Source organism: Streptomyces sp. NPDC057287, from assembly GCF_042667905.1.
GTDB lineage: Bacteria > Actinomycetota > Actinomycetes > Streptomycetales > Streptomycetaceae > Streptomyces.
On record NZ_JBHUYV010000026.1, the window covers coordinates 52,395 to 107,833 of the forward strand.

Annotated in this window: 55 protein-coding genes; 38 read left to right on the forward strand and 17 right to left on the reverse strand. The window is 70.4% G+C overall.

Features of this window, described 5'->3' with window-relative positions; translation table 11 throughout:
- Nucleotides 1-23 precede the first annotated feature (23 nt).
- Entirely contained in the window at nt 24-1,844 is a 1,821-nt protein-coding gene (locus ACFUNE_RS34765; RefSeq protein ID WP_383576454.1) for a bifunctional metallophosphatase/5'-nucleotidase, read from the reverse strand.
- Nucleotides 1,845-2,026: 182 nt separating this feature from the next.
- On the opposite strand from ACFUNE_RS34765, the gene ACFUNE_RS34770 reads away from it, so the two are divergent.
- From ACFUNE_RS34770 to pstB, 12 genes are all read left to right on the forward strand, one after another.
- Nucleotides 2,027-2,473, forward strand: a complete 447-nt coding sequence (locus ACFUNE_RS34770; protein WP_383576456.1) for a DUF1016 N-terminal domain-containing protein — start codon at nt 2,027-2,029, stop codon at nt 2,471-2,473.
- 72 nt (nt 2,474-2,545) lie between these two features.
- On the forward strand, nt 2,546-3,469 hold the full coding sequence (gene mshD / locus ACFUNE_RS34775; RefSeq protein WP_383576458.1) for a mycothiol synthase: 924 nt from the start codon (nt 2,546-2,548) through the stop codon (nt 3,467-3,469).
- A gap of 92 nt (nt 3,470-3,561) precedes the next feature.
- The gene (locus tag ACFUNE_RS34780) at nt 3,562-3,972 is read left to right on the forward strand and encodes a GntR family transcriptional regulator (protein WP_383576460.1); all 411 of its coding nucleotides are present in this window, start codon (nt 3,562-3,564) and stop codon (nt 3,970-3,972) included.
- Nucleotides 3,969-4,862, forward strand: coding sequence for an ABC transporter ATP-binding protein (locus tag ACFUNE_RS34785; RefSeq protein ID WP_383576462.1), 894 nt, complete (start codon nt 3,969-3,971; stop codon nt 4,860-4,862). Before ACFUNE_RS34780 ends, ACFUNE_RS34785 begins: the two co-directional genes overlap by 4 nt.
- Nucleotides 4,859-5,848, forward strand: a complete 990-nt coding sequence (locus ACFUNE_RS34790; RefSeq protein ID WP_383576464.1) for a hypothetical protein — start codon at nt 4,859-4,861, stop codon at nt 5,846-5,848. The genes ACFUNE_RS34785 and ACFUNE_RS34790 overlap by 4 nt, the downstream gene beginning before the upstream one ends.
- Nucleotides 5,849-6,117: 269 nt before the next feature.
- Nucleotides 6,118-8,364 carry an RNA degradosome polyphosphate kinase gene (locus ACFUNE_RS34795; RefSeq protein WP_383576466.1) on the forward strand — a complete coding sequence of 749 codons (2,247 nt, stop codon included), beginning with the start codon at nt 6,118-6,120 and terminating at the stop codon, nt 8,362-8,364.
- Entirely contained in the window at nt 8,351-9,343 is a 993-nt protein-coding gene (locus ACFUNE_RS34800) for a CHAD domain-containing protein (protein ID WP_383576468.1), read from the forward strand. The genes ACFUNE_RS34795 and ACFUNE_RS34800 overlap by 14 nt, the downstream gene beginning before the upstream one ends.
- Nucleotides 9,340-9,753, forward strand: coding sequence for an NUDIX hydrolase (locus ACFUNE_RS34805; protein ID WP_383576470.1), 414 nt, complete (start codon nt 9,340-9,342; stop codon nt 9,751-9,753). The genes ACFUNE_RS34800 and ACFUNE_RS34805 overlap by 4 nt, the downstream gene beginning before the upstream one ends.
- A 286-nt stretch (nt 9,754-10,039) precedes the next feature.
- Nucleotides 10,040-11,176 (forward strand): phosphate ABC transporter substrate-binding protein PstS, encoded by a 1,137-nt coding sequence (gene pstS / locus ACFUNE_RS34810; protein WP_383576472.1) that lies wholly within the window; start codon nt 10,040-10,042, stop codon nt 11,174-11,176.
- Between the two features lie 128 nt (nt 11,177-11,304).
- Complete coding sequence (gene pstC, locus ACFUNE_RS34815; RefSeq protein WP_383576474.1) at nt 11,305-12,297, forward strand: phosphate ABC transporter permease subunit PstC; 993 nt, start codon at nt 11,305-11,307, stop codon at nt 12,295-12,297.
- Nucleotides 12,294-13,382, forward strand: a complete 1,089-nt coding sequence (gene pstA / locus ACFUNE_RS34820; RefSeq protein WP_383576476.1) for a phosphate ABC transporter permease PstA — start codon at nt 12,294-12,296, stop codon at nt 13,380-13,382. Before pstC ends, pstA begins: the two co-directional genes overlap by 4 nt.
- A 40-nt stretch (nt 13,383-13,422) precedes the next feature.
- Nucleotides 13,423-14,199 carry a phosphate ABC transporter ATP-binding protein PstB gene (gene pstB / locus ACFUNE_RS34825; protein WP_383576478.1) on the forward strand — a complete coding sequence of 259 codons (777 nt, stop codon included), beginning with the start codon at nt 13,423-13,425 and terminating at the stop codon, nt 14,197-14,199.
- Between the two features lie 110 nt (nt 14,200-14,309).
- On the opposite strand, the gene ACFUNE_RS34830 is transcribed toward pstB, so the two are convergent.
- Nucleotides 14,310-15,308 carry an anion permease gene (locus tag ACFUNE_RS34830; protein ID WP_383576481.1) on the reverse strand — a complete coding sequence of 333 codons (999 nt, stop codon included), beginning with the start codon at nt 15,306-15,308 and terminating at the stop codon, nt 14,310-14,312.
- Nucleotides 15,309-15,313: 5 nt separating this feature from the next.
- Nucleotides 15,314-15,934, reverse strand: coding sequence for a DUF47 domain-containing protein (locus ACFUNE_RS34835; RefSeq protein ID WP_205018015.1), 621 nt, complete (start codon nt 15,932-15,934; stop codon nt 15,314-15,316).
- 220 nt (nt 15,935-16,154) lie between these two features.
- On the opposite strand from ACFUNE_RS34835, the gene ACFUNE_RS34840 reads away from it, so the two are divergent.
- A complete protein-coding gene (locus ACFUNE_RS34840) occupies nt 16,155-16,502 on the forward strand; it encodes a metal-sensitive transcriptional regulator (protein ID WP_383576483.1) in 348 nt (115 codons plus the stop codon).
- A 22-nt stretch (nt 16,503-16,524) separates the two neighbouring features.
- On the opposite strand, the gene ACFUNE_RS34845 is transcribed toward ACFUNE_RS34840, so the two are convergent.
- Nucleotides 16,525-16,734, reverse strand: coding sequence for a hypothetical protein (locus ACFUNE_RS34845; RefSeq protein WP_383576485.1), 210 nt, complete (start codon nt 16,732-16,734; stop codon nt 16,525-16,527).
- Nucleotides 16,735-16,833: 99 nt separating this feature from the next.
- Nucleotides 16,834-17,721, reverse strand: coding sequence for a hypothetical protein (locus ACFUNE_RS34850; protein ID WP_383576487.1), 888 nt, complete (start codon nt 17,719-17,721; stop codon nt 16,834-16,836).
- A 153-nt stretch (nt 17,722-17,874) separates the two neighbouring features.
- Here ACFUNE_RS34850 and ACFUNE_RS34855 point away from each other — a divergent pair, with 153 nt between their 5' ends.
- Nucleotides 17,875-18,090, forward strand: coding sequence for a hypothetical protein (locus ACFUNE_RS34855; RefSeq protein ID WP_383576564.1), 216 nt, complete (start codon nt 17,875-17,877; stop codon nt 18,088-18,090).
- A gap of 257 nt (nt 18,091-18,347) precedes the next feature.
- On the opposite strand, the gene ACFUNE_RS34860 is transcribed toward ACFUNE_RS34855, so the two are convergent.
- The 6 genes from ACFUNE_RS34860 to ACFUNE_RS34885 all read right to left on the reverse strand — a co-directional run bounded on the left by ACFUNE_RS34860 (nt 18,348) and on the right by ACFUNE_RS34885 (nt 26,494).
- Nucleotides 18,348-21,314, reverse strand: a complete 2,967-nt coding sequence (locus ACFUNE_RS34860; RefSeq protein WP_383576489.1) for a tetratricopeptide repeat protein — start codon at nt 21,312-21,314, stop codon at nt 18,348-18,350.
- A gap of 318 nt (nt 21,315-21,632) precedes the next feature.
- On the reverse strand, nt 21,633-22,355 hold the full coding sequence (locus ACFUNE_RS34865; protein WP_383576491.1) for a phosphatase PAP2 family protein: 723 nt from the start codon (nt 22,353-22,355) through the stop codon (nt 21,633-21,635).
- A 301-nt stretch (nt 22,356-22,656) separates the two neighbouring features.
- Nucleotides 22,657-23,661 (reverse strand): NlpC/P60 family protein, encoded by a 1,005-nt coding sequence (locus ACFUNE_RS34870; protein ID WP_383576493.1) that lies wholly within the window; start codon nt 23,659-23,661, stop codon nt 22,657-22,659.
- Between the two features lie 102 nt (nt 23,662-23,763).
- Nucleotides 23,764-24,219 (reverse strand): hypothetical protein, encoded by a 456-nt coding sequence (locus ACFUNE_RS34875; protein ID WP_383576495.1) that lies wholly within the window; start codon nt 24,217-24,219, stop codon nt 23,764-23,766.
- 101 nt (nt 24,220-24,320) lie between these two features.
- Nucleotides 24,321-26,117 (reverse strand): alpha/beta hydrolase, encoded by a 1,797-nt coding sequence (locus ACFUNE_RS34880; protein WP_383576497.1) that lies wholly within the window; start codon nt 26,115-26,117, stop codon nt 24,321-24,323.
- Nucleotides 26,114-26,494, reverse strand: a complete 381-nt coding sequence (locus ACFUNE_RS34885) for a hypothetical protein (RefSeq protein WP_383576561.1) — start codon at nt 26,492-26,494, stop codon at nt 26,114-26,116. Before ACFUNE_RS34885 ends, ACFUNE_RS34880 begins: the two co-directional genes overlap by 4 nt.
- Nucleotides 26,495-26,849: 355 nt before the next feature.
- Here ACFUNE_RS34885 and ACFUNE_RS34890 point away from each other — a divergent pair, with 355 nt between their 5' ends.
- The gene (locus tag ACFUNE_RS34890) at nt 26,850-27,473 is read left to right on the forward strand and encodes a histidine phosphatase family protein (protein ID WP_383576499.1); all 624 of its coding nucleotides are present in this window, start codon (nt 26,850-26,852) and stop codon (nt 27,471-27,473) included.
- A 98-nt stretch (nt 27,474-27,571) separates the two neighbouring features.
- The gene (locus ACFUNE_RS34895) at nt 27,572-29,149 is read left to right on the forward strand and encodes an adenosine deaminase (protein ID WP_383576501.1); all 1,578 of its coding nucleotides are present in this window, start codon (nt 27,572-27,574) and stop codon (nt 29,147-29,149) included.
- A 70-nt stretch (nt 29,150-29,219) separates the two neighbouring features.
- On the opposite strand, the gene ACFUNE_RS34900 is transcribed toward ACFUNE_RS34895, so the two are convergent.
- Nucleotides 29,220-29,750: a hypothetical protein gene (locus ACFUNE_RS34900; protein WP_383576503.1), complete on the reverse strand. Its 531-nt coding sequence runs from the start codon at nt 29,748-29,750 to the stop codon at nt 29,220-29,222.
- Between the two features lie 69 nt (nt 29,751-29,819).
- Nucleotides 29,820-30,281, reverse strand: coding sequence for an ATP-binding protein (locus ACFUNE_RS34905; RefSeq protein ID WP_383576505.1), 462 nt, complete (start codon nt 30,279-30,281; stop codon nt 29,820-29,822).
- 213 nt (nt 30,282-30,494) lie between these two features.
- Between ACFUNE_RS34905 and ACFUNE_RS34910 the strand changes: the two genes are divergently transcribed.
- From ACFUNE_RS34910 to ACFUNE_RS34925, 4 genes are read left to right on the forward strand one after another with little or no spacing between them, the layout of a single operon-like run.
- Entirely contained in the window at nt 30,495-31,346 is an 852-nt protein-coding gene (locus tag ACFUNE_RS34910; protein WP_383576507.1) for a Scr1 family TA system antitoxin-like transcriptional regulator, read from the forward strand.
- Nucleotides 31,347-31,357: 11 nt separating this feature from the next.
- A complete protein-coding gene (locus ACFUNE_RS34915) occupies nt 31,358-31,546 on the forward strand; it encodes a DUF397 domain-containing protein (RefSeq protein WP_383576509.1) in 189 nt (62 codons plus the stop codon).
- Nucleotides 31,539-31,766 carry a DUF397 domain-containing protein gene (locus tag ACFUNE_RS34920; protein WP_383576511.1) on the forward strand — a complete coding sequence of 76 codons (228 nt, stop codon included), beginning with the start codon at nt 31,539-31,541 and terminating at the stop codon, nt 31,764-31,766. The genes ACFUNE_RS34915 and ACFUNE_RS34920 overlap by 8 nt, the downstream gene beginning before the upstream one ends.
- A gap of 41 nt (nt 31,767-31,807) precedes the next feature.
- Nucleotides 31,808-32,209, forward strand: a complete 402-nt coding sequence (locus ACFUNE_RS34925) for a VOC family protein (protein WP_383576513.1) — start codon at nt 31,808-31,810, stop codon at nt 32,207-32,209.
- A gap of 17 nt (nt 32,210-32,226) precedes the next feature.
- Here ACFUNE_RS34925 and ACFUNE_RS34930 read toward each other — a convergent pair whose 3' ends face one another.
- Both ACFUNE_RS34930 and eno read right to left on the reverse strand, forming a co-directional pair.
- On the reverse strand, nt 32,227-32,694 hold the full coding sequence (locus tag ACFUNE_RS34930; protein ID WP_383576515.1) for a hypothetical protein: 468 nt from the start codon (nt 32,692-32,694) through the stop codon (nt 32,227-32,229).
- Between the two features lie 129 nt (nt 32,695-32,823).
- A complete protein-coding gene (gene eno / locus ACFUNE_RS34935) occupies nt 32,824-34,125 on the reverse strand; it encodes a phosphopyruvate hydratase (protein ID WP_383576517.1) in 1,302 nt (433 codons plus the stop codon).
- A gap of 202 nt (nt 34,126-34,327) precedes the next feature.
- On the opposite strand from eno, the gene ACFUNE_RS34940 reads away from it, so the two are divergent.
- The 13 genes from ACFUNE_RS34940 (at nt 34,328) to ACFUNE_RS35000 (ending at nt 48,662) form a co-directional block, all read left to right on the forward strand.
- Nucleotides 34,328-34,750: a MarR family winged helix-turn-helix transcriptional regulator gene (locus tag ACFUNE_RS34940; RefSeq protein WP_383576519.1), complete on the forward strand. Its 423-nt coding sequence runs from the start codon at nt 34,328-34,330 to the stop codon at nt 34,748-34,750.
- A 141-nt stretch (nt 34,751-34,891) separates the two neighbouring features.
- Nucleotides 34,892-37,465, forward strand: a complete 2,574-nt coding sequence (locus tag ACFUNE_RS34945; protein WP_383576521.1) for a polysaccharide lyase family 8 super-sandwich domain-containing protein — start codon at nt 34,892-34,894, stop codon at nt 37,463-37,465.
- 63 nt (nt 37,466-37,528) lie between these two features.
- On the forward strand, nt 37,529-38,191 hold the full coding sequence (locus tag ACFUNE_RS34950) for a helix-turn-helix transcriptional regulator (protein WP_383576523.1): 663 nt from the start codon (nt 37,529-37,531) through the stop codon (nt 38,189-38,191).
- 49 nt (nt 38,192-38,240) lie between these two features.
- Nucleotides 38,241-38,807: a DUF3291 domain-containing protein gene (locus ACFUNE_RS34955; RefSeq protein ID WP_383576525.1), complete on the forward strand. Its 567-nt coding sequence runs from the start codon at nt 38,241-38,243 to the stop codon at nt 38,805-38,807.
- Nucleotides 38,808-38,894: 87 nt separating this feature from the next.
- Complete coding sequence (locus ACFUNE_RS34960) at nt 38,895-39,431, forward strand: hypothetical protein (protein WP_383576527.1); 537 nt, start codon at nt 38,895-38,897, stop codon at nt 39,429-39,431.
- A gap of 77 nt (nt 39,432-39,508) precedes the next feature.
- Nucleotides 39,509-40,408, forward strand: coding sequence for an oxidoreductase (locus tag ACFUNE_RS34965; protein ID WP_383576529.1), 900 nt, complete (start codon nt 39,509-39,511; stop codon nt 40,406-40,408).
- On the forward strand, nt 40,405-41,022 hold the full coding sequence (locus ACFUNE_RS34970; RefSeq protein WP_383576531.1) for a DUF402 domain-containing protein: 618 nt from the start codon (nt 40,405-40,407) through the stop codon (nt 41,020-41,022). Before ACFUNE_RS34965 ends, ACFUNE_RS34970 begins: the two co-directional genes overlap by 4 nt.
- 370 nt (nt 41,023-41,392) lie before the next feature.
- Nucleotides 41,393-41,701: a hypothetical protein gene (locus ACFUNE_RS34975; RefSeq protein WP_014047394.1), complete on the forward strand. Its 309-nt coding sequence runs from the start codon at nt 41,393-41,395 to the stop codon at nt 41,699-41,701.
- 189 nt (nt 41,702-41,890) lie between these two features.
- A complete protein-coding gene (locus ACFUNE_RS34980; protein ID WP_383576534.1) occupies nt 41,891-42,751 on the forward strand; it encodes a hypothetical protein in 861 nt (286 codons plus the stop codon).
- Nucleotides 42,741-44,090, forward strand: coding sequence for a hypothetical protein (locus ACFUNE_RS34985; protein ID WP_383576536.1), 1,350 nt, complete (start codon nt 42,741-42,743; stop codon nt 44,088-44,090). Before ACFUNE_RS34980 ends, ACFUNE_RS34985 begins: the two co-directional genes overlap by 11 nt.
- On the forward strand, nt 44,087-45,637 hold the full coding sequence (locus tag ACFUNE_RS34990) for an SCO6880 family protein (protein ID WP_383576538.1): 1,551 nt from the start codon (nt 44,087-44,089) through the stop codon (nt 45,635-45,637). Before ACFUNE_RS34985 ends, ACFUNE_RS34990 begins: the two co-directional genes overlap by 4 nt.
- 18 nt (nt 45,638-45,655) lie before the next feature.
- A complete protein-coding gene (locus tag ACFUNE_RS34995) occupies nt 45,656-47,074 on the forward strand; it encodes an ATP-binding protein (RefSeq protein WP_383576540.1) in 1,419 nt (472 codons plus the stop codon).
- A gap of 1 nt (nt 47,075) precedes the next feature.
- Nucleotides 47,076-48,662 carry a TraM recognition domain-containing protein gene (locus ACFUNE_RS35000; protein ID WP_383576542.1) on the forward strand — a complete coding sequence of 529 codons (1,587 nt, stop codon included), beginning with the start codon at nt 47,076-47,078 and terminating at the stop codon, nt 48,660-48,662.
- An 8-nt stretch (nt 48,663-48,670) separates the two neighbouring features.
- Here ACFUNE_RS35000 and ACFUNE_RS35005 read toward each other — a convergent pair whose 3' ends face one another.
- Both ACFUNE_RS35005 and ACFUNE_RS35010 read right to left on the reverse strand, forming a co-directional pair.
- The gene (locus ACFUNE_RS35005) at nt 48,671-49,237 is read right to left on the reverse strand and encodes a GNAT family N-acetyltransferase (protein WP_383576544.1); all 567 of its coding nucleotides are present in this window, start codon (nt 49,235-49,237) and stop codon (nt 48,671-48,673) included.
- Between the two features lie 53 nt (nt 49,238-49,290).
- Nucleotides 49,291-50,391 (reverse strand): FAD-dependent monooxygenase, encoded by a 1,101-nt coding sequence (locus ACFUNE_RS35010; RefSeq protein WP_383576546.1) that lies wholly within the window; start codon nt 50,389-50,391, stop codon nt 49,291-49,293.
- 180 nt (nt 50,392-50,571) lie between these two features.
- Here ACFUNE_RS35010 and ACFUNE_RS35015 point away from each other — a divergent pair, with 180 nt between their 5' ends.
- The 5 genes from ACFUNE_RS35015 (at nt 50,572) to ACFUNE_RS35035 (ending at nt 55,310) form a co-directional block, all read left to right on the forward strand.
- Complete coding sequence (locus tag ACFUNE_RS35015; protein ID WP_383576562.1) at nt 50,572-51,522, forward strand: TetR/AcrR family transcriptional regulator C-terminal domain-containing protein; 951 nt, start codon at nt 50,572-50,574, stop codon at nt 51,520-51,522.
- Between the two features lie 98 nt (nt 51,523-51,620).
- On the forward strand, nt 51,621-52,547 hold the full coding sequence (locus tag ACFUNE_RS35020) for an ATP-binding cassette domain-containing protein (RefSeq protein ID WP_383576548.1): 927 nt from the start codon (nt 51,621-51,623) through the stop codon (nt 52,545-52,547).
- A complete protein-coding gene (locus tag ACFUNE_RS35025) occupies nt 52,544-53,332 on the forward strand; it encodes an ABC transporter permease (RefSeq protein ID WP_383576550.1) in 789 nt (262 codons plus the stop codon). Before ACFUNE_RS35020 ends, ACFUNE_RS35025 begins: the two co-directional genes overlap by 4 nt.
- Before the next feature lie 20 nt (nt 53,333-53,352).
- Nucleotides 53,353-54,645: a sensor histidine kinase gene (locus ACFUNE_RS35030; RefSeq protein WP_383576552.1), complete on the forward strand. Its 1,293-nt coding sequence runs from the start codon at nt 53,353-53,355 to the stop codon at nt 54,643-54,645.
- Nucleotides 54,642-55,310 (forward strand): response regulator, encoded by a 669-nt coding sequence (locus ACFUNE_RS35035; RefSeq protein WP_383576554.1) that lies wholly within the window; start codon nt 54,642-54,644, stop codon nt 55,308-55,310. Before ACFUNE_RS35030 ends, ACFUNE_RS35035 begins: the two co-directional genes overlap by 4 nt.
- Nucleotides 55,311-55,439: the final 129 nt, after the last annotated feature.

Genomic DNA, 55,439 nt, shown 5'->3' on the forward strand with positions numbered 1-55,439 from the left:
GCCCCGTGCACCACGCGTACCGCCTACTGCACGATCGTGATCCGGTCCGTGGCCGGCGGTGCCAGCGGCGCCGCGGCCGTGGAGTGTGCCGCCAGGTAGGCGTTGAACAGGTCCAGGTCGGACGCGCCGACCAGCTTGTTCGTGCCCTGGCCGAGGGCCGCGAAGCCGTCGCCGCCGCCTGCGAGGAACTCGTTCATCGCGACGCGGTAGGTCTTCGCCGGGTCGATCGCCACACCGTTCAGCTGGATCGAGGAGGCGACCACCCGGTCGGCACCCGCCTTCGTCATGTCCAGGGTGTAGGTGAGGCCCTTCGAGACCTGGAGGATCTTCGGGGAGGCCGCGTTGGAGCCGCTGACCTGCTGCTGGAGTGCGGCGACCAGCTGCGCGCCGGTCAGGTCGACGACGTTCATCATGTTGGTGAACGGCTGGACGGTGAACGCCTCGCCGTAGGTGACCACCCCGTCGCCCTCACTGCCGGAGGCCGTGTAGACGAGGTCGGAGCGGATACCGCCCGGGTTCATGAACGCGACGACCGCGCCACCCTTGTCCGCTGGGGCCAGGCCCTCGAGCTGGGCGTCGGCGATCAGGTTGCCGAGCGGCTTCTCGGGGGCCGTGGAGCCGCGGCCGTTGATGTCGGCGGAGATGAAGCCCTGCGGCCGGTTGGAGATCGGGGCCGCGAGGGTGTTCCAGCGGGCGATCAGCGCCGTCATGTCGGTGGCCTTGGCCTGGTCACGGCTGACGACGTGGTTGACCGAGGCCGGCGACTTCACCGACGTGCGCACGATGTCCCTGGTGCCACGGTCGTAGGTGAGGGTCGTGTCCGTGTAGAGCTTGCCGAACAACGACGCCGAGGTGACCATGCGCGGGTTGCCGGACGGGTCCGGCACCGTGCACACGTACGCCTGGTGGGTGTGGCCGGTGACCAGGGCGTCGACCTTCGGCGTGATGCCCTTGGCGATGTCGACGATCGGCCCGGAGATCCCGTCACCGGCGCCCGGGCTGTCGCAGTCGTAGTTGTACGAGGAGGAGGCCGGGGCCCCGCCCTCGTGGATCAGGGCGACGATGGACTTGACGCCCTGACGGTCGAGCTCCTTGGCGTACTTGTTGACCGTCTCGATCTCGTCATGGAACTTGAGGCCCTTGACGCCGTTGGCCGTGACGATGTTCGGCGTGCCCTCCAGGGTCACCCCGATGAAGCCGATCTTGACGCCGTTCTTCTTCCAGACCGTGTACGGCTTGAGGATCGGCTTGCCGGACTTCTCGCTCGTCACGTTGGCCGCGAGGTACGGGAAGTCCGCGCCCTTGAACTTCTTGCCCTTCTCGTAGCAGCCCTCGACCGGGTGGCAGCCGCCGTTCTGCAGACGGGCGAGCTCCGTGGCCCCCTCGTCGAACTCGTGGTTGCCCACGGCCGTCACGTCGAGGTCGAGCCCGTTGAGCGCCTCGATGGTGGGCTCGTCGTGGAAGAGTCCCGACAGCAGCGGGCTCGCACCCACCATGTCGCCGCCGGCCGCCGTGACGGAGTACGGGTGGCCCTTGCGCGCCGTGCGCAGCGAGGTGGCGAGGTACTCGACGCCACCGGCCGGGACCGCCTTCACCGTGCCGTCGGCCTGCTTCTCGCTGACGGTTCCCGCGGAGCCGGCCGGCGGCTCCAGGTTGCCGTGCAGGTCGTTGAAGGAGAGGAGCTGCACGTCGACGGTGCGGGACGGGTGGCCGTGACCGTGCCCCCGGTCATGGGCGCCGGCCGGCATCGCTGCGACGAGCGCGCCCACGGTGGTCAGCCCGGCCACGGCGGCGAGCGCCCGCCGGGACGCACGGTTCTTCTGCGGATGCGGAGTCGCTGACATCGGTCCCCTTGTGAGTGTCTGGATCCTGCGTCCCGCAGCCTAGAGTCAACGCGCGTAGCGCGACAGGTGTACGGGGTTACGAACTGGTTGCCGCACGGCCAGAAAGGGTTCGATCACCCATAAGACGTATATATGCGAGCAGGAACGTCACGGCGTGCATACGTGCCGGGAGCCCGTACCCCGTGGACAACGAACTCACCGCCGAGGCAGTGGTCCCGGCCCAGAACCGGGCCGAACTACCCCCTGGCTTCTACGAGACGATCGACGTTCTCAAGTCGATCGTGCGCGGCGCGCACCTGCGCGCACAGCTCGAGGTGAACACCGACATACTCCTGATGTACTGGGAGATCGGCCGGACGATCCTGGAACGCCAGGGAGCCGAGAGGTCGGGGACGAAGGTCGTCGAGCGCATCGCGACCGGGCTGCGAACGGAGTTCCCCGACCAGCGAGGGTTCAGCCGCAGCAACCTGTGCTACATGCAGCAGACGGCCCGGACGTGGCCCCGACCCGATTGCCCAACAGGTTGTTGGCCAATCGCCCTGGGGCCACATCACCACCACCGGCGACCTCTCCCGCATCGCATGAGGCCCTGCACGGCGGAGCCGGTGCGGAATGACAGCTCGGGCTGACGCGACGGCGCCCTCGCACACCGGTCGGCAGCCTGCCCCTGCGCCCCACCCCTGCCCCGTACGCTCGTACCCATGACGACTGACGCACCCCTCCCCTCCCCCGGGCGCGAGATCGAGACCCTCGACGCGCTCACCCCCGAGCAGGCCGACGCGGTCCTCGCCCTCCTCGGCGAGGCCGCCGGGACCGACGGCCGGCAGGCCGTCTCCGAGCAGGGGCGGCTGCAGTTGAGGGGCGGGCACCGTGAGGGCGTCCGGCATTTCCTGCTCACCGTCGACGGCGAACTGGCCGGATACGCGCAGCTGGAGGACGCCGACCCGGTGGAGGCCCCCGCGGCCGAGCTGGTCGTGGCCCCCGCCCACCGGGGCCGGGGGCACGGCCGCGCCCTCGGCGCCGCCCTCCTCGCGGCGACCGGGAAGCGGCTGCGGGTCTGGGCGCACGGCGGCAAGTCGGCGGCCCGGCACCTGGCACAGGTGCTCGGCCTCTCCCTCTTCCGCGAACTGCGGCAGCTCCGACGCCCGTTGGACTCCCTCGACATCCCCGAACCGGTCCTCCCGCCCGGCGTCACCGTGCGCACCTTCGTGCCGGGACAGGACGACGCGGCCTGGCTCGCCGTCAACAGCGCCGCCTTCGCCCACCACCCGGAGCAGGGCTCCCTCACCCAGCGGGACCTGGACGACCGGAAGGCCGAGCCCTGGTTCGACCCGCAGGGCTTCTTCCTGGCCGAGCGCGACGGCGGGATCATCGGCTTCCACTGGACGAAGGTGCACGCCGAGGACGAGCTCGGCGAGGTCTACGTCGTCGGCATCCGCCCCGATGCCCAGGGAGGCGGCCTCGGCAAGGCGCTCACCGCGACCGGGTTGCGCCACCTGGCCTCCCTCGGACTTCCCACGGCGATGCTCTACGTGGACGCCGACAACCCGGCGGCGCTGTCGGTGTACGAGCGGATGGGCTTCGCCACGCACGAGGTCGACCTGATGTACCGCACGGAGTCCTGAGCACTTCCAACTCGTCCAGGGGCGGCGTCACTTGACGCCGCCCCTTTCTTACGTCACCCTTTCACTACTCAATTAGTGAAAGGGTGGTGAACATGGCAGAGTCCGCAGCGGTCGAATTCCGCATCGACCGGCGCAGCGGCGTCTCCACCTATCTCCAGATCGTGCAGCAGACCAAGCAGGCGCTCCGCCTCGGCGTACTGGAGCCGGGCGACCGGCTGCCCACGGCCCGCGAGGTCGTCGAGGCCACGGCGATCAACCCCAACACCGTGCTCAAGGCCTACCGCGAACTGGAGCGCGAAGGCCTGGTCGAAGGCCGCCGTGGCCTCGGCACCTTCGTCCGCCGCACCCTCGGCAGCGCGGCGGTGACCACCGACCCGCCCCTGCGCGCGGAACTGACCGAGTGGATGCGCAGCGCCCGCACCGCGGGACTGGAGAAGGACGACGTGAGCGCGCTCTTCACCGACGTACTGGACAGCACATTCAAGGGGGACCAGCACTCATGACAGGTGCCGCGATCGAGGCGAACGGCCTCGGTATGGCTTACGGGCGAAAGCGCGGGTGGGCGCTGCGCGGCTGCTCGTTCCGGCTGCCCGCCGGACGGATATGCGCCCTCGTCGGGCCCAACGGCGCCGGCAAGTCCACCCTGCTGTCACTCGCGGCGGGCCTCCTCCGGCCCGCCGAGGGCACGGTGCGGGTGCTCGGCTCCACTCCTGCGGAGGCCCGTCCGCGCATCGCGTACGTCGCGCAGGACAAGCCCCTGTACCCGCAGCTCACCGTGGCCGACACCCTGTGGGCAGGCGCCGAGCTCAACCCCTCCGCCTGGGACCGGGCCGCCGCCGACCGTGTGGCCGGCCCCCTCCCCCAGGACGCCAGGGTCCGCACGCTCTCCGGTGGCCAGCGCACCCGGCTCGCCCTGGCCCTCGCCCTGGGCAAGCGGCCCGAGCTGATGCTGCTGGACGAGCCGATGGCCGACCTCGACCCGCTCGCCAGGCACCAGCTGATGGGCCTCCTGATGGCCGAGGCCGCCGAACACGGCACCACCATCGTGATGTCGTCGCACATCCTCACCGAGCTGGAGGGATCCTGCGACTACCTCCTGCTCGTCGACGGCGGCCGGGTGAGGCTCGGCGGCGAGAGCGACGACATCGTCGCCGCGCACGCCGTGCTCACCGGCCAGGTCCGCGACCTCGCCCCGCACACGGTCGTCGAGTCCCGCACGACGGGACGTCAGATGACCGCACTGGTACGGAGGGACGGACCTGTGGACCTGGCCGCCTGGGACGTCACGGACCCCTCCCTGGAGGATCTGCTGCTGGCGCACCTGCGCTCGCCGGAGGCCCCGCCGCTCCTGACGCCGAGCGCGCACGCCCGCGAGGAGGCGGCCGCGATATGAGCACCACTCTCACTTCGGCCCGCTCCACCCTGCGCCGGCCGGCGCGTGTCGTAGGGCGGCAGCACCGGGCAGCCCTGCGGATCATGGGCGGGATTGCCCTGGTCGCGGTCATCGGCCTGATCGCCCTGGTCCTGCGCGCGTCACACGTCTCCGAGGCATTCGAGGCGAGCAACTGCCCGGTCGAGGGCGGGGCAGGGCGGGCCTGCGACCAGACGGCCCGCACCTACGCGGACAGCATGAACACGTACAGACGGGTGTTCGACTACTACGCCCTTTCCCTGATGGCCCTTCCCACGCTCTTCAGCGCCTTCGTCGCCGGACCGATGGTCGCCAGAGAGCTGGAGAACGGCACCTTCAGGATGTCCTGGACGCAGTCGGTGTCACCCGCGCGCTGGCTGGCCGCCAGGCTGGCCTTGCCCGCCGTGCTGCTGGTGGCCGGAACAGCCGTGCTGGCCGTATGCCTCCACGGGGCGCGGGCCCTCGCCGACCTCCCCTACCAGCCGGAGTGGTACAGCGCGCAGGTCTACGCCACCACGGGCACCGTCCTGGCCGCGCACATCCTGTTCGCCCTGTGCGTCGGAGCGCTCGCCGGACTGCTGACCCGACGCGTGCTCCCCGCGCTGACCGTCTCCGTGATCGTGACCGGCGCGATGACTGCGGCCTTCACCTACTTCCGCGGCTTCCTCTGGCCCCGGGCCACGGTGACCGGCCGGTCCATGGACGTGGAATCCGACATCTGGTGGGTGGAGACGGGCCACATCACCGGCACCGGCGAACGGCTGCCGCAGGACGTGTGCGCACAGGTCTCCTCCGCACCGGAATACGCACGGTGCATGGCCGACCACGGCGTCACCAGCCACTACCTCGACTACCACCCCGCCTCCCACTTCTGGCCCCTCCAGCTCGTCGAGACCGGCATCCTGCTCGCCCTCGCCGCCCTGGCGCTCGCGCTCGCCTTCCGCGTCCTGCGCCGTCTCCACGGCTGATCCAGCGCCCCTGCCCGGGCCACGGGGGAGTCCGGGCAGGGGGTTCACCCACGGTGAGGAAGGGGCGGCACCGCAGCCACACCGCTTCCTGTACGTCATGTCGCCGTTACCGGCCATTCAGAACGGCTTGCGACCCTCACGGGATGCAGCCAGCTGTGCCCACCCCCCGCAACGGGAGTGGCCCCGGTCCGGGGACCACTCCGGCTTCTTCCGCGATCTTTCCCGGCTCCGACGCGCCTGAGGAGCCGAACGCGCGGAAGAATAGGTCCATGAGCCAGCAGCCCAGCTCCGAGGTCCCGGTCCAGCCCGCCCAGCCGTCGGTCGGCTCCCTCGCCGCCCACCGGCCGCACGCCGTCGCGGGCTCCGTGCCCGCCGGCCTGTCCACAGCCGCCGATCTGGACCCCGACCTGGACAACGACCCGGACGCGTACGAACCCGAGCCGGACGGCGACGAGCTGCCCCAGGGCCGGTTCCTCGACCGGGAGCGCAGCTGGCTCGCTTTCAACGAACGCGTTCTGGAACTCGCCGAGGACCCGGCCACACCACTACTCGAACGGGCTAATTTCCTCGCCATCTTCGCGTCGAACCTGGACGAGTTCTTCATGGTCCGGGTCGCCGGCCTCAAGCGCCGTATCGCGACCGGTGTCGCCACCCGGTCCGCGTCCGGGCTGCAGCCCCGCGAGGTCCTCGACCTGATCTGGACCCGCTCACGCGAGCTCATGGCCCGCCATGCCGCCTGCTACCAGCAGGACGTCGCGCCCGCCCTCTCCGACGAGGGCATCCAGCTGGTGCGCTGGCCCGACCTGACCGAGAAGGAGCAGGCCCGGCTCTTCACCTTCTTCCGGCAGCGGGTCTTCCCCGTGCTGACCCCGCTGGCCGTCGACCCCGCGCACCCGTTCCCGTACATCTCCGGGCTGTCGCTGAACCTCGCGGTCGTCGTCCGCAACCCCGTCAGCGGCCACCGCCACTTCGCCCGCGTCAAGGTGCCGCCGCTGCTCACCCGCTTCCTGGAGGCGTCCCCGCAGCGCTACGTCCCCATAGAGGACATCATCGCGGCCCACCTCGAAGAGCTCTTCCCGGGCATGGAGGTCCTCGCCCACCACATGTTCCGGGTGACCAGGAACGAGGACCTGGAGGTCGAGGAGGACGACGCCGAGAACCTCCTCCAGGCTCTGGAGAAGGAGCTCATGCGGCGCCGCTTCGGGCCGCCGGTCCGCCTGGAGGTCGAGGAGTCGATCGACCCCTACGTCCTGGACCTGCTCGTACGCGAGCTGAAGATCTCCGAGACCGAGCTCTACCCGCTGCCGGGCCCGCTCGACCTCACCGGACTGTTCGGCATCGCCTCGCTGGACCGGCCCGAGCTGAAGTACCCGAAGTTCATCGCCGGCACCCACCGCGACCTCGCCGAGGTCGAGTCTGCCTCCGCGCCCGACATATTCGCCGCCCTCCGCGAACGCGACGTGCTGCTGCACCACCCGTACGACTCCTTCTCCACGTCCGTCCAGGCGTTCCTGGAGCAGGCGGCGGGCGACCCGGACGTCCTCGCGATCAAGCAGACCCTGTACCGGACCTCGGGCGACTCACCGATAGTCGACGCCCTGATCGACGCCGCCGAATCCGGCAAGCAGGTCCTCGTCCTCGTCGAGATCAAGGCGCGCTTCGACGAGCAGGCCAACATCAAGTGGGCCCGCAAGCTGGAGGAGTCCGGCTGCCACGTCGTCTACGGCCTCGTCGGCCTCAAGACGCACTGCAAGCTGTCGCTCGTCGTCCGCCAGGAGGGCGACACGCTGCGCCGCTACTCCCACGTCGGCACCGGCAACTACCACCCGAAGACGGCCCGGCTCTACGAGGACCTCGGCCTGCTGACCGCCGACCCGCAGGTCGGGGCGGACCTCTCCGACCTCTTCAACCGGCTCTCCGGGTACTCCCGCCGCGAGACCTACCGCAGGCTGCTGGTCGCCCCGAAGTCCCTGCGCGACGGGCTGATCGCCCGGATCAACAAGGAGGTCACCCACCATCGCGCGGGCCGCCTCGCCTACGTACGCATCAAGGTCAACTCGATGGTCGACGAAGCGGTCATCGACGCCTGCTACCGGGCCGGGCAGGCCGGTGTGCCGGTCGACATCTGGGTACGCGGCATCTGCGCGATCCGCCCCGGCGTCAGCGGCCTCTCCGAGAACGTCCGGGTCCGCTCGATACTGGGCCGCTTCCTCGAACACTCCCGGCTCTTCGCCTTCGGCAACGGCGGCGAGCCCGAAGTGTGGTTCGGCAGCGCCGACATGATGCACCGCAACCTCGACCGCCGGATCGAAGCACTGGTCCGCGTCACCGACCCCGCGCATCGCGCCGCCCTCAGCAGGCTCCTGGAAACAGGCATGTCCGACACCACCTCCTCCTGGCACCTGGGACCCGACGGCAACTGGACCCGGCACGCCACGGACGCGGACGGACAGCCGCTGCGGCACGTACAAGAGATGCTCATCGAAGCCCGGAGGCGCCGGCGTGCGACGCCCTGACCACCAGACGACGGCCCTCTCCGCGGAAGAGGTCCTCGCGCCCTACCTGCGCGACCAGGCCGCCGGCTTCCTGCGGAGCCTGCGGACGCACCGCGAGCACAGCGCCCCCGCGGACGCCGGCACGCGGAGCGCCGACGAGGCCGCCCGCGCGCTCCGCCACGCGGCGCGCCGGATCAGCGGCACGCTGCACACCTTCCGCGGGGCCCTCGACCCGGCCTGGGCCGACCAGCTCCGTACCGAGCTGGCCTGGCTCTCCGGGACCCTGGCCCGCGAGCACGCGTACGCCGCCAGGCTCGGGCGGCTGCTGGAGGCCCTGCACCAGCTCTCCGGCTCCTCGCTCCCGGCGGCCCGGCCGGCCCCGGGGGAGGCGAGGGCCGAGAGCGACAAGGAGCGGGCGGCGCTCGGCGTCGGCGCGGCCCGGGCCGGGGCCCTCCTGGAGCGCCGGCTGACCCTCGCCCGGACCCGCGCCCACTCGGCGGCGCTCCAGGCACTGGGCTCCTCCCGCTTCCACGCCGTCGCCGACGCCGTCGCGCTGCTCGCCTCGGAGGTCCCCCTGTCGCCGTCGGCCGCGGAGCCGGCGGAAAGGGTCCTGCACGCCCCGGCGGGGCTGACCGAGCAGCGGATGCTGGACGCGGTGGCCGCGCTCCCGCCCGACGAGGCGGTGGAGCCGTACAACGAGGCCCAGGACGCCCTCTGGCACCAGGCCCGCCTCCTGCTCCGGCTGCACCGGTACGCCCACGAGATGCTGCGGGGCGCCCCCGATCCGGCCCTGGCCGGGCCGTGCCACGCGCTGGACCTGCACCGCGACGCGGCGGAGGCCGCCGCCGGCGCGGCGGAGGCGGCGCGCACCCCGCGCATCGCCCCGGCGACGGCGTACGCCCTGGGGGTGCTCCACGCCGACCAGCGGCACGAGGTCGGGGCGGCGCGCAGCGTGTTCCGGGAGGCCTGGCCGTACTCGGCGGCCGTGACCGCAACATGAGCGACCTCGTGCTCGCGGCCGGCTGCGTGCTCTGGCGCCGGGCCCAGGACGGCGGCGGCCTGGAGGTCTGCCTGGTCCACCGGCCCCGCTACGACGACTGGTCCTTCCCGAAGGGCAAGCTGAAGCGCGGTGAGACGGCTCTGGAGGCCGCCCTGCGCGAGGTCCTGGAGGAGACGGGCCACCACTGCGTGCCGGGCGCCCCGCTGCCGACGGCCCTGTACGTGGCGAACGGGCGGCCCAAGGAGGTCACCTACTGGGCGGCGGAGGCGACGGACGGCGCGTTCGTACCCAACGACGAGGTCGACCGGCTGGCCTGGCTCTCCCCCGAATCCGCCCGCTCCCGCCTGAGCCGCCCGGGCGACCGGATCCAGCTGGACGCCTTCCTGCACGCGGGCCGGAACGGCACCTGAGGCCCCGGCCCGCTGCGGCGCTCCCCGCTGCCCCTGAAGCGGCCGCGCGGCCCCACCGGACGCCCCAGGGTCCGAGCACGGCCCGGCCCGGCCGGGCCCGATACCAGCGGAACCAGCCCGCCCGGCACGGTTCACCTGCCGTTCACTCTCCCCCGTAGGGCGCTTCACCTGTTCTGCCTAATTTCGGACGTACAAGGTGCACGGCACCAAGCCACCGCACCGTTTCCCCTCGCACGCCGCCTCGCCCCCACCAGCCGCGGCGGCTCCTGGAAGGAACACCCCGAAAGTGAAGCTTCAGCGCAAGAACCGGCTTCGTGCCACCGCGCTCGGTGCCCTCGCCGTCTCCGGCGCCCTGGTCCTCACGGCGTGCGGTTCGGACGACAACACCGGCTCCGACGCGGACGGCGGCGGCAAGACGAGCGCCGCGGCGTCGGACATCAAGTGCGACGGTGCCGAGGGCCAGCTGCGTGCTTCCGGGTCCAGCGCCCAGAAGAACGCGATGGACCTCTGGGTCAAGAACTACATGGCCGCCTGCTCCGGCGTGGAGATCAACTACAGCTCCTCCTCGTCCGGCGAGGGCATCGTCGCCTTCAACCAGGGCACCGTCGGCTTCGCCGGCTCGGACTCCGCCCTGAAGCCCGAAGAGGTCGCCGAGTCGAAGAAGATCTGCAAGAGCGGCCAGGGGATCAACCTCCCCATGGTCGGCGGTCCGATCGCGATCGGCTTCCACCTGGAGGGTGTCGACAAGCTCACCCTGGACGCCTCCACGCTCGCCAAGATCTTCGACACCAAGATCAAGAAGTGGAACGACCCGGCGATCGCCGAGCTCAACGACGGCGTCAAGCTGCCGGACAAGGCGATCCAGCCCTTCCACCGCTCCGAGGACTCCGGCACCACGCAGAACCTCGGCAAGTACCTGAACGCCGCGGCCCCGAGCGACTGGAAGTACGAGGCCGAGAAGAAGTGGCCGGCCCCCGGTGGCCAGGCCGCGTCCCAGTCCTCCGGTGTCGCCACCCAGGTGAAGGCCGTCGACGGCGCGATCGGCTACTTCGAGCTCTCCTACGCCAAGTCGCAGGAGATCACCACCGTCGACATCGACACCGGTGGCGCCGCCCCGGTCGAGGCCACCTCGGAGAACGCCTCCAAGGCGATCGCCGCCGCCAAGGTCAAGGGCACCGGCAAGGACCTGGCGCTCGACCTCGACTACACCACCAAGGCCGAGGGCGCGTACCCGATCGTCCTGGTGACCTACGAGGTCGTCTGCGACACCGGCAACAAGGCCGAGACCCTCGGCTCGGTCAAGTCCTTCCTGACCTACACCGCCTCCGCCGAGGGCCAGAAGGTCCTCACCGAGGCCGGCTACGCCCCGATCCCCGAGGCGATCAACGCCAAGGTCCGCGAGACCGTCACCGGTCTCAAGTAGCCCCACCGCACGACACGCACAGGCGGGCCGGTCCGGCGCACCCCTCCGGACCGGCCCCCACCGCCCGACCCATCCGGTGCACCGCCGCCAGGGGAGCCAGCCGCTCCCCCACACAGACCGGAAAGACCATGGCTTCCACAACACCGCTCGACACGCCACCGGCTCCGCCGGCCACGCGCGGCCGCCCCAAGTCCACCGGGCGCGCCGGCGACAAGATCTTCCTGGGCCTCTCCCGCGGCTCGGGCATCCTGCTGCTCGTGATCATGGCGTCGATCGCCGTGTTCCTCAGCTACCGCGCCGTCATAGCCATCTCGAAGGACGAGGGCAACTTCCTCACCACCTTCGACTGGAACCCCGCGGGTGACCCGCCGGTCTTCGGCATCGCGGTCCTGCTCTTCGGCACGGTCGTCAGCTCGATCATCGCGATGGTCATCGCGGTTCCGATCGCTGTCGGCATCGCCCTCTTCATCTCGCACTACGCGCCGCGCAAGCTGGCAGCCCCCGTCGCCTACGTGGTCGACCTCCTCGCCGCGGTGCCCAGCATCGTCTACGGCATCTGGGGCGCGCTGGTCCTCGTCCCGTACCTGGAGGGCCTGAACCTCTGGCTCGACCAGTTCTTCGGCTGGACGTACATCTTCGAGAAGACCGAGATCGGCGTCGCCCGCTCGCTCTTCACCGTCGGCATCCTGCTCGCGATCATGATCCTGCCGATCGTGACCAGTGTCAGCCGCGAGGTCTTCCTCCAGGTCCCGAAGATGAACGAGGAAGCGGCGCTCGCCCTCGGGGCCACCCGCTGGGAGGTCATCCGCCTCTCGGTGCTGCCCTTCGGCCGCTCCGGCATCATCTCGGCCTCGATGCTGGGCCTCGGCCGGGCGCTCGGCGAGACGATGGCCGTCGCCACGGTGCTGTCGCCGAGCTTCCTCATCTCGCTGCACGTGCTCAATCCGGGCGGCGGGACCTTCGCCCAGAACATCGCGGCCAAGTTCGGCGAGGCCGACGAATTCGGGCGCGACGCCCTGATCGCCTCGGGCCTCGTCCTCTTCGTCCTCACCCTGCTGGTCAACGGCGCGGCCCGGCTCATCATCGCCCGCCGCAAGGAGTACTCGGGGGCCAACGCATGAGCCACGCCACCACCACCGACGTCCAGGACAAGCGTCCGCGGACCTCGCCGGACCCCCGCGGCACCGGCCTCAGCAGCAGGAGCCTCCCCCGCTGGGCCCCGCTCGGCTTCGCCGTCGTGGCGGTCGCGCTCGGTGTCGGGATCTCCCTGGCAGCCGGCTGGCAGAGCCGCGTCCAGTGGGGCCTGATCTCCGCCCTGCTCTTCCTGGCCCTCTCGTACGTCGCCACGACCGTCGTCGAGAACCAGCGCCAGGCCAAGGACCGCCTCGCCACCAGCATCGTCTGGGTCTGCTTCCTCATCGCCGTCGTCCCGCTCGCCTCGCTGCTCTGGACCACGATCAGCCGCGGCTCCGAGCGCCTCGACGGCTACTTCCTCAGCCACTCGATGGCCGGAGTCCTCGGCTCCGAGGACAGCGGCGGTGTCTACCACGCGCTGATCGGGACCCTGGAGCAGGTCGGGATCGCCACCGTGATCTCCGCCCCCCTCGGACTGCTGACCGCGGTCTACCTGGTCGAGTACGGCAAGGGCGCGCTCGCCAAGGCAGTGACCTTCTTCGTCGACGTCATGACGGGCATCCCGTCCATCGTGGCCGGTCTCTTCATCCTGTCGATCATGCTGATCGCCAACCTCGAGCCCTCCGGTCTGATGGGCGCCCTGGCCCTGACGATCCTGATGATCCCGGTCGTGGTGCGCTCCACCGAGGAGATGCTCAAGCTCGTCCCCAACGAGCTCCGCGAGGCCTCCCTCGCACTCGGCATCCCCAAGTGGCGCACCATCCTGAAGGTGGTGCTGCCCACCGCGATCGGCGGCATCACCACCGGCGTCATGCTCGCCATCGCCCGCATCGCGGGAGAGACGGCGCCGATCATCCTGCTCGTCTTCGGCAGCCAGCTGATCAACACGAACCCCTTCGAAGGCGCGCAGAACTCGCTGCCCTTCTACATCTACGAGCAGTACAAGGTCGGCGAGGCCGCGTCCTACGACCGGGCCTGGGCCGCCGCCCTGGTGCTGATCGCCTTCGTCATGATCCTCAATCTCGTGGCCCGCGGCATCGCCCGCTGGAAGGCCCCGAAGACCGGTCGCTGACGCGGCCATCAGCGACCTCCCGAAAGAAGCAGTGATTCACATGGCCAAGCGCATCGACATCGGCGGCCTCACCGCCTACTACGGCTCCCACAAGGCCATCGAGGACATCTCGATGACCGTGGAACCCCGCTCCGTGACGGCCTTCATCGGCCCGTCCGGCTGTGGCAAGTCCACCTTCCTCCGCACCCTGAACCGCATGCACGAGGTCACCCCCGGTGGCCGCGTCGAGGGCAAGGTGCTGCTGGACGACGAGAACCTGTACGGCTCCGGCGTCGACCCCGTCACCGTGCGCCGCACGGTCGGCATGGTGTTCCAGCGCCCGAACCCCTTCCCCACCATGTCGATCTTCGACAACGTCGCGGCGGGCCTGCGGCTGAACGGCTCCTACCGCAAGAACCAGCTGTCGGACATCGTCGAGAAGTCCCTCAGGGGCGCGAACCTCTGGAACGAGGTCAAGGACCGCCTGAACAAGCCGGGCTCCGGCCTCTCCGGCGGCCAGCAGCAGCGCCTCTGCATCGCCCGCGCGATCGCCGTCGAGCCGCAGGTGCTGCTGATGGACGAGCCCTGCTCGGCGCTGGACCCGATCTCGACCCTCGCCATCGAGGACCTGATCGGCGAGCTGAAGGAGCGCTTCACGATCGTCATCGTGACGCACAACATGCAGCAGGCGGCACGCGTCTCGGACCGTACGGCCTTCTTCAACCTCTCGGCGGTGGGCAAGCCCGGCCGGCTGATCGAGATCGACGAGACGGAGCGGATCTTCTCCAACCCGTCGGTGCAGGCGACCGAGGACTACATCTCGGGCCGCTTCGGATAACCACAGACGGCCTTGGGGTGCTGCATGGCGGTGCCACCACAAGGCAAAGGGTCCGCCCCTGCTCTCCTGAGGAGAGCAGGGGCGGACCCATGACGTGGAGAACCGGGACGTCACCCGAAGAGCAGGACGACGACCCCGTAGCTGAGCGCGGCGACCAGCGCCGCGGCCGGCATGGTGATGAACCAGCCCATGATGATGTTCTTGGCCACGCCCCAGCGCACCGCGTTCACGCGCTTCGTCGCGCCGACACCCATGATCGCCGAGGTGATGACATGAGTCGTGGAGATCGGTGCGTGGAACAGGAACGCCGAGCCGAACATGATCGACGCGCCGGTCGTCTCGGCCGCGAACCCCTGCGGCGGATCCAGCTCGATGATCTTGCGGCCGAGCGTGCGCATGATGCGCCAGCCACCCGCGTACGTACCGAGGGAGAGCATCGCCGCACAGGCGAACTTCACCCAGATCGGGATCTCGTCGTTCGGACCCTCGACGTCGGCGATGACCAGGGCCAGCACGACGATGCCCATCGTCTTCTGCGCGTCCTGCAGTCCGTGCCCGAGCGCCATGCCGGCGGCCGAGACGGTCTGGGCTATGCGGAAGCCGCGCTTGGCCTTGTGCGGGTTGGCCTTGCGGAACATCCACAGGATGCCGACCATCACCAGGTATCCGGCCACCAGGCCGATGACCGGGGAGACGAACATCGGGATGACGATCTTCTCCAGCACCCCGGACCAGATCACGTCGGTCCCGCCGGCGAGCGCCGCCCCGACCATGCCGCCGAACAGCGCGTGCGAGGACGAGGAGGGCAGCCCGAAGTACCAGGTGACGAGGTTCCAGATGATCGCGCCGACCAGCGCCGCGAACAGGATGCCCATCCCCTTCTGTCCTTGGGGCGTGGCGATGATGCCTTCACTGACGGTCTTGGCGACCCCCTGGCCCAGGAAGGCGCCTGCGAGGTTCATCACAGCGGCCATCGCCAGAGCCGCACGCGGGGTCAGCGCCCGGGTGGAGACCGAGGTGGCGATGGCGTTCGCCGAGTCGTGGAAGCCGTTCGTATACGTGAAGCCGAGCGCGACACCGATGGTCACGATCAGCGCAAAGGTGTCCACGAGGTTCAGGACTCCTTGACCGCGATGGTCTCCACCGTGTTGGCGACGTGCTCGAACGCGTCAGCCGCCTCTTCCAGCACGTCCACGATCTGCTTGAGCTTCAGCACGTCCATGGCTTCGTACTTGCCGTTGAAGAGCTGGGCCAGCAGCTTGCGGTGGATCTGGTCGGCCTGGTTCTCCAGACGGTTGACCTCGATCCAGTACTCGGTGAGGTTGTCCATGGTCCGCAGACTCGGCATGGCCTCGGCGGTCAGTTCCGCCGCCCTGGCCAGGACCTCGATCTGCTGCTCGACACCCTTCGGGAGTTCGTCGATCTGGTACAGGACGACCAGGTCGACGGCCTCCTCCATGAAGTCCATGATGTCGTCGAGCGACGACGCGAGGTTGTAGATGTCCTCGCGGTCGAACGGCGTGATGAAGGAGGAGTTCAGCTGGTGGAAGATCGCGTGGGTGGCATCGTCCCCCGCGTGCTCCGCTGCCCGCATACGCTCCGCGATCTCGACTCGGGAGGCAGAATCCGCCCCGAGCAGTTCCATGAGGAGCTTCGAGCCCGTGACGATGTTGTCCGCGGATGCGGAAAACATGTCGTAGAAGCTCGTCTCCCTGGGGGTCAGACGAAAGCGCACGTGGGGTCCTCGGGGTGCTTTGGATTCGGTCAGGCTGATGCTAGGCGCATCATCCGGCCACGGCTAACCGGCGTTCTTCAGTGTCGCGCATCGGGCACAGTGATCAGCACGGCCCCCCGGTCACGTTTCGGCTGGATTCGTTACGATATACCCGGCAGGGGTATACAGACGGCACAGAACGGCACGCACACCGCAGGCCAAGAGGACAACGGAGGACCCCATGACCACCACCGAGGCCACCGGCGCAGCCGGTTCGGACGCGGTCGTCACCGATCACGACCGCGGTATCCACGGGTATCACCATCAGAAGGAGGAGCACCTCAAGCGCCTGCGCCGCATCGAGGGCCAGATCCGCGGCCTCCAGCGGATGGTGGACGAGGACGTCTACTGCATCGACATACTCACCCAGGTCTCGGCCTCCACCAAGGCCCTGCAGTCCTTCGCCCTCCAGCTGCTGGAGGAGCATCTGCGCCACTGCGTCGCGGATGCCGCGCTCAAGGGCGGCGAGGAGATCGACGCGAAGGTCGAGGAGGCCACCAAGGCCATCGCCCGCCTCCTGCGTACGTGACGCCGGCCGGGGGAGAGAGAGGTCACCCCCGGTGGCGCGCCTGCCGGGGAATCGTCGGCGCCGGCTCGGCGCGATCCGCTCCGACGTTGAGCACCTCGTCGATCCGGTCGGGACTGAGCCGGTCCTCCAGCGCGTCCGCCGCCGCGATCATGAGCTCGCCGCACAGTTCGATCTCGGCCAGGGCCACACAGTCCTGAGCGTTCGGAGCGCTGAGCGTCACCACCTGCGTCACCTCTCTCTGCTGTCGCCGACCCCTGGCGCACCGACTTCCTAGCGTAGGGAGCGCGGCACGCACCGCGCATGGCACGGACGGACCATTTCGGCCCCCTCCCTACGGCGCTTCCGGGCCACTCCGGCCCTGCTGGACCCGCCCCGTGTAGATGTCCGCGTCGGGCGGCAGCTCCACGGAGACCGGCGCGCCGAAGCCGTACAGCAGCATCGTCGACACCACCGCCACCGCGGGGCCCTCGGTCGCGAAGGTGAAGCGGTGGCGCACCTTCCGCAGCAGGCCCTCGTCGTCCAGATACGCGTCGAAGGGCACCGAATCCGTGCTGAACCCTTTCGCTGCGGCGGTCAGCGCCCCGCGCGAGGACGGCGAGGCCTCCCGCGCCGCCCGGCCCAGGTCCGCGGTCCCCCGGTAGTGCCGGACCGGCACCCCGGCCAGTTCCGTCCGCCCGACGTACGTCACCGTGCCCGCGCCGCGCAGGAGCTCGACGGCGGCTGTCGGATCCGTCACACCGCCGGTGACCAGGTTGCCGTCCTCCAGGGACGTCGTGTCGATCCGCACCCACTTGTCGTCGGGCACCCCGGCGCCGCGGTTCTTCATGTACAGCGCTCCGGGGGCCAGCAGCTCCGTGATCGGCCGGTGCTCGTCGGCCCCGGCGGCGTCCTTGGGGAGGAGGACCTTGATCCGGCCCAGCTGCTTGCGGAAGTCGTACGAACCCTGGCCCCGGATCGTCACCCGGGTCCCGCCCGCCGCGGTCTCCATCGACGTGCGCGTCTCGGCGCTGCCCGCGGCCGCCAGCTCCTCGGCCGCCCGCCGGACCACGTCGGCCGGGGTGGTGGCCCGGACGCCCCGGGCCACGGCACGCTCGCCCACCCCGTCGCCCCCGGCGCCGCCCGCGCCGGAGCATCCGCTGCCCACCGTCATCACTCCGGCCACGGCCAGCGCACACACAGCCAGTGCCCCGCCTCCGCACCTCTGCTGCTGCACCACCATCGCCTGCCAACCCCCAACGACGCGCACCTGACCGAGTTCCCGCCCGTCCCGCATAACGACGGCCGGGGCGCCCCGTCACGCCACCGGGCCCCTTCCGGAAGCCGATCGGCCCACTCCCCGGCCGCCGGACGGCGGCCCCCGTACCGTGGACCCGTGCATCAGGAACCCTCGGACCCCTTGGTCCAAGCCCCCGTACGCATCCCCTCGCAGGGCCCGGAACACGCGCACACCACGACCACGGTCGAACGGGGCTCGTTCTGCCTGGCGCGCTGCGTCTGCGGCTGGTCCGGGCCGGCCCGGCGCTCCCGCGACCGCGCCAGGGCGGACGCGGAGGAACACCACCTCACCCCTCCGGGCGACCCCCGCTAAGGGCTGTCCCGTAATCCCTGGTGGATCAGCGCGCGGCGTCAGATGCGGTGCATCGCAAGGCGGAGGGGCGTCCGCATACTGGATGTATTCGGGCGTTCCGACAACGCGGCGAGGTGCCGTAGCTGTCGTCGTGCGCCCGCCAGGGATTACGGGACAGCCCTTAGGTGCCGGCGAGGGTCCGCCAGGTGCGGGCCGGCCTGGTCCCGCCAGGACCCGCGAGCTCCGGCCAGGTACCGCCAGACCCCAGTGAGGTCCCGCTAGAGCGTCCCCCGCAGGCGCGTCAGGACCGGCTCGATGCGCGGCCCCGCCTCCGGGATGACCTCGCGGAGGAACACGAGGTCATCGATCGTCTCCCCGAGCGGGACCGCACCGGGGCCGAGCGCGACAAGCGCTTCGCACCGGGCGGCCACGGCGTCGTCGCCGGGCAGGAGACAGGAGAGTACGAGCAGCCCCTGGTACGCCTCCACGACGCCGCCGCCACGCTCCCCGGCCGCGGTGAAGAGGCGCACGGCACATGTGAGGTGCGCCTGTGCCGCCTCCCCCTGACCGTCACCGGCCGCGCGCAGCGCGAGGGCGTACAGCATCTGGTTCCAGCCGTCCTCCGGATCGACCTCGACCGCCCTGACGCAGTCGGCGAGAGCCTCCTCGTGCCTGCCCATGCGCAGATACGTCCGGGCCCGGGCGCACAGGGTCCAGTCGGAGACCGGGTCGGCCTCGATCGCCCGGGTGAGGTCGGCGACCGCTTCCTCGTAGCGCCCGAGCCCCTCGTACAGCTCACCGCGGCTGCCGGCCGCCCAGCTGTACCCGGGGCTGATGTCGAGGGCCCGTGTGTAGTCGGCGAGGGCCTCGTCCCGGCGGCCCAGAGCCTCGTACACCTCCGCCCGCTTGGCCCACGCCCAGGCGTACAGCGGGTCGATCTCGACGGCGCGGCCGTAGTCGGCGAGGGCCTCCTCGTGCCGGCCCGTCCGCTCGAAGAGCTCCGCCCGGCTCCCGAAGGCCCACTCGTACAGCGGATCGATCTCGATCGCCCGGGCGTAGTCGGCGAAGGCCTCGTCGTGCCGTCCCAGGGCCTCGTACACCCGTGCCCGACTTCCGTGGGCCCAGGCGTACAGCGGATCGATCTCGATCGCACGGGCGAAGCCGGCCAGTGCCTCCTCGTACCGGCCCCTCCGCTCGAGGAGCTCGGCCCGGGTCGCGACGGCCCAGCCGTACAGCGGGTTGATCCCGATGGCACGGTCGTAGTCGGCGAAGGCCTCCTCCCAGCGCTCCAGGGCCTCGTACACCCGCGCCCGACTTCCGTGGGCCCAGGCGTACAGCGGATCGATCTCGATCGCCCGGGCGAAATCGGCCAGGGCCGCCTCGTGGCGTCCCAGATTGCGGAGGGAGTCCCCACGGCTGCCGAAGGCGATGACGTGGCGCGGGTCGATCTCCAGCGCACGGGTGCAGGAGGAGACCGCCTCCTCGTGACGGCCCAGCACCCGGTAGGTCTCTCCCAGCCCGGCGTGGGGGCGGGCCTCGTCCGGCGTGAGGGCGACGGCCGCCACGCAGTCCGCCAGCGCGCTCTCGGGGTCACCCGCACCCCGGTGGTCCACGGCGCGCAGGGTGTGCACCAACGCCCGTCCGGACGCGCCGAGATCGGGCGCGTTCAGCAGAAGGGTCAGCGCGACCGCGACCGCCCTGTCCTGCTCGGCCGCGTCCCCGAGACGGCGCCCCCAGGACACGAGGGTCTCCGAGTCGGAGTCGGCCCCCGCACCGCTGAGGATCTGGGCCCAGCGACGGAGCGTGGCGGCATCGCGGCCGACGGCGTAGGCGCTCTCGCGGAGTGCCTCGGACAGGGCGGTGCGCGGGTTCGCGCACAGCCGGTGATACGTCTCGTTAGCCCGGTGCTCCCGCCAGACGGTGTCGCCCCAGTGGTCCTCGGGGTCGGCCCCGGCCCCGAGATCCGCCTCCGCCGCCAGCCGCCACTGCTGGAAACGGTCGGCCAGGCGGGTGTGCGCCTGCTGCCACCGCTCGGGGGACCTGGTCCGCTGGAGGCGCAGCATCGCGGCGCGTACGACCTCGTGGTAGCGGCAGCGGCCCGCCCGGGCCGAGACGAAGGCCAGACCCCGCAGCCACGCGTACCCCTCGGCAGCCGCCTCGGGGACGACCGCGCGGTAGACGTCCTCGTCGAGCTGCAGGGGGAGCGCACAGGCGAGCGCGGCCTCACGCCGCTCCGCGTCCCGCTCCCACTTCAGGAATCTCTCGACCGCCGTCTCGGACGGATCGCCGATGCCCGGGTTCCCTCCCGGGTCGCTCCGGGCCAGCATGTCCACCAGCAGCGGCAGCCGGCCCGACAGCCGCAGCACCAGCTCGATTCCGGCGTCGTCGGTGACGCCGTGAGCGGCGAGCAGCGTGCGTGCCTCCTCGTCGGTGAACACCTCCAGGCGCACCTCGGTGACCTGACCGAGCCGATCGCCCCAGACCCGAGTGTCCAGACCCGACTGGCCGGACAGCACGATCTGCACGTTGACCGGCAGGCCGCCGTACTCCTCGCCGAAGACGATGTCGTGCAGCCACGCGTCGAGCACCGGTCCGGTCCGCTCGTACACGTCGAAGAACAGCACCACCCGCTCGCACCGCTCGGCGACGTCGGCCAGGTCCTCCAGGAAGACCGGGGCGAGGACCGCCAGCGGGTTCATCACCAGGTGCACGTCGTCATGGCTGCGCAGGCGCATGTTGAGGGCCGCCCGCACCCGGTCCGCGCCCAGTGCGACCTGCTGCGGATCGACCGCGCCGACGAACGCCCCGATGCCGGGCACCATGCCCAGCCCGACCAGCCCCACCTGCGCCGCGACCGTGCTCGACGGCGACGCCGCCGCCCGTACGGGATCGGCGGCCGTGCCGCCCGAGGGGTCCGGCTGCGGTGCGGGGACGGCGCTCTCGGCCTGGTGCCTGCGCTGCCGGTAGGTCGCCAGCTGCTTGTCGAACCTCTTCAGCGGGTGCCCCTGCCGGCCCAGCCGGGCGCTGACCGCTTCCATCGCCTCGACCGCGTCGTGCACGTCGTCGCCCACGAACGAGGTGGCGACGGAGGCCTGCTCCCGTGCGGTGGCCTCCCACTGACGCACCAGCGTCGACTTGCCCACGCCCCCGTTGCCCCGCACGTGGAACAGGAACGGGAAGCCGGCCTCCTCCGGGTCCCTGGCGAAGGTCTCCCGGAAGACCGCCAGCTCGTTGCGGCGCCCCACGAACCCCGTACGCTCGCTCCGCCGATTGACTTCCTGCCGTGACGGCCGCCGACCGGCCACGTGCACCACCCCCCGGGTCCTCGGCCATGATGCCCCGCCACCGTCGCGGCTCGACCGGAACGATCGAACTCAGCCATTTTCGCCACATGCGTGAGGGACTCCCGCGCCCGCCACATGTGTGAGGGACCGACGTACCACCCCGCTTGTGTGCGAGGGGCGCCCGCGCCACCCGCTTGTGTGCGAGGGCGCCCGCACATGCGTGAGGGGGTGCCCCTTCCGGGACACCCCCTCACGTCGTCCTACGTCCTTGCGCCCCGTCTAGGCGGCGAGGTCCTTCTCGCCGGGACGGTCGGACCCCTGGGCCGGCTCGGGGATCCCGTGCGTCTCGCCCCGTCCGCCGGGCGCGGCGGCCGCTCCACCCGAACGGACGAGCCTGCCGACCACCCCGGCGCGGGCCACGGCCCCCACCAGAGGCGTCAGCAGCATCATCGCGAGGGGCGCGAGCAGCAGGGCCACTGCCGTACCGAGGGCGAAGCCGCCGATCACGTCGGTCGGGTAGTGCACGCCCATGTAGACGCGGCAGAAGCCCTCGAGGAGCGCCAGCGCGATCGCCGCCAGGCCGAACTTCCTGTTGGCCACGAAGAGGCCCACCGCGATCGCCATCGCCATCGTCGCGTGGTCGCTCACGAAGGAGAAGTCCGTCTTGCCCTTCACCAGGACTTCGAGCCCCTTGTGGTCGAAGAACGGACGCGGCCGTTCCACGAAACCACGGATCGGGATGTTGATGAGCAGGGCGATCCCTGCGGCGAGCGGCGCCCACACGAGCCCGGCAACCGCCGTCACCGAGTCCTCGGTCGTCCCGCGTCGGCGCACACTCCACCAGCACCACAGGACCGCCAGGACCATGGCGAACATGATCCCGAATTCACCGACGAACTCCATGACCCGGTCGAACCAGGTCGGAGCGGCCTTCGCCAGCCCATTGATGTCGTAGAGCAGGCTGACATCGGGGTTCGACCCATCGAGTGCGAGTCCAGCCATCTGCCGCGGCCCCTTGCCTTGTCTGCTGCTGCGACGCACAACGGCGTGCGTCGCCTTGGTCTGACCCCCGTGGTCGGTGCGGATTCAGTGCCGCGTCACGCCATGATGCCGTCACGCCCGACTGGTCTGGGCAGTCACGCATGGTCATGTGCGCATGCTGTCCCAGTCCAGGGAACGGCCTGTCAGCTGCGTACGTTCCGTTCTCCACCGAATGATCACCATGACGTTATCGAAGAGTGACTCATCGTCGCAGCTCAGGGCCCGGGCTTCACGGAGAGTTCCGGCCATCGCCGACTGACTGTCAGCTTCCGGGAAGCGCGGTGGGAAGCGCCGCTGCCCCGTCCTTCGTGACCCTTGTCGCACCGAAGTAGTCCGGCGTATCGATCTTGTCGAACCGGATCACGGCACCGGTGTACGGAGCGTTGATCATGTACCCCCCGCCGACGTAGAGCCCCACGTGATGGATGGCACGCGAATTGTTCAGGTCGTCCGAGAAGAACACCAGGTCACCCGGGAGGAGCTCGTCACGGGAGGGGTGCGGCCCGGCGTTGTACTGGTCGTTGGCCACACGCGGGAGTTCGATGTCGACCGTCCGGTACGCGGCCTGCGTCAGCCCGGAACAGTCGAACCGGCCCCCTTGGTCGGCCGTCCCGTTGCCACCCCACAGATACGGAGTGCCGAGCTTCTTCTGCGCGAAGTAGATCGCCCCGGCCGCCTGCTGCGAGGGCTGCACCCGGCCGACGGGCTTCGCGAAGCTCTTCTCCAGGGAACGGATGATCTTGACGTAGTTCTGCGTCTCACTGATCGCGGGCACTCCACCCGACCGGATCACCCGGTAGGCGCCCGCGTTGTAGGCGGCGAGCATGTTGTCGGTCGGGTCGCCCGGCACCTTCTTGACGTACCCGGCGATCTCGCAGTCGTACGACGCGGCGGACGGAATCGCGTCGGCCGGGTCCCACACGTCCCGGTCCCCGTCCTGGTCCCCGTCGATGCCGTGCGTGGCCCAGGTGCCGGGGATGAACTGCGCGATGCCCTGCGCGGCGGCAGGGCTGCGGGCGCTCGGGTTCCAGCCGCTCTCCTGGTACAACTGCGCGGCCAAGAGCGCGGGGTTGATGGCGGGACAGAGGTTGCCCCACTTCTCCACGAGCGGCTGATACCGCGCCGGCACCGCCCCCTTGGCCAGCCCTACGGCCCCGCCCGCCCCGGAGATCCCGGCGGCGGCGGAGTACGTACCGACGACGAGCAGGGCGATGAAGCACAGGCCCAGCCCGATCCCACCGCCGACGAACACCCAGTATTTCCGCACACCACAACCATCCCCCATTCGGGCGCGGTTCACGACGCGATTCGCTGGTGTGTACGGGTGGATGGGGGCATGAGGGGGCGTCAGGGGCGGCTACGGGGGGGGTCAGGGGGCGCCGGCCGACCAGAAGGTCGAGCGGATGTTGGGGCGGGGGATGTGCTCCATGCCCTCGTAGGTGGGCGCGGTCGCCTGGGTCGTGGACTCGGCCACCTCGGACTCCTCCACGCAGGGTGTGTCGACCTCGAAGAACACCTGCCCCTCGCCCCCGACGATCAGGCTGACACCGAATCCGTCCTTGGTCTGGGCAAAGATTGCCGGGACGTCCGGATCATTGTTGATGGACTTCATCCGGTACCCGCTCTTGCGCCAGTAGCGATCCACGACGCCCAGGAAGCTGCCCCTGCGCTCGGCGGAGACGATGGTCATCACGGTGCGCCGCCTGGTTACGTCACAGCTGCCCGTGGTGGTCGTATCGTGCGTCCACTTCACTTCTGGATCGATCTCACCCAGGAGACCGTCCAAGATCTGATCCGCCCGCTCCGCAGCTTGCTGCATATCCATGTCAGGCCTTTCCGCCCCACCAAGGGAAGAGACGTCATGCGCACACCCTGCAAGCGATGCAAAAATGAGCAGGGCACTGATCGAGAGGGAAATTTTTCGCACTATCGATGCTCCTGCGTATTGATCTTCCCTGAACGCCCTGCAGCGATCAGTGAAATATTGTGAGCCGACGCTGCGTCTCTCTTCGGGTCGAAGTATTGAGAGTGCGCATCGATGGACGGCCCCATACCGCCGACCAGCCCGGGGCCGTCATCAACACGGAATCGCCTAGCACCGAACGCCTCGCTCGCCGGGTCCTTACCGAACCAGAGGTCATCGTCACCTGGGTCTGCGACGTCACCCGCAACGTAGACCAGGGGTGCGGACACGGCGGCTGCTACCGCACCAGCCGCCGCCTGTGGCTTCGATGGCAGCTTTGTCACGACATCGTTTTCGGCCGCTCCTACGAATACGTGCTCCCTGCCCACCCCCAGATCCTCAGCACGATCGACTCCCACGCCAGGGCTCCCCACCAAAACGATGTCGTCAACTCCCGGAATCCCGTCACCTTGCTGCGCTGCCGCACCTACGGTTCGCGATCCGTAGGAGTGCCCAATGGCAGTAAGATGCGGATCTCGATGCTCGTTTGTTGCCACCAGGCCACCCGTAAATTCATTGAACCGCTGGCCACCTTCAGTCGCTCTGCCATCGCCCGCCACTGCCAAGCTACTGAAGCCATCAATGCTCTGCGGTGCGTCGTACCCAAGCCAGGCGATCGCAGCGCCCGATGAATCGTGCTGGCGCACCCCCTTAGCTGTGTCCAAGGCGCGTTTCAAATCGTTTTTAGCAAAGTCTTCATCCAAAGACGTGTTCAGCCCCGGCACATACGCCGCCACATTCTTCGCTGTATCCGGGTTCCCGTACGAGACGATCGCTCGCCCGTTCCCCTCGTCGCTCATGCCCAGGAGGAACATCGGCGGCTCACCCGGCTTGGCCGCCGCCCCCAGTTGCCGCTCGATCTCCCGCAAGCCCGCCAGCTGGGTGGCCGCCTCGTCGTCGTCGCGCCCCTCCAGCTTGCCGATCAGCAGCGACAGGTTGTCCCGGTTCGCCGCGTCGCGGACCAGTGCCGGGATGCCGTCCAGGTTCCCGATCTGGTCCGGGTAGACCGCGAGGTACTCCTCGCGCTGTTCCTGGGTCAGCCCCGCCCACCAGTCGCGCCGCTCCGCAGGGGACGCGTCGCGCGGGATGGCGTCCTTGAGGTAGGCGCCGGCCGCGTCCCGGACCTCCGCCGCGTCGCCTGCCGCGTCCTTCCAGGTGGAGTCCGGTACCTTCAGGCCGTCCTCGGCCCTCAGACGACGCAGGATCCCCGCGTATCTCCAGTCGATCTCGGCCGCCGCCCGCACCGCTCCCGTCACCCGGTCCGCGATGTCCTGCGCCTTGCCCGCGTTCGAGTTGGGTGCGACCAGGCCGGAGGCCGGCGTCAGCCCGGGCGAGCCGCTCGACGCCGCCGTGCCGCCCCGCAGCGGGGCGCCGCCGACCAGGCCCTCGCCCCCTGCCGGGTAGGTCACCGACCCGTCCGGGTGCACCGTGAACTTCAGCGCGGCCGCGTCGTCCAGTGCGTCCCTCAGCGCCCGCTGCTGTGTCTTCATCTCGTGGGCCAGGGAATTCAGCGTCGTACGGAGGAGCCCGCACTCGGTGTACACGTACTGGAAGTTGCGCCCCAGCTGCCGCAGTCGCCTCACCGCCGCCTGCGCCGCCTCGCCCTCCTGTGTGTCCCGGAGGCCCGTGAGGAGCTGCTGTTCGATGCGGTCCCGTGCGGCGTCGGCACGGTTGCTGGACTTGCCCCACCCGTCGGCCGCGCCCTCCAGCTCCGCGCATTTCAGATCCCGTAACTCCGCCCAGGTCAGCGCCGCGGTCACTGCTCGTCACCGACCCGTGGGACGGGCACCGAGGCGAAGGACGACCTGACGGCCTCGTTCGTGGCGCCCTGCGTCCGCGCGACGGCCCGCAGCCCGGCCGCCAGGCTGCCGCACTCACCTCGGGCAGCCTGGATCCGCCGTTCCCAGGACTCCCGTACGGCGGCAAGCTCGGCAAGGGCGGTCAGCCGGCCCGCCCCCGCCATCAGTCCCGCATGAGCCAGGGCCAGCTCGGACCGGACCGGCCCCAGATGAGCCACCAGTTCCTCCGCGCCCCCGGCGGCCCGCAGCCACGGCCCGTCACTGTGCTTCAGCCTCGGCCCCTGACCACCCGCACCCGGCGGCCCCGCCGGATCATCCGCGACGCCCACCACGGCCACACCCCTCACCCCGTTCCTTGATCACGGAGCGGCACTGTGTCAAAGGCGGCGGAGCCGACACGCCGGAGTGGACCGCCCCGGCGGGCCGGACCCCGGCCCCCGCAAGGAAAGGCCGGTGCCGACCATCACCCGAACGTGGCCGGTCTTCCGGGTGGTCGGCGGCACAGCCGACGCACGACCGGCCACGGCGCCCGACGGCCTCTTGCCGTACCTCGACCGCTCGCGCGGTCCGCCGGAGCCGGAGCTCGCCCGCCGGAACCACCGTGCGGAGGCGCAACCACGCACCGGACCAGCAGCGTCACCCGCAGGAGGCCCGACCGGGCGCTCCCATCCCCCTCCCTGGAGACAGCCACCCATGACCGCGGCCACCCGCTTCCTCTACGTAGCACGGCACGGCGAGGCGAGCCCCGACGAGACCGAGCTGACCGAGCGTGGCCGGCAGCAGGCTGTCCTGCTCGGCGAGCGGCTCCGCGGCGTACCGCTCTCCGCCGTCCATCACGGCCCGCTCCCCCGGGCCGCGGAGACCGCCCGACTGGTCCATGAGCAGCTCCGGAAGGACGTTCCGCTGCTGGTCTCGGAGCCCGCCGGTGACTATGTCCCCTACGTCCCGCAGCGGGAGGAGCTCCCGGAGGATTCGGCGGACCGGCTCCTCGGTTTCGTGGAGCAGTTCCCGGAGGCCGAACGGAGCAGGGGCCCCGAGCTGGCGGGCGCCGCCCTGGCGCGGTTCACCGGGCCGGCGGAGGGTACCGATCCCCGGCACGAACTGGTCGTCACCCACGCTTTCCTGGCCGCCTGGTTCGTGCGGGACGCCCTCGACGCGCCCGCCTGGCGCTGGTTGGGCCTCAACCATTCCAACGCGGCCCTGACGGTCATCCGTTATACGCCGGGGAGGCCCGCTGCCCTGGTCATGTTCAACGACATGGGCCACCTGCCGGAGGAACTGCGCTGGACCGGCTTCCCCCCGGAGCTCCGCGTCTGAATGAGGGCGGGGGCAGACCGGATGGTTGTCCCCCGTGCGGATGGTTTACGCCGCTCCGCCCACGCGGCCAGGGGTGGCGCGGGCCACTCTTCGTGATCATGCGAGGCGTGATCTCCGTACACCGCAACGCAGCGCGCGTCCACAGGCTGTTGATGACCGCCGGACTCGCCGCGGCGGCCCTCGCCGCCTCCCTGCCCGCCGGGGCGGCCGCCCGGGCCGCCGCCCCCACCCCCGTACCGCCTCCCCGGCCGGCCACCGCCGCCGAGGCCCGGACCGCCGCCTGGCTGGACGCCCATCCGCAGCGGGCAGGCCGGTTCTTCCAGGACCTGCCCAAGGGCGGTGACCTGCACAATCACCTCTCCGGCGCGGTCCGGACCGAGTACCTCATCCAGCTCGCGGCCGAGGACGGCCTCTGCATCGATGCCACGATGACCGCAGTCGCCCCACCGTGCGGTACCGGTGCACGACCGGCGGCCGACGCCCTCACGGACCCCGCCTTCCAGCAGGAGATCGTGCGGGCGTGGTCCATGCAGGACTTCCCGCAGGGCCAGTCGGGCCACGACCACTTCTTCGCCACGTTCGGGAAGTTCGGCGCCGCGACCTCGCACCGCGGGAAGATGCTGGCCGACGTGGCGGGCAGCGCCGCCGCGCAGAACCAGACGTATCTGGAGACCATGGTCAGCCCCGCTTCCGCGGGCGCCAGGCAGCTCGCCGCGGACGTCGGCTGGGACGCCGATCTGGCCGCTCTGCACCGGAAGTTGCTCGCCGGTGGCCGGCTGGACCAACTGGTGACAACCGCGAAGGACGAGGCCGACACCGCCGACGCCGAGTTCCGCAGGACCGCGCACTGCGCGACCGCCACCCCTGATCCGGCATGCGCGATCACGGTGCGGTGGGTCTCCCAGGTGTCCCGCAACAGCGCCCCCGAACGCGTCTTCACCCAGATCGCCCTCGGGCTCCGCCTGGCCGAGCGCGACCAGCGCTTCGTCGCCGTGAACCTGGTCCAGCCGGAGGACGGCGAGATCTCCCTGCGGGACTACCGCCTGCACATGCGCATGCTGAACCATCTGCACAAGGTCTATCCCCGTGCCCACATCACCCTGCACGCCGGCGAGCTCGTGCCCGGTCTGGTGAAGCCCGAGGACCTCACCTTCCACATCGACGACGCGGTGCGCACCGGTCAGGCCGAGCGCATCGGCCACGGCGTCGACCTCGTGCAGGAGGACGACTGGCGTCGCCTCGCCCGTGACATGGCCCGTCGGCAGATCGCCGTGGAGGTGCCGCTGACAAGCAACGCGCAGATCCTCCAGGTCGAGGGCGACGAGCACCCGTTCCCGCTGTACCGGAAGTACGGGGTCCCGGTGGTGCTCTCCACCGACGACCCCGGAGTGTCGCGCGGCGACATCGGCCAGGAGTACCTGCGAGCGGCCCGCACCTACGAGCTCGGCTACCCGGAGCTCAAGGACCTGGCCCGGGCGTCCCTGGAGTACGCCTTCCTCCCCGGCCGCAGCCTGTGGCGCCCCGACCCCGTACGCCAGGGCTTCCGCCCGGTGCAGGAGTGCCAGGCACCCCGGTCGGACCGCTGCACCCGGTTCCTCGCCAACAGCCCGAAGGCCCGGCTGGAGTGGCGCCAGGAGCAGTCGTTCCGGAGCTTCGAGGCCCGGTACGCGCGCTGACACAGCGCTGAGGGCAACCGGCCCGGGACACGGCGAGGTCAGCCGCGTTCCGGGCCGGGGACAGCCCTGCTTACAGCTGGTCGCCCACGGTGGCTGGTTCCGGAGGGTGCGTCCCGCCACCGTCCTTGGCGTCCTGCGCGCAGGAACGTCGGTCGTAGTCCTGGTCATTGGGGATCAGCAGTACGCCGGCGACCTGCTCAGGGTGTTCGACGGTGAGCCAGTCGTCCCCCGTGAGGCCGCCGTCCCGCTCCGACCGCCCCTCGGACGCGTAGACCGTCTGACACCCCAACGCCACGCGCTCCTCATCGACCGCGCAAGCGTCGATTCCAGGGCCGGACATCTCGTCGGCGCCGTCGAAACGGTAGTGGTAGTGGACCTTGTCACCTTCGGAGGGCACCTGAGGGTGGGAGTCGAGGCGCCAGTCGACGATCTCGGCCGTGACGCCGAGACGCTGTCCGGACGTGTCCTCGACCTGCACTCTCACCGCCGCCTTGCCACGCTTCGCCGTCGTGTCGGTGCAGAGGGAGAGAGCGGAGCAGCCCGACAGGGCGAGCATCACCAGAGCCAACGGCGCAACGGCCAGTATCCGTGCAGGGACCACCAGGACGACCTCCGGTCGGGGGGAGGCGGAGCAGCCTATCCGGCGTACCGATCGGCCCGGCGCGCGCACTCACGCCGGAGCGCATCCAGGGCGCTCCGGCTTCCAGGCGCACTCCACCCACAGCACCTTCCCGCCCTGCCCCGGCAGCCCGCCCCTGATCGGGTACGCGCCCCAGCTGTCCGCACACTCCCGTACGAGGTACAGCCCCCGCCCCCGCTCGGACAGCACGCACGGCGTGCCCACGGCTCCGCCGACGAAAGGATCCGGGATCTCCGGATTGCTGTCCCACACCCCCACCCGCACCCGGTTGCGCCCCGCCCCGCGCAGCCGCAGGGAGTAGGGGCCCGATGAGTGCCGGTACGCATTGGTGACCAGCTCGCTCGCCAACAGCTCGGCGGTGTCGACGAGATCCCGCATCCCGTGCACCCGCAGCACGGTCCGCAGGGTCGACCGGGCGATCCCGGGTCCACGGGGATCCTGCGGAAGTTGGAGGGTGTACGCCCAGGGCGGCGTTACGGTGGCCAGAACCATGGAAGTCTCCGTTCACGGAGGAGCGTTGGGATGTGCGTGTCGCATGGCCCGGTGACGAGGCCGCTCCGTCGAGCGGGGTACTTCCGGGCAGGTGGCCTGGGTCAGACACTAGACTCACGCAAGGATTCCTTGCACTACATGCACGGAATCTTTGAGTTGAACCACTCGTGTGAGTGACGCTCCGCAACGCCGCAGATCGCAGGGAGAGTTCACATGCCAGGCAGGGCAGCGCCCACTGCACGCCGCACGCGCTTGGGCGCGGAGCTGCGCAAGCTACGCGAGCGCGCGGGGATGACGACTACGCAGGCCGCAGACCTTCTGGGAACGAGCGCAGGGCAGCTCAGCAACATTGAGGTGGCCCGGTTCGGCGTCAGCGCAGACAGAGTGCGGGTCGCAGCCCATACGTACTCCTGCACCGATCAGTACCTGGTCGATGCGCTGGTCGACATGACGGGGGACCGCAAGCGTGGTTGGTGGGAGGAGTACAGGGAGATCCTCCCTCCCAAACTCCTCGATCTGGCAGAGATCGAGCACCACGGCACACGCCTTCGGGCAGCACACAGCATTCACATCCCCGGCCTCATGCAGACCGTTGATCACGCGCGTTCGATCTATCGACAGGCAGTGCCCGGCATGTCACCACCCGAGATGGAGCACCGGGTCTCCTTCCGCGTGAAGCGTCAGACCGTCCTGCACCGGGACGACGCCGTGCCGTACCGCGCCCTTGTCCACGAGGCTGCGCTCCGCATGCGCTTCGGCGGCCCTCACATCGCCCGCACTCAGCTTCAGCACCTGCTCGAGCTGAGCGAGTATTCCCACGTGACCATCAAGGTGATTCCGTTCGCAGTGACGGACTACCCCGGGTCCGGCCAGTCCGTGTACTACGTAGAGGGCCAGGTCTCCGCTCTCGATACTGCTCAGCTCGATCAGTCCCATGGGCCTGTGTTCATCGACTCCGAGGCACAACTGGCCCAGTACCGACTGCTGCTCGAACGCCTCGACGCCGTCGCACTGTCCACGGATCATTCGCGCGACCTCATCCACGCCATCGCTCAGGAACTGTAGAGGGACCGAAGATGACCACCTCCGACTGGCAGAAGTCCTCCTACTGCGCGCAAGGCGAAGCCTGCATACACGTCGCCGCCGACCAGGGCTCGATCGCCCTCACCGAAAGCAGCGACCCCGGCGGCGCGATACTCAGGACCACCCCCACCGCCCTGGCCGCCCTCATCCGCACCGTCAAGGAGACCCAGGGCCGTGGCTGACCTCCCCGCCGGCCTCGTCTGGACCCGCGCCGCACCCGAGGACGCGGAGGGCCCCGGGCCCTGGATCGAGATCGCGTTCGGACCGGGGGGCCTCGTGCACCTGCGCGAGACCGGCGACCCCGCCACTGTGGTGACCACCACCACGGAGAAGTGGGAGGCGTTCACCCGGGGCGTGGCCGCCGGCGAGTTCGACCACTTCACCGAGATCCGCTCCTCCTGACTGTTCCCCGCAGGGGCCCGAGAGCGAGATCATCTGGAGCTGTGACCGATGAAACGAACGCATCCACATGGCCTGCGGGCATCAGCGCCATCACCCTGTTCGTCGAAGACCTGGACGCCACCAAGGCCTTCTACGGTGATGTCTTCGGACTGCCCGTGCTCTTCGAGGACGGCAACTCGGCGGTGTTCGGCTTCGGCGACACCGTCATCAATCTGCTGAAGGCCACCGAGGCTCCCGGCCTCATCGCACCCGCACGTGTCGCCGGCCCCGAGGCCGGATCCCGCATGCAGTTCACCCTGCCGGTGGACGACGTGGACGCCATGTGCAAGGAACTGTCCGCCCGGGGCGTGACACTGCTGAACGGCCCGATGGACCGGCCGTGGGGCATCCGTACCGCCAGCTTCCGCGACCCCGGCGGCCACATCTGGGAGATCGCCCGGTGACCGCAGCGCGGCGACTGTCAGCTGTCGTAGAAGAACAGCTCAAGGTCCTCCATGGACCCGGGCCCGGTCAGGAAGCCCTCGGCCTGGCCGATCTCCCTCTCCGACGGCACCCGGCCTTCCCGAAGGAGCTGCTTCATCCACCCCTCGCCCTGCTCTCCGATCGCGTAGATGCCGGACAGCAGCTCGGCCATACCCGCGGGCGCCCCCGGACGGCGCCCGACGACAGGCTGTAGTTCCCATCCCCCTGCCCGGGCAGCAAGCCTGAGCACCCCGGCCCAATTGGCGATCCGCCCGATCCGTACGTGCCACGAGTCCTCGGTGAAGGGCGCCGGCCGGCCGCCGTGCAGGGCATTGGTCGCGGCCATGATGTCCGCCACCACCTGCCGCTCCACGGGATCACGGACCCAGCGCCCCTCCTGTGCCTCCTCGACGGCGGCCGACCACCACTCCCAGGCTCCGTCCAGACGGGCCGTGAACGAATCCATTCCGACAGGATCCCAGGCGTGCGGCCGTCAACCGTGAGCTGGGCCGATGCCCCAGGAACCGATGGGTCGAGGAACACCCTCCCCGGCGCGCCGGGGAGGGTGTTCCCTGTGGAGCGACCGCCCCAGCGGTCAGGCGCGTGCCAGCACCGCTCCGCCCGCGTACCGCGCGGATGCGCCCAGCTCCTCCTCGATCCTGATGAGCTGGTTGTACTTCGCCGTACGGTCGGACCGGGACAGCGAACCGGTCTTGATCTGGCCGCAGCCCGTCGCCACCGCGAGGTCCGCGATGGTGGTGTCCTCCGTCTCGCCGGACCGGTGCGACATGACGACGGTCCAGCCCGCGCGGTGCGCGGTGGCGACCGTGGCGAGGGCTTCGGTCAGGGTGCCGATCTGGTTGACCTTGACCAGGACCGAGTTGCCGACACCGGTGCGGATGCCCTCGCGCACCAGATTCTCGTCGGTGCAGAACACGTCGTCGCCGGTGAGCTGGCAGCGGTCGCCGACGCGGGTGGTCAGCTCCCGCCAGCCGTCCCAGTCGTCCTCGGCCATCGGGTCCTCGATGGAGACGATCGGGTACGCGTCGATCAGCTTGGCCAGGTAGTCGGCCTGTTCGGTGGGCGTACGGCGCACCCCCTCGCCGGCGTACACGTACGCACCGTCCCGGAAGAACTCCGACGAGGCCGGGTCCATGATCAGGCCGATGTCCGTACCGGGCCGGTACCCGGTGCGTTCGACGGCCTTCATGACGAAGTCGAGCGCCTCCTCGGCGGTGCGGAGTGCGGGCGCGAAGCCGCCCTCGTCGCCGACGCCGGTGGAGTGCCCGGCGGACAGCAGATCGCGACGGAGCGTGTGGAAGATCTCGGAGCCCATGCGTACGGCTTCCGCGAAGGTCTCCGCACCGATCGGAGCGATCATGAACTCCTGGAAGTCCAGCGGATTGTCGGCGTGGGCACCGCCGTTGACGATGTTCATCATCGGCAGCGGGAGAAGGCGGGCGTCTGCGCCGCCGAGGTAGCGGTAGAGCGGCTGGCGGTGGGCCGCCGCGGCGGCCTTCGCGGCGGCGAGGGAGACACCGAGGACCGCGTTGGCACCAAGCCGGGACTTGTCGGCCGTGCCGTCGAGCGCGACGAGCGCGGCATCGAGTCCCGCCTGGTCGCCGGCGTCGCGTCCGACGACCGCTGAGGCGATGTCGCCGTTGACGTGGGCGACCGCCCGGTCGACGCCCCTGCCGTGCCAGCGCCCGGGGTCCCCGTCCCGGAGCTCCACCGCTTCCCGTGCGCCGGTGGAGGCGCCGGAGGGGACGGCGGCGCGGCCGAGGGATCCGTCGGCGAGAAGGACATCGGCCTCGACGGTGGGGTTGCCCCGACTGTCGAGGACCCTGCGGGCGGTGACGGACTGGATGACGGTGGACTCAACTGCCCTGGAAACCATGGGAGGTCCTTCGCGTTGATGCACGCCGCGGCCCTGCTGCGACAACGCTGGCGCGTGCCGCGACGGGATCGACTCTACAGCAATGCTGTTCACTTTGGCTGTTCAGTTGTGCTGTTCAGCTTGGCTGTATAGATGAGATGCACAGGTGAGGTGCACAGCTGAGGTGCGCAGCTTCGCTGAGGACCACCGGTTAAAGTTGCCTATGCCCTCCCCGGAACCCGCCGCCGTCGCCACCGAACTGCGTACCGCGATGGGCAAGCTCACGCGGCGCGTGAAGCACGAGGACCGGATCCCGCTCGGACAGGTCTCCGTGCTCGGCACGCTCGACCGCGACGGGGCCATGACCACCAGCGACCTGGCGGCGGACCAGCGCGTACGGCCCCAGTCCATGGCCCGCGCGGTCGGGCTCCTCACGGAACAGGGACTCGTCGTCCGCCGGGCCCACCCCACGGACGGCCGCAAGTCCCTGGTGGAGCTCTCCCCCGAGGGACGGGCCGCTCTCGAGACGGAGCGCGGGCGCAGGGCGGGCTGGCTCGCCCAGGCCATCGAGCTCGAACTCACCGGCGAGGAGCGCGAGGTGCTCGCACGCAGCGCCGCCCTGATGGACCGGCTCGCCGCGCGCTGAGCAACACCCCGTACCCACCGGTGCCGTCGACCGCAATCAGGGCCACTGACAACGCACCCGGCCGTTGACACCGGCGAGGCACCGTTGCTTGGCTGGGGGCGAGGGAACAAGCGCTTACAGGCCGGACTTTGGAGCGTGCTGGTGGAGCTCTCGCGTCGTTCCGCACTGTCCGTGATTCCCGCAGCCGCGCTCTGGGCGGCGTCCCAGGGGTTGCGCGCCGAGGCGTCGCCCCTGCCCGGTCCGCCTGCCACCCCGGCCACCCCGGAGGAGATCGCGGCCGTCCTGCTCCGCAACACCGTCGCGATATTCGCCGGCACCGCCGAATCCAACTCCCGCCCCGAAGTGGCGCCGAAACTCGCCTCGCTCCGGGCGACGGCGGACGCCCGGCTCGCCGCGATGGACGCCGCGGGGGAGGACGAGCTCTTCGCCGGTCTGCCCCTCGGCACCAGCGACCCCAACCTGAGCACGTCGTACCAGTACCTCTACGAGACGGCCCTCGCCGCCTGCCTTCCCGGCACCGGGGAGGCCTCCGCCCCGCACGACACCGCAGCGGTGCGGCGCAGGGTCGTCGACGGCCTCGTCCGGCTCCACGACGGCTGGTTCGGCGACCAGTCGAAGGGCTACTACGGCAACTGGTTCCACTGGGAGATCGGGATCCCGTCCTACGCGACCAGGACCCTGATCCTCCTGAGGGACGAGATCGCCGCCCGACGGCCGGACCTCACCGCGACGTACATCGCCTCCATGGACGCCTACCTCCGCAACGGCAAGGACGGCGACGTCGATCTCGACTCGCGCTTCCACACCGGCGCCAATCTCGCCGACATCACGACGAACCGGATCCTCCAAGGCGCTCTGCTCGGTGACGACACCCGCATCACCAAGGCCCTGGCCGACCAGCTCACCGTCTTCGCGACGGTCGACCCCTACCGGCCGCAGCACGGGGTCACCGACGGCTTCTACGCCGACGGCTCCTTCGTCCAGCACGCCTCCGTCGCCTACACCGGCTCCTACGGCAAGGGGCTGCTCACCCGGATCGTCCAGACCGTCAAGATCCTCGACGGCACCGGCTACGTACCCGACGGCACCCTGGTCGACGTCGTACGGGGCTGGGTCGCCGACGGCTTCGCCCCGCTGATCCACGAGGGCTGGATGATGGAGATCGTCAAGGGCCGTGCCGTCTCACGCCCGGGCACGGGGTACGCGGACGTCACCGCCGTCGTCGAGGCCGTCGTGGACCTCTCCTCGCACACGGCCGGCAGCGACACCGAGGCCCTGGAGAGCTATGTCAGACACGTCCGGCAGACCTCCAAGGCGGACCTCGACCCGACGTCCTTCGTCTCCCCCGTGAGCATCGCCCGCTACGCCGACATCCTGAACACCCCCGGGCCCGCCCGGGACCTCGCCGCCGCCTCCTCCCACGCCGCCTTCAACGCCATGGACAGGACGGTCCACCGCCGGCCCGGCTACACGTTCGCCCTCGCCCGCAGCTCCACGCGCGTCAGCATGTACGAGTACATGAGCGGCGAGAACCTGATGCCGTGGTTCCAGGGCTCCGGCACCCACTACCTCTACCTCTCCGGCCTGGACCAGCGGGAGGCGTTCGGCATCGACTACTTCACCGCCGTCCCGCCCCACCGCCTCGCAGGGGTCACCGCTCCCGTGGAGACGCGCCGCACCGTCCCCGAGCTCTACGGCACCCTCTGGTACGACAACCCCGAGCGCGGCTTCACCTCGTCCTCCGAGGCACAGAACACCTATGTCTACTTCCCCCGCGCCACCCACCCCTTCTCCGGCGGCGTCCGTCTCGGCGCCTACGGCACGGCCGGTCTCGTCCAGTCCGACGACGCCGCGTACGCCGCCCACCAGGCAGGCACGCTGCCCGGGGACTTCGTCGCCTACCGGGCCGCGGGTGCCACCAAGTCGTGGTTCATGTTCGACGACGAGATCCTCGTGCTCTCCGCAGGTGTGACCGGCCTGGCGGGCCGCGCGGTGACCACGACCGTCGACAGCCGCATCGCCGACCCGTCCGCCCCCGTCGTCCTCACGGGCGGCCTCAGGGACGGCTCCCCCTGGCGGAGGACCGGGTCCGCCCCTCCGGCCTGGCTGCGGTACGCCGACGACAGCCGGCGCACCGCGGTCGGGTACGTCTTCCTGTCCGGCCCGCCGCCGGTCGTCGCCCTCGACACGGTCACCCGCAGCCGACGGCTCGTACGTCTGGCCAACGCGGACACAGCGGTGACCAAACAGGTCTTCACGCTGTCCTATGAACAGTCCGCCGGGGAGCGGTCCGCCGCCATGGCACACGCCCTCGTCCCGAACGCCTCCGCACGGCAACTGGCGTCCTACGCCCACGGCCCGCTCTCGGTGCTGTCCAACACGATCCGGCTCCAGGCCGCGGCACACACGCACCTCGGCATCACCGCCGCGAACGCCTTCACCCCGGGAACGCACCGGGCAGGCCGGCTGTCGATCGACGGCCCGGCCTGCGTCCTGCTGCGCCGGAGCCCGGACGGCACGTACACCGTCGCGGTGTCCGACCCGACGACGGAGCGGCGCACCGTATCGGTCACCCTCCACGGCAGGCCCCTGCGGCCCGTCTCGGCCGACGCCGGAGTCCGCGTCCGTCACGTCCCCGGCGGCACTCGCCTCGACGTCACCACGCACCACGCCTACGGGCGCAGCTTCACGGTGACTCTGACCGAGAGGCCCTGACGCCGCCGCCCGGCCTCCGCCGCCCAGAAATCACCAATAGGCGCTGGTCATAGAATTGTCCCCATGAACAGCAGTGAGGACTCCGCCCTCGACGCACTGGGCGTGCTGAGCGATCCGGTGCGGCGCGGGCTTTACCGGCACGTCACCGGGACACCGGGCGAGGTGGGACGGGACGCGGCGGCCGAGGCGGCCGGGATCTCCCGTTCACTGGCAGCGTTCCACCTGGACAGGCTGGTCGACGCCGGACTGCTGGAGGTGTCCTTCCGGCGGCTTTCCGGGCGCAGCGGCCCGGGGGCGGGACGGCCCTCAAAGATGTACCGGCGGGCCGAGGGGGAGCACGCGGTCTCCGTGCCGCCCCGCTCCTACGACTCGGCGAGCAGGCTCCTCGCCGAGGTGGTGGAGCAGGCCGGGCTCGACGAGGCCCTGCAGACAGCGGCACGCGCGGCCGGAGAGTCCGAGGGCGGCGCGTCGGACGGCGGGACCGATCCGGTCGAGGTGCTGCGGGCGCGGGGCTACGAGCCGTTCCGGGACGGCGCGAGACTGCGGCTGAACAACTGCCCGTTCCATGCGCTGGCCGATCAGTTCCCCGCCCTGATCTGCGGGATGAACCTGGCCAAGATCCAAGGTCTGCTCGCCGGGCTGCCGGGGGCCCAGGGGTGGAGCGCTGAGCTGGACCCGCTTCCGCACGGATGCTGCGTCGCCCTGGACACCCCCGAAGTTCTGTAAAAACAAATTTCGTTGACTTTAGATCGTCCACCCGGGCATGCTTGCCCTCGTGAACGACTTCCACCTCGCCCAGGTCAATGTCGGGCGCATCCTCGCCCCGCTCGACAGCCCTCAACTGTCCGACTTCGTCGCGCAGCTCCCGGAGATCAACGCCGCCGCAGACCACGCCCCCGGCTTCGTCTGGCGCATGGTCGACGACGGCGGAGCCGACTCGACGGCTCTCCGCCCCGAGAACGACGACGACATGCTGCTGATCAACTGCTCGGTATGGGAGTCGGTCGAAGCGCTGCAGGACTACACGTACCGCAGCGCCCACCTCAAGGTGCTGGCGCGCCGCCGGGAGTGGTTCGAGCGTCTCGCCGAGTTCCACCACGCCATGTGGTGGGTGCCCGCGGGACACCGCCCGAGCGTGGCCGAGGCGATGGCCCGCGTCACGCTGCTCCGCAAGAACGGCGAAGGCCCCGAGGCCTTCACCTTTCGGGCACCGCACCCGCCCCCGGCCGGCCTGCCGGCGGTGTCGTCGCCACAGCTCTCCGCAGGAACAGACATTCCGCAGCAGGAACCCGGCCCTTCCGGCGAACCGAGGAACCCGGCCCTCGGGACGCCGGCACCCTGACACCCTCAGCGCGTCGCGTCGCCGTTCCCGACGTCGTGCGGGTGAGTATGTGCGGACCCGGCCCTCTTCCCGCACCGAGGCGATGTGATGCCCGACCACGCCGACCACGTCCACCGAAAGGGCGCGGCCCCGAGCCCGGCGCCGCGGTACCGGGCGCCGCAACAGTCACTGTTCGGCGTCGTCTACGGCCTGGTGCTGGCCAGCGCCCTGGTGGCCGCGCTGGACCCGGCGGGCGAGGAGGCCGACCCCGGTCCGGACGCACTGTGGGTCGTGCTCACCGCGCTGGCAGCGGGCGCCGCCCACGGGTACGCACACGTCATCGCCCAGCGTGCGTCCACCGACGGGGCAGCCACCCCGGGCAGGCTGCGGCTGGTGCTCGCCGAGTGGCCCCTGCTGGCCGCCGTGCTGCCCACCGTGGCGATGCTGCTCGCCGCGGCGGCCGGATGGTGGGCGGAGTCGACGGCGGTGGACACAGCCCTGCTGCTCAACACCGTCGCCCTGTTCGGCTGCGGCACCTGGGCAGCCCGTACCGCCGGGCACGGCTGGCCGTCCTCGTGCCGGGCGGGAGGCATGGACATGCTGATCGGTCTGGTCATCATCGGCGCGGATGCCCTGATCAAGTAGCCGGACCTCCGGGCGGGGTGTCGGCGAACGCCCATAAGCACGGGGCCCAGGATTGCCGCCGGTGCAACAATCCGACGATGACCTCATCCTCGGAAACGATCAGCGCATCAGCCGCCGGCACCTGGGCACTCGGCGACCTGACCGTCAATCGGATCGGCTTCGGTTCGATGCGCCTGACGCAGGACGGCGCGGCGTTCGGAAAGAGCGACTCCGGCGACCGCCACCGCGCCGTGGCCGTCCTGCGCCGCGCTCTCGAACTCGGCGTGAACCACATCGACACCGCCGCCTTCTACTTCTCGCCGCTGCGCTCGGCCAACGAGCTCATCAACAGCGCACTGGCCCCCTACGCCGACGATCTGGTCATCACCACGAAGGTCGGTCCGGGCCGGGACCCTTCCGGCTCATGGATATGGGCCACCCCGGAGCAGCTGCGCGGGCAGGTCGAGGAGAACCTGCGCCAGCTCGGCCGCGACCATCTGGACGTGGTGAACCTGCGCATCGCGAGAAGCCACGGGTCCAAGCCGGTGGCCGAGCACTTCGGCGCCCTGGCCGAACTCCGCGAGGCGGGCCTCATTCGCCACCTCGGCATCTCCAACACGTCACCGCAGCAGCTCGCGGAGGCCCAGGCCATCGCACCTGTCGTCTGCGTACAGAACGCCTACGGCCTGGGCTCGCCCGCAGAGGACGACGCCCTCGTACGCTCCTGCGGCGCACAGGGCATCGCCTTCGTGCCCTTCTACGCCATCGCCGGCGAGGGCCGCGAGGCCGGTTCGAGCGGCGTCCAGGACAAGGCCGTACTCACCGTCGCGCACCACCACGGGGCGACACCCGCCCAGGTGCGGGTGGCCTGGACGCTCCATCAGGGACCGCACGTCCTGGCCATTCCCGGCACCGGCAACCCGGATCACCTCGTCGAGAACGTGGCCGCCGGAGCCCTGCGGCTCAGCACCGAGGACCTGGCCCTCCTCGCAGCATGACGGGGCAGATCCTGCGGTGGAACCTCTTCATCGGCGGCCACCTGAGCTCATCCGTACCCGTACGCCTGGTCGAACGCACGGCCGAGTACCAGCTGGTGTGGCTGGAGTCAGGCACGCCGATGTGGCGTACGGACCTTCCCCGAAGGGCCCACCTCCGGGACATCCCGCCCGAGCACCGGCCGGCCGGCGGATATCCGGCGAAGGCCGGCCGGTGGCCCCTGGGCAGTGCACTCATCCACCAGCCGGCGGGCGCCCGGCACGCAGTCTTCTGGCTCTTCGGGAGGAGGCAGAGGTTCGGGGGCTGGTACGTGAATCTGGAGCACCGGACCCACCACCGCGAGGACATCGACGTCTCCGACCACGAGCTGGACCTCACCGTCGCGGCGGACCACAGCCGGCGATGGAAGGACGAGCGGTCGTTCGCCGAAAAGACCGGCCACCCCGCCTACTGGTCCGCCGAGGAGGCGATCGCGATCCGCGCCGAAGGGGAACGCATGGCCCGCCTCGCCGAGTCAGGGGCGTTCCCCTTCGACGGCTCATGGTGCGACTTCAAGCCACCGTCCCACTGGACCAAGCCGCCCCGCGGCCCGGCGCCCACACGCACAGTGCTCTGATATGCGCCGCCGCGAGGCGTTCCCCGAACGGGCCCTGACGACGCGTCGGCCGGAAGCCACCGGCGCACATACAGCTCTCGAACAGCGCGTACGAATACTCCGCATCCCGCGAACGCATCCACCGCATCCGGAACCATGGCCACCGTCGTTGCTAGCCGTCACAGCGCGTGATACACAGAGTAACCATGCATATGCAGGCGGATCCCTACACGAGTCGCAGGTCAGGGCGGCTTCTCCGGTCAAACGTGCGAGATCCGGGTAAAGAGACCCGGGAAGGCGTCGTGCGATGCCGGTTTCATCAGCGAAGATAGAGACTTACCCGTGTCGCACGGCGCGGGCTGCGAACTACCCAACAGGGGCGGTGACTTACATGATCCTGGCAGCGGAAAAGGGCGACATCACCACCATCATCGGCGGAATCGCCCCGAACTGGGGGCCGTTCGGGACCCTGGGCAACGAGGCGCGCATCATGATCGAGGTGGTGATGGCGGTCGCCATCCTGCTCTGTCTCGGCATCGCGATCTGGGGTGCGGCGAAACAGCGCATCGGTGCGACGGCACTGCGCGACACCTTCAGCGCGGAACAGGGCAAGGGCCTCATCGTGGCGGGGCTGACCGGCGTCTTCATCATCGGATCGCTGGGCACACTGTTCACCATTGTGTACGGGATGGCTGTCTGACCTGTCGTCAGCCCTGAGCCCCGCCGCCGGGCCCGTCCGTCCCGTCCACCCCACACCATCCGTCCGTCGTGCCCACCGGCAGAGGTTGCGTCCCCTGATGTCGAGTCACCACACCGCGTCCACGCGGCAACCAGCAGCGCTACCGTCGTACTACGCGGAAATGCACACGGCTGAGGGGGCGGACGCGGCATGAGCCAGGGCGACGAGCGCGGCTACGATCCGGACGGCCGCACGGACGACGCGTACAGCACCCTCGGCGGGACGCGCCAGACACGCACGCGCATGCACCGGAGCGGCGACGACGACGGCTACGGGCGCCGGCCCGCCCGGAACTCCCGCTCGCTGGTCATGGTGGTGGGCGTGGTGGTGCTCCTGATCGCAGCGATCGCGTTCGCGAACCAGGGCGGCGGCGACACCTCGGGCGACAGCGCCGAGAAGAAGCCGGACACAGCGGGTGCAGGCCCCACGTCCGCGACGGGCACGAAGCCGGTCCAGGGCAAGAACGGCACGATCGCCTCGGGCTTCGCGCACGACGAGCAGGGGGCGCAGAGCGCGGCGGCGAATTACGCGGTGGCGTTGGGGTCTGCGGAGATGTTCGACAGAGATCGTCGCCGAGAGATCGCTGCCGCCGTATATGCCCCGGATGTGGCCGCAGCGCGGCAGGGCGACCTCGACAAGGTCTACTCCGGTCAGGACTTCCTGACCAGCATCGGGCTGAATCCTGACGGCACGGCACCAGAGGGGCTCGTCTTCATCTCGCGATCCAACCCGGTCGGTGCCAAGGTCGAGAAATTTGTGGGCGACACAGCGAGCATCGCAGTCTGGTACTCCGCTCTGTTCGGCCTGGCCGGCGAAGGTTCCAAAAATCCGGTGTCCGAGAGCTGGTACACGAACACCTTCGAACTGAGATGGATCAACGGTGACTGGAAGGTCACCGATTTCACGCAGAAGGACGGCCCCGTACCGGTCGGTCGCGATCAAGCCGCCTCCCCTGCTGAGGAGATGACGGACGCCGTGGAACAGTTCGGAGGGTTCACATATGCCCGGTAAGCGATCCCACCGAGCGCTTCCGCTCACGGCCGCTCTGACCAGCCTCCAGGTCGCTGCTGTCCTGTTCGCAAGCCGCGCCGCCGCAGCGCCGTCCCCGACGCCCACTCCATCACCCAGCGCGAGCAACAATGCCTGTGACCTGATTCGCGGTCCCGCCAAGGACTACTGCGAAGGCGAGGCCGGCGGGGGCAGCCGCAGCACGCCTCCCGTCACCGACGACGCCCTCGACCCCCTCACCTCGCTCGCCCGCGGCTGCGCCGATGCCGCCGCCTACCTCGTGGGCAAGCTCAGCGAGGCCGTGGAGAGCACCGCGACCGTCGACTTCACCAACTCCACCTTCCGCACCCAGTACGCCGTCGTCTTCGCCGCGTCGACCATCCTCACCCTGGTCCTGTGGCTGTTCGCCGTGGCCAAACGGGCCATCCGGGGCGTGCCGTTCACGACCGCGATCTCCGAGGCCATCGGTTTCCTCTGGCTCACGGTCCTGGCCTCGGCCTTCACCCCGCTCATCCTGTACGTGGTCGTCTCGGCCACCGACGGTGTCACCGAGGTCATCTCGACCGCGACCGGCGGGCAGACCGATGTCTTCTTCGGGTCCTTCGCCGAGGCGCTCAAGAAGGGCAACGACATCGGCGGCGGCCCGATCATGCTGATCGTCGTCTCGCTCGTGTCGATCCTCGCCGCCGGAATCCTGTGGCTGGAACTCGTGATCCGGGCCGCCCTGCTCTACGTCGGCGCCCTGCTCGGTGTCGTCGTGTACTCCGGGCTCGTCGACAAGAACATGTGGGGCCACGTCCGCCGCTGGGCGGGCATCATGATCGCCGTGATCATGGTCAAGCCGGTCATCGTCATCGTGCTCGGGCTCGCCGGGGCGCTCTCCGCGGACGACGGCCCCAACGCCTTCTCGGCCGTCGTCTCCGGCCTCGCCATCATCCTGCTGGCCATCTTCGCCTCCGCCATGATCTACCGCTTCGTCCCCGGCTTCGGCGACGAGATCCAGGGCGCCCGCACCAACCGCAAGCAGGCCACGGACGGCTCCCAGGCAGCCGCCATGATCAGCTCGCCCGCCGCTCTCGTCTCCCAGGGCATCAAGACCCACAGCGGCCGCGGCGGCGGTGAAGGCGGTGGCGGGGGCGGCGGAGCCCGGCCGTCCAACCCGGCCAGCGGCGGTGTCGCGGCGCACAGCTCCCGCAACCCGGGCGGCGGTGGCGGCTCCGCAGCCCCCTCGCCCCGCAGCGGGTCCGGACCCACCAGCGGCACACCCCACGGCAGCCGCACCCCGCGCGGTGGCGGTTCAGGCAGCACAGGCAGCACGAGCACAGGAGGTGGAGGGCGTTGACGATCCAGTCCCACACGATCGCGCCCCGCCGCACGTATCTCATCGGCCGGGCCCGGCCGAACGCGATCGTCGGCAAGAACCGTGAGACGGGTGAGATCGCGCTGATCATCGCCGGGGCGTTCCTCGGCATGATGAGCGGCCTCCTCGTCCCGGCCCTCTCCCTGCGGATCGTCTGCCTCGTGGGCTTCCCCATGCTGGCCCTGGCAGTCGTGTACGTCCCCTACAAGGGCCGCACCTTCTACAAGTGGTTCGAGATCAACCGCAGCTTCAAGCGCACCCTGCGCCGCGGCACCGCCTACCGCTCCTCCGCCATTGAGGCGGGAGTCAGCTCCGACGGGCGCGAGGTGGAGATCGGGCCGCCGCCGGGCATCGGCCGGATCAGCTGGCTCGCCGCACCGTTCGGCCCCGACGAGATCGCCGTACTCCTGCACGCCGACCGGCGTACGGTCACCGCCGCCATCGAGATCGAAGGCCCCGGCGTCGGTCTGCGCGACAGCGAGGACCAGGAGGCGCTGGTCGACCGCTTCGGCACGCTGCTCAAGCACGTGGCCAACGGCGACGGCTTCGTGACGCGCCTCCAGATGCTCGCCCGCACCCTCCCGGCCGACCCCGACGCCCACGCCAAGGACGTCGCCCAGCGCGGCGACAGGTCGGCACCCGGCTGGCTCCAGGACTCGTACGACCAGCTCCAGTCGATGGTCTCCACCTCCAGTGAGCAGCACCGCGCCTACCTGGTCGCGTGCATGCACTACAGCCGTGACCTGGCCGCCGAGGCCAACGCCATGGCGCGTGCCATCCGCCCCCAGGGAGGCCGGAAGGTCGACCGCGACGCAGGGCTCGCCGTCGTCATGGCGCGCGAGCTGACCGACATCTGCGCGCGGCTCGCCGAGGCCGACATCCGGGTCCGCCAGCCGCTCGGCCAGAGCCGGCTGGCCTCGCTCGTGCACTCGATGTACGACCCCGACCACCCCATCGACCACATCCAGGCGATGACGAAGCGCAACGCCTGGCCGGCCGAACTGGACGCGGTCGAGCCGACGTTCCTGCAGGCCAAGACCCGTGAGTCGAGCACGCGCGCTCCCTGGTGCCACTCCACGGCCTGGGTGAAGGAATGGCCGATGACTCCGGTCGGCGTCAACTTCCTGGCCCCCCTGCTCGTCCACACGCCCGACGTGATCCGCACGGTCGCGGTCTGCATGGACCTCGAACCCACCGAGGTCGCCATCGAGCGGATGCTGACGGAGAAGACCAACGACGACGCCGAGGCCAGCCGTCAGGCCAAGATGAACCGCACCGTCGACCCCCGTGACATCGCCGCCCACGGCAGGCTCGACCAGCGGGGTGAAGATCTGGCGAGCGGCGCGGCCGGGGTGAACATCGTGGGGTACATCACCGTGTCGTCCCGGTCCCCGGAAGCCCTCGCCCGCGACAAGCGGACGATCCGCGCCTCGGCCGGCAAGTCGTACCTGAAGCTGGAGTGGTGCGACCGCGAGCACCACCGCGCCTTTGTGAACACCCTGCCGTTCGCCACCGGCATCCGACGCTAACGAGAGGGCAGTCACGCCATGCGAGATCCGCTGTCCGCGATGTCGGAAGCCTTCACCGCCTTCCTCTTCGGGAAGGTGGAGACGACCCGGCTGCCGGTCCGTACGTCGACGGGCCAGGCCCAGGCCGTCTACCTGCCGACCGCCGCGCCCGGCCTCGGCGACTCCGGCGTGATCATCGGGCGTGAGGTGTACTCGGGCAAGGGCTACATCTACGACCCGTTCCAGCTGTACGGTCAGCAGCTCCCCGCCCCGCACTGGCTGGTGCTCGGCGAGTCCGGCAACGGCAAGTCGGCGCTGGAGAAGACCTACGTGCTGCGCCAGCTCCGCTTCCGCGACCGTCAGGTGGTCGTCCTGGACGCCCAGGGCGAGGACGGCGTGGGCGAGTGGAACCTCATCGCCGAGGAACTCGGGATCACCCCGATCCGGCTCGACCCGACGGCCGCGCTGAACGACGGCCTCAGGCTCAACCCCCTCGACCCGTCGATCACCACGACGGGACAGCTGGCCCTGCTGCGCACCATCATCGAGGTCGCCATGGGCCATGGCCTCGACGAGCGGTCCGGCTTCGCGCTCAAGGTCGCCCACGCCTACGTCAGCAACACGCTCACCGACCGGCAGCCCGTCCTGATGGACATCGTGGAGCAGCTGCGCCACCCGAAGCCCGAGTCCGCCGAAGCGATGAACGTGGACATAGACGACGTGCGTGCCTGGGGTCTGGACGTCGCCCTCGTCCTGGACCGGCTCGTCGACGGTGACCTGCGCGGCATGTTCGACGGTCCGACCACGATCGGCATCGACCTCGACGCCCCGCTGATCGTCTTCGACCTCTCGCACATCGACCGCAACTCCATCGCGATGCCGATCCTCATGGCGATCGTGGGCGTGTGGCTGGAACACACCTGGATCAGGCCGGACCGGAAGAAGCGCATCTTCCTGGTCGAGGAGGCCTGGCACATCATCAACTCGCCCTTCGTCGCCCAGCTCTTCCAGCGCCTGCTGAAGTTCGGCCGACGCCTCGGGCTGTCCTTCGTGGCGGTCGTCCACCACCTCAGCGACGTCGTCGACGGAGCCGCGGCGAAGGAAGCCGCGGCCATCCTGAAGATGGCCTCCACCCGCACGATCTACGCCCAGAAGGCGGACGAGGCAAGAGCGACGGGCAAGGTCATCGGTCTGCCCAGGTGGGCCGTCGAGATCATCCCCACCCTGACCCCGGGCATCGCCGTGTGGGACGTCAACGGCAACGTGCAGGTCGTCAAGCACCTGATCACGGAGGCGGAACGCCCCCTGGTCTTCACCGACCGCGCGATGACCGAGGGCTCAGCGGTGGACCTGCTCCCCGAGGACGTACGAGCCGCGGAGCTGGAGGCGGAGCAGCGGGCGGCACGCATCGAGCACCAGCAACGGCTGAACGAGTCGTCCGAGTCAACGGTGGCATGACATGGCACGCCAGGCACCATCCGGCACGGGGCGCGGCGGTGAGGGCCAGGGCGGTATCCCCGACGGCCTGCTGATCGGCCTCCTGGCCTTCCTCTTCGCGCTGACGGTCCTGGCCTGGACGGCGACCGGCCTGGCCGGACTGTTCGCTCACGGGGGCTGGCCGGACGGTGTCACGTTCATGCGGACGCCGCTGGCCCTGCGCGCCCTGGCCGTCGAGCCGGCGGACCTGCCGGGCGCCTGGCCCGACACCCCGCCCGCCTCGCTCTCCGGGTACGGGCTGTTCTGGGGCCTGTTCATCGGCGAGGTGATGGTGCTGCTGGTCCTGTCGGTGTTCACGCTGGGGGTGGTGACGCGCTGGCGCATGGTCCGTGAGCAGAAGAGAGCGGCCCCGGCACCGTACGAGCACGGCCCGGACCCCGTACGCACCCACCCCACCCCGCGAGGAGCCGGCCCGGGCCCCGGGAGGCCCGTCGAAGCGCACCCCTCGCCCGCACCCGTCGAAGCGCACCCGGCGACCGCGCCTTCCCCCGTCGAGGCATCTGCCGGGACCGCGCCGCCCGCCGCCCCCCTCGCCTCCTACGCGCCGGAGCCCGCCCCCACCGAACTCCTCGTCGCCCACGCACCCGAGCCCAGCGCCCCGGTGCCCACACCCCGCACCCCGCACGTCCTCTACGGCGCCTCCGCCGCCCGCCGCCCCACCGTCGTCCAGGCCATCCGGGACGCCGACGGCCCCGCCCTCGTCGTGACGTCGGACCCCACCGTCTGGGCCGAGACGAAGGACGCCCGCAGCAAGCTCGGCCCGGTGCCCGTCTACGACCCGGGCCATCTCTGCGACACTCCGGACCGCCTCCACTGGTCGCCCACCGCCGGCTGCGAGGACCCGGCCACCGCGACCTCCCGGGCCGCCGCGCTCCTCGCCCCGGTCCGCCCCCTGGCCAGGATCGACGCGGCCGTCGCCGACACCGCGCAGACCCTCCTCCAGTGCTGGCTGCATGCCGCCGCCGTGGACGGCCGCCCCTTCCGGCAGGTCCACCGCTGGGCCTCGGGTGCCGGCGGCCACGAACCGGTGCGCCTGCTCCGCACGCACCCCAAGGCCGCCTCAGGGCTGGCCGGTCTCCTGGAGTCCGCGCTGACCGCCTATCCCGAACGCCGCGAGATGGCTCAGGAGCTGACCGTACGGGCCTTCGCGGCCCTCTCCTCGGTCCACGTCCGTGAGGCGTGCACACCGAACCGAGCCGATGCGCTCCTGCTGGATTCTTTTGCACGCGAAGGGGGAACGCTCTATCTGGTCGGTGAACCCATCGAGGATCCTCACCACCACCCCGGTGCGATGCCCCTGCTCACCGCACTCGCCTCACACGTGGTCGAGCACGGCCGCCGCATGGCCGCACGGTCAACCGACGGTCGGCTCGACCCACCAATGACCCTCGTCCTCGACGACGTCGCGGCCGTGGCCCCGCTTCCCCAGCTTCCGGAGCTCCTGGCGACCGGCCGGGCCCAGGGGATGCCCGCCCTGGTCCTGCTCCGCTCCGAGGAACAGGCCCGTGCCCGCTGGCGGGAGCGCCTGCCCGCGCCAGGGCCACGCTGACCGCCCGCTCAGCCCCGGCCCGGCACCTGGCGACGGATCTCGAACTCCAGCTCCAGAGAGGTCGGATCGCCTTCCATGGGCAGGGTCCCCCCGGTCGGGACGAAGCCGATCCGGCGGTAGGAGGCCGCCGCACGCGCGTTGTCCTCGTGGACGTAGAGCCGCACCCGCTCCAGGGGCGGTCCGGACAACGACCAGGACCAGTCGACCGCCTCGCGGAACAGCGCGTCCACCACACCCCGCCCCCGGTGCTCGGGCCGGACGAACACCGCCACCAGATGCCCCTGGTCGACCTCGGCCGCCTCACCGAATCCCGGCTCGGACGCCCGCCGCTCGACCAGCACGGACACGGTCCCCACCCACCGGCCGTCGGGCGCCTCGGCGATGAACTGGCGCACGTGCTCCCCGGAGGCGGCGCCCTCCGTGCGCTCCCGCCAGAACACGTCGGGCCTGGCCCTCGCGTGCTCGTACGTCTCCAGGAACGCGATCGAGGCCACCGGGTCCCGCAGCGCCGCCAGCCGGATCTCGCGGGCCCGCTCCCACTCATCGGCCCGCACCGCACGCACGACATAGTCCATCCGCCGATCGTGCCCTCCCGCCCCGGCCCCGGCAAACGAGATACGCCGGCCCGTCAGCCGTCCAGCGACAGGGCGTTCTTGGCACGCTCCACCGACTGCTCCGAGGCGGGGCCTCCGGGGTTCTCGGTGGCCAGCGCCTGGTTCAGAGCGACGAAGGGGCGCATCCGCTCCTCGTAGCGGGCGAAGGCGGCCGTATGGTCGCCGGGAGTGCGGGCCAGGCAGTCGGCCAGGACATGGCCGCCCACGAGCGCCAGGCTGGTGCCCTGTCCCGAGAGAGGAGAAGGGCAGTAGCCGGCGTCACCGAGCAGAGCCACCCTGCCCTGCGACCAGCGGTCCATCCGGATCTGCGCCATGGCATCGCAGTAGAAGTCGGGGGCGTTGCGGGCGGCCTCGGCCAGCCGCGGCCCCTCCCACCGCAGCGACGCGAGCCGCTCCGTGATGATGCGGCGAAGGGCGCCGGCGTCACGCGCGAGCGGACCGGACTCGAACCCGAACGCGACCCTCAGCTCCGTGTTGTCGCGTACGGCCATGATTCCGAAGCCGGCGTCGCCGTCGCGCATCCACACCTGCCAGTCCTCCAGCGCGAGGAAGTTGTCCGCGCTGAACACGGACAGGTAGCTGCCGAGGTGGTGCGCGAAGCGCTCCTCGGGCCCGAACGCGAGGCGGCGCACCGTGGAGTGCAGGCCGTCCGCTCCGATGACGAGGTCGAAGGTGCGCGACGGCGCATGGGCGAAGTCCACCCGCACACCGGTGCCGTCCTCGTCGAGTGCGGTGATCGTGTCCCCGAAGAGGTAGTCCACGTCAGCGCGCGTGCGCTCGTGGACCATCCGCACCAGGTCCTCGCGCAGCAGCTCGATGTCGTCGCTGTCCAGCCGGCCGCTGCTGAGAGCCACCTCGGTGGAACGTTCGATCTCCTTGCCCTCGGGGTCCAGGACCGACATGCCCCGCATGCGGGTACGCACCCGTCGCGCCTCGTCGAGCAGGCCCATTCGCTCGATCACGTCGAGGGCGACACCCCGGACGTCGACGGCCTGCCCGCCGGGCCGCAGCCCCGGCCCGCGTTCGACGACGGTGACCCCGAAGCCGTGGCGGCGCAGCCAGTAGGCCAGAGCGGGACCGGCGATACCGCCACCGGATATGAGAACAGTGCGCATCAGAAGCTCCTCTCGGTACGATGTATTCAACTGAACGTACGGCGTACGCGCACAGTCGACCAGCGGCCATTTCCCCTGCCTGCACTAGGACAGAGGGCAGGCGAACACCATCGCACCCGCTACCGGCTGCACTAGTACAGGCGAGAGAGGACGGACAATGTGACGAACGCCACAGGACCCATGGACGTGCCTCCGTATCTGCGCATCGCGGCCGAGATCCGCCGACGCGTCGAGCAGGGCGAACTGGCCCCGGGAGAAAGCGTCCCGTCGACCCGCGCGATCGCCAGGGAATGGGGCGTCGCGCTCGCCACCGCCACGAAGGCCCTGACGCACCTCCGGCTGGAGGGGATCGTCGAGACGAAGCCGCGTACGGGCACCGTCGTCGCCGCACCGGCCACCCCGTCCCGCGGACGACGGTCCGCCCCGCCCGCCGCCGCCGGTGTCCCGTCCCCCGAGCCGGAACTGTCCCTGGACCGGATCGTGCGCACCGCCGTCGACATCGCCGACGCCGAAGGACTCTCCGCGCTCTCCATGCGCGGGATCGCCGCCCGGCTCGGCGTCGCCGCCATGTCGCCCTACCGGTACGTGACCGGCAAGGACGACCTCATCCTGCTCATGGCGGACGCCGCGTTCGGCGAGCAGTTCTACCCCTCCACAGCTCCGGACGGCTGGCGCGCCCGCCTGGAGCTGGGTGCGCGGACGCTCTGGACCCTGCACCGGCGACACCCCTGGCTCGCCCAGCTCTCGTCCCTCACCCGCCCCCTGCTCCTCCCCAACCTGATGGTCCACGGCGAATGGTCGCTCAGCGCCCTCGACGGACACGGCCTCGACACCACCACGCTGTTCGACATCCACGTACTGCTCTACAGCCACGTACAGGGTCTGGCGGTCCATCTGGAGCGGGAGGCACACGCCGCGGCGACCACCGGCCAGTCCGAGGACCAGTGGATGGACAGCCGGGGCGACGCCCTCCAGGGCCTGGTCGACTCCGGCCGCTTCCCGACCTTCGCCAAGGTGGTCGGCTCCTTCGACGACGGCTACGACCTCCGCCTCGACACCCTCTTCGAGCTCGGCCTCAAGGCACTCCTCGACGGACTGGCCCCCGTCATCGAAGGCGCGCACCCCGCATAGCCCCGCCCACCCCGCGTCGTACCCCGGTACTACGGCGGTTCTCACATCCAGCCCGCGGTCGGACGACCACCAGCCGCCTGCTCCGTAGCGTCGACACCATGATCAGGGCATACGAACTCACCAAACGCTACGGGGACTCCACCGTCGTCCACGGACTCGACTTCACCGTCCGGCCCGGCACCGTCACCGGCTTCCTCGGCCCCAACGGCGCCGGGAAGTCGACCACCATGCGCATGCTGCTCGGCCTCGACGCCCCCACCGGCGGCCGGTCGACCATCGGCGGCCGCGACTACACCACCCACCCGGCACCGCTCACCGAGGTCGGGGCCCTCCTGGAAGCCCGCTCCGTCCATCCGGGGCGCACGGCCTTCAACCACCTCATGGCGCTCGCCCACACCCACGGCATCCCCCGCAGCCGCGTCGAACACGTCCTGGACCTGGCCGGCCTCACCGGAGCCGCCCACCAGCGGATCAAAGGCTTCTCACTCGGCATGGGACAGCGGCTCGGCATCGCCGCCGCACTCCTCGGCGACCCGGCGGCCCTCGTCCTCGACGAACCGGTCAACGGACTCGATCCCGAAGGCGTCCTCTGGATCCGCAACCTGCTCACCTCCCTCGCCTCGGAGGGCCGGACCGTCCTCGTCTCCTCCCACCTCATGAGCGAGATGGCGCTCACCGCCGACCACCTCGTCGTCATCGGCCGCGGCCGGCTCCTCGCCGACACCACCGTCACCGAGCTGATCCGCTCCGCGGGCGGGGCGTCCGTCAAGGTCGTCACCCCGCAGGCGGACACCCTGCGGGCCCTCCTGAGCGGCCCCGGAGTGCGGATCACCACCGGTACGGCGGGCGAACTGACCGTCCAGGGCACGGACGCCGCCCACATCGGCCGCACCGCAGCCCTGCACGCCGTCCCGCTCCACGAACTCACCCCGCAGACGGTCTCCCTGGAGCAGGCCTTCATGGACCTCACCCAGGAATCCGTCGAGTACCGCACCACCGCACCCCTGACCGGAGCCCTCGCATGACCACTGCCACCGCAGCCTCGCCGTACCGCATCACCCCCCGCCGCGTCCTGCGCTCCGAATGGCACAAACTCTGGTCCCTGCGCTCCACCTGGATCACACTCCTGTCGGCGTCGGCCGTGGTCCTCGGCACAGGCATCCTCATGGGCGCCACCTACACGTCGGACGGCGGCGACTCCGACGTCGACACCGTCGTCCTCGTCCTCTACGGCACCCTGCTCGGCCAGCTGTGCGTCACGGTCCTCGGCATCCTCGTGACGGCCGGCGAGTACTCCACCGGAATGATCCGGGCCTCCCTCACCGTCGTACCGCGCAGACTTCCGGTCCTCGGAGCCAAGACGGCGGTCTTCGCCGCCGTGGCCTTCGGCTGGATGCTCGCCACCGCACTGATCACCTTCATGTCCGCGCAACTGCTCCTCCAGGACACCGACCAGGCCGCCGGACTCACCGCCCCCGGCGTCCTCGGAGCGATCACGGGCAACGCGGCAGGCATCACCCTGCTCAGCCTCATCGCCCTCGGCCTGGGCGCCGCCCTGCGCTCCGTGCCCGGCAGCATCGGGGCGTACATCGGCTGCGTCCTGATTCTCCCCGAGGTGCTGGGCATGCTTCCGTACGATGCCGTGGACAGCGTCCTGAAGTACTTCCCGACCCAGGCCGCCGGGGCACTCGGCACGGCGACCCCCATCCCTGGCACCGCCGCCACCGGTCCCGCCCTGCTGGCCCTGTGCCTCTGGGCAGCGGCGTCGCTGGCCACGGCGGCGGTGCTCCTGCGCCGCCGGGACGCGTGACCGAGCAGCGGGAGACGGCGGTGACGGACCGACGAAGGGCGGACACGGTGAACGACGGGACGGGCCCGCACCCCGCACAACCGCCCACGGGCACCGCTGCGCCGACCCTGTACCTCCAGAGCCTCATGCAACGGCTCCGCGCCTTCGACCGCCGCAGGCCGATGCTCTGGGACATCGCGGTCACCGGCTTCTGGGTCACCGTCGCGGTGCTCGACTACACCACCGGCGGCTGGCGCACGGTCGCCCGCGACGTGGAGGCCCCGGAGCCCCTCGTCCTGCTGATGAGCCTGTGCTTCTCCGTACCGCTGCTGTGGCGCCGCAGCCACCCGGTCGCGGTCCTCCTGCTCATGGCGCCCGTCTCCCTGGTCAACGTCTGGACGGGCGCGGTCGTCCAAGCCGCCTTCCTCCAGCTGATCCCCGCCTACACGATCGGTCTGCGGCTGCCCCTCAAGACCCTGGCCGGGTCCGGGCTGCTGATGTGCCTCCCCGTCGCAGCGGGAGCGATCCGGATACCGGCCACCGCGGGCCAGCACCTCGTCTCCTACCTCTGGGGATTCGCCTTCGTCGCGCTGCTCGCCATCGCGGTACGCACCCGGCGGGAGCACACCGAGGCCCTCGTCGAACGCGCTCACCGGCTCGAACGTGAACGCGACCAGCAGACCAGGCTCGCCGCTGCCGCCGAACGCACCCGTATAGCCCGGGAGATGCACGACATCATCGGGCACAACCTCTCCGTCATCACCGGCCTGGCGGACGGCGGAGCGTACGCCGCCGCCAAGAACCCCGAACGGGCGGCACAGGCGCTCGAAGCCATCGGCACCACCAGCCGACAGGCCCTGTCCGAACTACGGCGTGTGCTCGGCGTCCTGAACGAGGCCGCCCCCGCCGCCGAACTGTCGCCCCAGCCCTCACTCGCGGACCTGGACACGCTGCTTACCGGCGTACGGGACGCGGGGCTCCCCGTCCACCTGACCGTCCGGGGCACACCCTCGACCGGCTCCGCCTCACCCGGCCGCCAACTCGCCGTCTACCGCGTGGTCCAGGAATCCCTCACCAACACCCTCAAGCACGCGGGCCCCGACGCCACCGCCGAGGTCGCCCTCAACTACACGCCCACCGGACTCGAGGTGCGGACCACCGATACGGGCGGGCGCCCGGCGGCACCGGCCGGCGAAGAACCGGGCACCGGACGGGGCATCAGCGGAATGCGGGAGCGCGCCTCCCTCTACAACGGCACACTCGAAGCGGGCCGTCTCCCCGCCGGCGGCTGGCAGACACGACTCCGCCTTCCTCTGGAGGACGCACACCAGTGACGACGGTACTCATCGCCGACGACCAGGCCATGCAGCGCTTCGGCTTCCGCATGCTCCTGGAGAGCCAGGACGACATGACGGTCGTCGGTGAAGCGGCCAACGGCACGGAAGCGGTGGGCCTGACAGCCCGCCACCACCCGGACGTCGTCCTGATGGACATCCGCATGCCAGGACTCGACGGCATCGAAGCGACCCGACGCATCATCACCTCGGGGGCCCGCACCCGCGTCCTCATCGTGACGACGTTCGACCTCGACGCGTACGCCTACGACGGCCTGAGGGCCGGGGCGAGCGGTTTCCTCGTCAAGGACGCGATGCCGGAGGAGCTCCTCTCCGGAGTCCGCGCCGTCGCGAGTGGCGACGCCGTCGTCGCGCCGAGCCTCACCCGCCGGCTCCTGGACGCGTACGTCCACCACCTGCCGGCCGTCCCCGGAGACACCCCTGCCAGGGGCGACGCGCGCATCGCCGCACTGACGGAGCGCGAGAGGGAGATTCTCACGGTCATCGGCCAGGGCTGGACCAACAGCGAGATCGCCACACGCCTGCACCTCGCCGAATCGACGGTGAAGACGCACGTCACCCGCATCCTCGCCAAGACCGGATCCCGGGACCGCATCCAGGCCGTCATCCTGGCGTACGACACACGACTGGTGAACGCCCGCTGAGTGCTGTTGCGGGCCTCTCGCAGCCGAGAAATGGACCCGGAACGCAGAAAAGCCCCGTGCCACAAGGGCACGGGGCTTTCCCGGAATAATTGTTCGGCGGCGTCCTACTCTCCCACAGGGTCCCCCCTG

Excerpts from the sequence above, each read along its gene's own strand:
- ACFUNE_RS34765 (WP_383576454.1), bottom strand. The coding sequence starts at position 1,844 with ATGTCAGCGACTCCGCATCCGCAGAAGAACCGTGCGTCCCGGCGGGCG.
- mshD (WP_383576458.1), top strand. The coding sequence starts at position 2,546 with ATGACGACTGACGCACCCCTCCCCTCCCCCGGGCGCGAGATCGAGACC.
- ACFUNE_RS34780 (WP_383576460.1), top strand. The coding sequence starts at position 3,562 with ATGGCAGAGTCCGCAGCGGTCGAATTCCGCATCGACCGGCGCAGCGGC.
- ACFUNE_RS34785 (WP_383576462.1), top strand. The coding sequence starts at position 3,969 with ATGACAGGTGCCGCGATCGAGGCGAACGGCCTCGGTATGGCTTACGGG.
- ACFUNE_RS34790 (WP_383576464.1), top strand. The coding sequence starts at position 4,859 with ATGAGCACCACTCTCACTTCGGCCCGCTCCACCCTGCGCCGGCCGGCG.
- ACFUNE_RS34795 (WP_383576466.1), top strand. The coding sequence starts at position 6,118 with ATGAGCCAGCAGCCCAGCTCCGAGGTCCCGGTCCAGCCCGCCCAGCCG.
- ACFUNE_RS34805 (WP_383576470.1), top strand. The coding sequence starts at position 9,340 with ATGAGCGACCTCGTGCTCGCGGCCGGCTGCGTGCTCTGGCGCCGGGCC.
- pstC (WP_383576474.1), top strand. The coding sequence starts at position 11,305 with ATGGCTTCCACAACACCGCTCGACACGCCACCGGCTCCGCCGGCCACG.
- pstA (WP_383576476.1), top strand. The coding sequence starts at position 12,294 with ATGAGCCACGCCACCACCACCGACGTCCAGGACAAGCGTCCGCGGACC.
- pstB (WP_383576478.1), top strand. The coding sequence starts at position 13,423 with ATGGCCAAGCGCATCGACATCGGCGGCCTCACCGCCTACTACGGCTCC.
- ACFUNE_RS34840 (WP_383576483.1), top strand. The coding sequence starts at position 16,155 with ATGACCACCACCGAGGCCACCGGCGCAGCCGGTTCGGACGCGGTCGTC.
- ACFUNE_RS34850 (WP_383576487.1), bottom strand. The coding sequence starts at position 17,721 with ATGGTGGTGCAGCAGCAGAGGTGCGGAGGCGGGGCACTGGCTGTGTGT.
- ACFUNE_RS34865 (WP_383576491.1), bottom strand. The coding sequence starts at position 22,355 with ATGGCTGGACTCGCACTCGATGGGTCGAACCCCGATGTCAGCCTGCTC.
- ACFUNE_RS34875 (WP_383576495.1), bottom strand. The coding sequence starts at position 24,219 with ATGGATATGCAGCAAGCTGCGGAGCGGGCGGATCAGATCTTGGACGGT.
- ACFUNE_RS34890 (WP_383576499.1), top strand. The coding sequence starts at position 26,850 with ATGACCGCGGCCACCCGCTTCCTCTACGTAGCACGGCACGGCGAGGCG.
- ACFUNE_RS34895 (WP_383576501.1), top strand. The coding sequence starts at position 27,572 with ATGCGAGGCGTGATCTCCGTACACCGCAACGCAGCGCGCGTCCACAGG.
- ACFUNE_RS34905 (WP_383576505.1), bottom strand. The coding sequence starts at position 30,281 with ATGGTTCTGGCCACCGTAACGCCGCCCTGGGCGTACACCCTCCAACTT.
- ACFUNE_RS34910 (WP_383576507.1), top strand. The coding sequence starts at position 30,495 with ATGCCAGGCAGGGCAGCGCCCACTGCACGCCGCACGCGCTTGGGCGCG.
- ACFUNE_RS34915 (WP_383576509.1), top strand. The coding sequence starts at position 31,358 with ATGACCACCTCCGACTGGCAGAAGTCCTCCTACTGCGCGCAAGGCGAA.
- ACFUNE_RS34930 (WP_383576515.1), bottom strand. The coding sequence starts at position 32,694 with ATGGATTCGTTCACGGCCCGTCTGGACGGAGCCTGGGAGTGGTGGTCG.
- eno (WP_383576517.1), bottom strand. The coding sequence starts at position 34,125 with ATGGTTTCCAGGGCAGTTGAGTCCACCGTCATCCAGTCCGTCACCGCC.
- ACFUNE_RS34940 (WP_383576519.1), top strand. The coding sequence starts at position 34,328 with ATGCCCTCCCCGGAACCCGCCGCCGTCGCCACCGAACTGCGTACCGCG.
- ACFUNE_RS34950 (WP_383576523.1), top strand. The coding sequence starts at position 37,529 with ATGAACAGCAGTGAGGACTCCGCCCTCGACGCACTGGGCGTGCTGAGC.
- ACFUNE_RS34960 (WP_383576527.1), top strand. The coding sequence starts at position 38,895 with ATGCCCGACCACGCCGACCACGTCCACCGAAAGGGCGCGGCCCCGAGC.
- ACFUNE_RS34965 (WP_383576529.1), top strand. The coding sequence starts at position 39,509 with ATGACCTCATCCTCGGAAACGATCAGCGCATCAGCCGCCGGCACCTGG.
- ACFUNE_RS34970 (WP_383576531.1), top strand. The coding sequence starts at position 40,405 with ATGACGGGGCAGATCCTGCGGTGGAACCTCTTCATCGGCGGCCACCTG.
- ACFUNE_RS34975 (WP_014047394.1), top strand. The coding sequence starts at position 41,393 with ATGATCCTGGCAGCGGAAAAGGGCGACATCACCACCATCATCGGCGGA.
- ACFUNE_RS34980 (WP_383576534.1), top strand. The coding sequence starts at position 41,891 with ATGAGCCAGGGCGACGAGCGCGGCTACGATCCGGACGGCCGCACGGAC.
- ACFUNE_RS34985 (WP_383576536.1), top strand. The coding sequence starts at position 42,741 with ATGCCCGGTAAGCGATCCCACCGAGCGCTTCCGCTCACGGCCGCTCTG.
- ACFUNE_RS34995 (WP_383576540.1), top strand. The coding sequence starts at position 45,656 with ATGCGAGATCCGCTGTCCGCGATGTCGGAAGCCTTCACCGCCTTCCTC.
- ACFUNE_RS35000 (WP_383576542.1), top strand. The coding sequence starts at position 47,076 with ATGGCACGCCAGGCACCATCCGGCACGGGGCGCGGCGGTGAGGGCCAG.
- ACFUNE_RS35005 (WP_383576544.1), bottom strand. The coding sequence starts at position 49,237 with ATGGACTATGTCGTGCGTGCGGTGCGGGCCGATGAGTGGGAGCGGGCC.
- ACFUNE_RS35010 (WP_383576546.1), bottom strand. The coding sequence starts at position 50,391 with ATGCGCACTGTTCTCATATCCGGTGGCGGTATCGCCGGTCCCGCTCTG.
- ACFUNE_RS35015 (WP_383576562.1), top strand. The coding sequence starts at position 50,572 with ATGGACGTGCCTCCGTATCTGCGCATCGCGGCCGAGATCCGCCGACGC.
- ACFUNE_RS35020 (WP_383576548.1), top strand. The coding sequence starts at position 51,621 with ATGATCAGGGCATACGAACTCACCAAACGCTACGGGGACTCCACCGTC.
- ACFUNE_RS35025 (WP_383576550.1), top strand. The coding sequence starts at position 52,544 with ATGACCACTGCCACCGCAGCCTCGCCGTACCGCATCACCCCCCGCCGC.